This window comes from Psychrobacter faecalis (assembly GCF_016107575.1).
In the GTDB taxonomy this organism is placed as follows: domain Bacteria; phylum Pseudomonadota; class Gammaproteobacteria; order Pseudomonadales; family Moraxellaceae; genus Psychrobacter; species Psychrobacter faecalis.
Genome location: NZ_JABAST010000026.1, coordinates 1 through 42093, shown reverse-complemented (window position 1 = coordinate 42093; position 42093 = coordinate 1). Strand labels below are relative to the sequence as shown.

The 42093-nt window shown below is 44.2% G+C and carries 34 protein-coding genes and 2 pseudogenes; 17 read left to right on the top strand and 19 right to left on the bottom strand.

The window, feature by feature from the left end; translation table 11 throughout:
• Window positions 1-195: 195 nt before the first annotated feature.
• The 3 genes from JFC07_RS09095 to radC form a co-directional block, all read right to left on the bottom strand.
• A complete protein-coding gene (locus JFC07_RS09095) occupies window positions 196-1569 on the bottom strand; it encodes a dicarboxylate/amino acid:cation symporter (RefSeq protein ID WP_193032121.1) in 1374 nt (457 codons plus the stop codon).
• 418 nt (window positions 1570-1987) lie between these two features.
• Complete coding sequence (locus JFC07_RS09090) at window positions 1988-4897, bottom strand: acyl-CoA dehydrogenase (RefSeq protein ID WP_193032123.1); 2910 nt, start codon at window positions 4895-4897, stop codon at window positions 1988-1990.
• Between the two features lie 317 nt (window positions 4898-5214).
• Window positions 5215-5898 carry a RadC family protein gene (radC, locus tag JFC07_RS09085; RefSeq protein WP_193032125.1) on the bottom strand — a complete coding sequence of 228 codons (684 nt, stop codon included), beginning with the start codon at window positions 5896-5898 and terminating at the stop codon, window positions 5215-5217.
• 128 nt (window positions 5899-6026) lie between these two features.
• Here radC and coaBC point away from each other — a divergent pair, with 128 nt between their 5' ends.
• Both coaBC and JFC07_RS09075 read left to right on the top strand, forming a co-directional pair.
• On the top strand, window positions 6027-7403 hold the full coding sequence (gene coaBC / locus JFC07_RS09080; RefSeq protein ID WP_198328890.1) for a bifunctional phosphopantothenoylcysteine decarboxylase/phosphopantothenate--cysteine ligase CoaBC: 1377 nt from the start codon (window positions 6027-6029) through the stop codon (window positions 7401-7403).
• A 106-nt stretch (window positions 7404-7509) separates the two neighbouring features.
• Window positions 7510-8292: a sulfite exporter TauE/SafE family protein gene (locus tag JFC07_RS09075; RefSeq protein ID WP_198328891.1), complete on the top strand. Its 783-nt coding sequence runs from the start codon at window positions 7510-7512 to the stop codon at window positions 8290-8292.
• 19 nt (window positions 8293-8311) lie between these two features.
• Here JFC07_RS09075 and JFC07_RS09070 read toward each other — a convergent pair whose 3' ends face one another.
• The 4 genes from JFC07_RS09070 to JFC07_RS09055 all read right to left on the bottom strand — a co-directional run bounded on the left by JFC07_RS09070 (window position 8312) and on the right by JFC07_RS09055 (window position 11822).
• On the bottom strand, window positions 8312-8518 hold the full coding sequence (locus JFC07_RS09070) for a DUF2905 domain-containing protein (protein ID WP_068403553.1): 207 nt from the start codon (window positions 8516-8518) through the stop codon (window positions 8312-8314).
• 66 nt (window positions 8519-8584) lie between these two features.
• On the bottom strand, window positions 8585-9502 hold the full coding sequence (locus tag JFC07_RS09065) for a histone deacetylase family protein (RefSeq protein WP_068403550.1): 918 nt from the start codon (window positions 9500-9502) through the stop codon (window positions 8585-8587).
• 131 nt (window positions 9503-9633) lie between these two features.
• Window positions 9634-10701, bottom strand: coding sequence for a YbjN domain-containing protein (locus tag JFC07_RS09060; RefSeq protein WP_198328889.1), 1068 nt, complete (start codon window positions 10699-10701; stop codon window positions 9634-9636).
• Between the two features lie 68 nt (window positions 10702-10769).
• The gene (locus tag JFC07_RS09055) at window positions 10770-11822 is read right to left on the bottom strand and encodes a hypothetical protein (protein ID WP_227514901.1); all 1053 of its coding nucleotides are present in this window, start codon (window positions 11820-11822) and stop codon (window positions 10770-10772) included.
• Between the two features lie 134 nt (window positions 11823-11956).
• Between JFC07_RS09055 and ccmA the strand changes: the two genes are divergently transcribed.
• The 5 genes from ccmA (at window position 11957) to ccmE (ending at window position 15595) form a co-directional block, all read left to right on the top strand.
• Entirely contained in the window at window positions 11957-12586 is a 630-nt protein-coding gene (gene ccmA / locus JFC07_RS09050) for a heme ABC exporter ATP-binding protein CcmA (protein WP_193032131.1), read from the top strand.
• Between the two features lie 184 nt (window positions 12587-12770).
• Entirely contained in the window at window positions 12771-13427 is a 657-nt protein-coding gene (locus JFC07_RS09045) for a heme exporter protein CcmB (RefSeq protein ID WP_193032151.1), read from the top strand.
• Between the two features lie 352 nt (window positions 13428-13779).
• Window positions 13780-14568: a heme ABC transporter permease CcmC gene (gene ccmC, locus JFC07_RS09040; protein WP_068403546.1), complete on the top strand. Its 789-nt coding sequence runs from the start codon at window positions 13780-13782 to the stop codon at window positions 14566-14568.
• A gap of 48 nt (window positions 14569-14616) precedes the next feature.
• Window positions 14617-14838 (top strand): heme exporter protein CcmD, encoded by a 222-nt coding sequence (gene ccmD, locus JFC07_RS09035; protein WP_191690311.1) that lies wholly within the window; start codon window positions 14617-14619, stop codon window positions 14836-14838.
• Window positions 14839-15094: 256 nt separating this feature from the next.
• Window positions 15095-15595 (top strand): cytochrome c maturation protein CcmE, encoded by a 501-nt coding sequence (ccmE, locus tag JFC07_RS09030; RefSeq protein ID WP_068403544.1) that lies wholly within the window; start codon window positions 15095-15097, stop codon window positions 15593-15595.
• 119 nt (window positions 15596-15714) lie between these two features.
• On the opposite strand, the gene JFC07_RS09025 is transcribed toward ccmE, so the two are convergent.
• The 7 genes from JFC07_RS09025 to JFC07_RS08995 all read right to left on the bottom strand — a co-directional run bounded on the left by JFC07_RS09025 (window position 15715) and on the right by JFC07_RS08995 (window position 24422).
• Complete coding sequence (locus JFC07_RS09025; protein ID WP_068403543.1) at window positions 15715-16563, bottom strand: aldo/keto reductase; 849 nt, start codon at window positions 16561-16563, stop codon at window positions 15715-15717.
• A gap of 378 nt (window positions 16564-16941) precedes the next feature.
• Window positions 16942-17937 carry a MetQ/NlpA family ABC transporter substrate-binding protein gene (locus tag JFC07_RS09020; protein WP_193032133.1) on the bottom strand — a complete coding sequence of 332 codons (996 nt, stop codon included), beginning with the start codon at window positions 17935-17937 and terminating at the stop codon, window positions 16942-16944.
• 269 nt (window positions 17938-18206) lie between these two features.
• Window positions 18207-18893 carry a methionine ABC transporter permease gene (locus JFC07_RS09015; RefSeq protein WP_068403538.1) on the bottom strand — a complete coding sequence of 229 codons (687 nt, stop codon included), beginning with the start codon at window positions 18891-18893 and terminating at the stop codon, window positions 18207-18209.
• Between the two features lie 17 nt (window positions 18894-18910).
• On the bottom strand, window positions 18911-19681 hold the full coding sequence (locus JFC07_RS09010) for a methionine ABC transporter ATP-binding protein (RefSeq protein WP_068403535.1): 771 nt from the start codon (window positions 19679-19681) through the stop codon (window positions 18911-18913).
• A gap of 198 nt (window positions 19682-19879) precedes the next feature.
• Window positions 19880-22024, bottom strand: a complete 2145-nt coding sequence (locus JFC07_RS09005) for an ATP-binding protein (RefSeq protein WP_193032138.1) — start codon at window positions 22022-22024, stop codon at window positions 19880-19882.
• Between the two features lie 106 nt (window positions 22025-22130).
• Window positions 22131-22853 carry a response regulator transcription factor gene (locus JFC07_RS09000; protein ID WP_068403530.1) on the bottom strand — a complete coding sequence of 241 codons (723 nt, stop codon included), beginning with the start codon at window positions 22851-22853 and terminating at the stop codon, window positions 22131-22133.
• A gap of 264 nt (window positions 22854-23117) precedes the next feature.
• Complete coding sequence (locus JFC07_RS08995; RefSeq protein WP_102076450.1) at window positions 23118-24422, bottom strand: efflux RND transporter periplasmic adaptor subunit; 1305 nt, start codon at window positions 24420-24422, stop codon at window positions 23118-23120.
• Between the two features lie 82 nt (window positions 24423-24504).
• Between JFC07_RS08995 and JFC07_RS08990 the strand changes: the two genes are divergently transcribed.
• From JFC07_RS08990 to JFC07_RS08950, 10 genes and pseudogenes are all read left to right on the top strand, one after another.
• Window positions 24505-24852, top strand: coding sequence for a response regulator (locus JFC07_RS08990; RefSeq protein ID WP_068403524.1), 348 nt, complete (start codon window positions 24505-24507; stop codon window positions 24850-24852).
• A 206-nt stretch (window positions 24853-25058) separates the two neighbouring features.
• Window positions 25059-25421, top strand: a complete 363-nt coding sequence (locus JFC07_RS08985; protein WP_068403521.1) for a response regulator — start codon at window positions 25059-25061, stop codon at window positions 25419-25421.
• 3 nt (window positions 25422-25424) lie between these two features.
• Window positions 25425-25955, top strand: coding sequence for a chemotaxis protein CheW (locus tag JFC07_RS08980; protein ID WP_068403518.1), 531 nt, complete (start codon window positions 25425-25427; stop codon window positions 25953-25955).
• A gap of 581 nt (window positions 25956-26536) precedes the next feature.
• Window positions 26537-27542, top strand: a pseudogene (locus JFC07_RS08975) (methyl-accepting chemotaxis protein); the annotation flags it as partial.
• Between the two features lie 181 nt (window positions 27543-27723).
• Window positions 27724-28038, top strand: a complete 315-nt coding sequence (locus tag JFC07_RS13205; protein WP_226928928.1) for a hypothetical protein — start codon at window positions 27724-27726, stop codon at window positions 28036-28038.
• Between the two features lie 3 nt (window positions 28039-28041).
• Entirely contained in the window at window positions 28042-28722 is a 681-nt protein-coding gene (locus JFC07_RS13350; protein WP_313782846.1) for a CheR family methyltransferase, read from the top strand.
• A 30-nt stretch (window positions 28723-28752) separates the two neighbouring features.
• A complete protein-coding gene (locus tag JFC07_RS08965; protein WP_198328888.1) occupies window positions 28753-35730 on the top strand; it encodes an Hpt domain-containing protein in 6978 nt (2325 codons plus the stop codon).
• The gene (locus JFC07_RS08960) at window positions 35720-36763 is read left to right on the top strand and encodes a chemotaxis protein CheB (RefSeq protein WP_198328887.1); all 1044 of its coding nucleotides are present in this window, start codon (window positions 35720-35722) and stop codon (window positions 36761-36763) included. Before JFC07_RS08965 ends, JFC07_RS08960 begins: the two co-directional genes overlap by 11 nt.
• Window positions 36760-37263, top strand: coding sequence for a hypothetical protein (locus tag JFC07_RS08955; RefSeq protein WP_198328886.1), 504 nt, complete (start codon window positions 36760-36762; stop codon window positions 37261-37263). The genes JFC07_RS08960 and JFC07_RS08955 overlap by 4 nt, the downstream gene beginning before the upstream one ends.
• A gap of 191 nt (window positions 37264-37454) precedes the next feature.
• Window positions 37455-37982, top strand: coding sequence for a cytochrome b (locus JFC07_RS08950; RefSeq protein WP_193032146.1), 528 nt, complete (start codon window positions 37455-37457; stop codon window positions 37980-37982).
• A 111-nt stretch (window positions 37983-38093) separates the two neighbouring features.
• Here JFC07_RS08950 and minE read toward each other — a convergent pair whose 3' ends face one another.
• From minE to JFC07_RS08925, 5 genes and pseudogenes are all read right to left on the bottom strand, one after another.
• On the bottom strand, window positions 38094-38384 hold the full coding sequence (gene minE / locus JFC07_RS08945) for a cell division topological specificity factor MinE (protein WP_068408119.1): 291 nt from the start codon (window positions 38382-38384) through the stop codon (window positions 38094-38096).
• A 2-nt stretch (window positions 38385-38386) separates the two neighbouring features.
• The gene (minD, locus tag JFC07_RS08940; RefSeq protein ID WP_068408121.1) at window positions 38387-39199 is read right to left on the bottom strand and encodes a septum site-determining protein MinD; all 813 of its coding nucleotides are present in this window, start codon (window positions 39197-39199) and stop codon (window positions 38387-38389) included.
• A 435-nt stretch (window positions 39200-39634) separates the two neighbouring features.
• Entirely contained in the window at window positions 39635-40531 is an 897-nt protein-coding gene (minC, locus tag JFC07_RS08935) for a septum site-determining protein MinC (protein ID WP_198328885.1), read from the bottom strand.
• Window positions 40532-40685: 154 nt separating this feature from the next.
• Entirely contained in the window at window positions 40686-41777 is a 1092-nt protein-coding gene (locus JFC07_RS08930; protein WP_207161658.1) for a hypothetical protein, read from the bottom strand.
• A gap of 176 nt (window positions 41778-41953) precedes the next feature.
• Window positions 41954-42093 (bottom strand): annotated as a pseudogene (locus tag JFC07_RS08925) (IS982 family transposase); the annotation flags it as partial.

The following is a 42093-nucleotide window of genomic DNA, read 5'->3' as shown; positions in this document are numbered from 1 at the left end:
CTGCGTAATCAAAATCTCCCAAGTTTATATATACGGGATTGACGGCAGGGGTCACACAGCCTTAAGTTATTTCGTCTATATATCAATTTCCAAACCTTACTCAAGACAGAAAAAAACCTCAGTCCATTTGGCTGAGGTTTTTATTATGCATTTTTATAAGTGACTAATTGATATTACCCACCAGCCATGCTTGGCCTAACCACGTTTAATATCGTCGTATTCACTGCCCATAATGCCATCGCTAAAGACTTCAGAGAATTCGCGCTCGCTGTTTTCATCGATATGACCATCGAAAACGTCTTTTGTACCTGCATCAGGGTCGTTATAAATGGCTAGATCCATTTTGCCTTCTGACTTGGCGACGATAGCGGTTACGGCAGCATCGCCACTGACGTTGACGGCAGTACGCAACATATCAAGGATACGGTCGACCCCTAAGATAAGGCCGATACCTTCGATTGGCAAGCCTACTTGTGCAAATACCATTGAAAGCATAATTAAACCAACACCTGGAACGCCTGCCGTACCAACAGAAGCAAGTACCGACATCAAAATAACGGTCAAATACTCGGTGATGCCCAAATCAATGCCATAGATATTGGCAATAAAAATGGTCGCCGTCCCTTGCATGATCGCCGTCCCATCCATATTGATGGTGGCGCCAAATGGCACGGTAAACGAAGCAACAGAGTTATTGACGCCCATACGTTTGGTGACGGTACGCAAGGTAATCGGAATCGTCGCGTTTGAGCTTGACGTACTAAACGCAAAAATCTGTACTTCGCGCATTTTTGTTAAAAAGGTTCGCACCGATAGGCCTGAAGCAATCTTTAAAACAATCATCATGGTCACAAAGAAATGGAAAGCAAGCGAGCCAATCAATACCGCGACATAACCAAGCAGCGACCAGATAAGGTCTAAGCCAAGCTCTGACATGGCTTTTGCTAGTAGCGCAAACACACCATAAGGCGCAAGGTTCATAATGATGGTCACCATCTTTAAGATGACCTCATTAATAAGCTCCAAGCTTTGCACCAAGCCTTTGGCAGGTTTACCAACCATCAAGATACTGATACCGATTAAGATAGCAAAGAAAATAATCGATAACATATCGCCATTTGCCATCGCGCTGATGGGGTTGGATGGGATAATATTGGAGAATACATCGAGCAGAGGCGGTGCTGATTGCGCTTCAAATGCCGCTTCCGTCTCGATATCCATGCCTTTACCGATGCCAAACAACACACCAAGACCAATCGCAGTGGCAATAGCCAGCGCCGTTGTCATCATATAGATAAAAAAGGTCTTGGTACCGATACGACCAAGCAAGCGAATATCACCGATGCCGCAAACCCCGCAAATAAGCGAAATCAGTACCAAGGGCACAACCAGCATTTTTAGCGAGTTAACAAACAGCTTACCGATAATGGCAAATAAGCCATTGGTCACATAGTCACTAACAAAGCTGCCTTCGGTGTTTAATCCTGAGTAGTTTATAAATAAACCCAGTATGATACCCAGCACCATGGCAACAATAATCTTGCCCGTTAATCCCATATTCTTCCACATAACTACTGTCCTTGGTTGCCGTAACGCGCAGCCATAAATACGCTACCTAGTATATAAGTATCGTTTTTATGCCTATTTTCGTTACGTCTAAAAGTTTGTTATCTGTCTCTGAAGTCAGATTTTGGGGACAATATAAAAGAATTGTTGGGGTAACTGCAAGAAATATTTATGACTAAAACAGCGCAAGAGAATAAACGCACGGTATTTTAATTTTATTTATCGGCAAAAATTTTTAGATTAAATTGAATAACATAAGCAATTTTTGAGTAAATTGATTGGTAGTAGTTGGGGTATAAACAAAAAAGCGAGACTATTCATATTGAATAATCTCGCTTAAGGGCGAACCGATTATGAGCAGAGGTTGGTCTTAGCGGTTTTATACCGTGACTGTTTAAAACCGCAATAACTTCAAACCTTTTTATATCTTGTCATTTTCGTCACGACGTAGACCATCTTGCCACTCAGCATGATTGTCAGGTTTTTCTATGCCACTATCTGTTTCTTTTATCATTTTATCAGAAGTAGGATCAGTTTTATGCAGGCTATGGTTATAGCTCATACGCTCGCTCAAATGGGTTTCTGCATCACGGCGACGCGGATCAAGCGCTTCTGCATCAGGATTTGCATCCTTAAAGTCGGCTTGTTCTTGCACTTCTTCGACTGTATCTTGCTCGCTGACCATTTTGACATCACCATCGCTTTCATAGCCGTGGTCTGGGTTGTCATCGCCCGTGGATTCTTGCTTATCAGCAGTGACCGCATCAGCCGTCTGCGTAGAATCATCTGTCGCAACGCCGTTTCTTGCTTGCGCTTGGTTTTTTAATTGCGCGTAATCGGTGAGTTTATGTACCGCATTATCCAAACTGTGCGGATTATCGCGAGGTTGCGCTTCGGCTAAATGCTTATCAAAGACATCGGTTAATAAGGAATCAAAACGTATGGCATTATAGCGAATCAGCTGCTCCGCCTCTGCTTCGGTAATATCACCATTTTGGCTAGCATAAACCACATGATCTTCAAAAGTCAGACCTTCGAAATGGTCTTTATGCTCTGCCTTTTTAAATTTCTGCCATAAAGGCTCTACTTCGAGCAGGGTTTGATAAGCGTTTTCCATGCGACCATTGACATCATCTGGCTCAGTATTGTAATACACCATGGTTTTAAGGTAATCGCGGAATGGATTGGCTTCAAAGTCATCCATAAAGGTATCGCCTAATTGGCGTTTGAGCTCGTCGCTCACTGGGGCAAAGATACGACCGCTTGGGAAAGTGACAAAGCTGACTACGCTTGCCGCCATGCGATTTGGGAAGTTGGCAAACAAAGATAAAAAGGCTTCTTGAATGGTGTAAAGGCTATTTTTTAGCGCCACTTCTGCATGTAAGCGCTCGGCTTCTGATTTAGAACCATATTCATAAAATTGCAAAATCGCTGTACAGATAAATAGATGGGCGTGAATATCTGCTAAGCGCCCAGAGAGCATCTCTTTACGTTTTAAATCACCCGCGAGTAGACCTAGCGCCATATCAGCGGTCAGGGCAAATCCTGCGCTTAGACGATTGATGTCTTTATAATAAGGGCGGGTAAAGCTATCGGCAAAACTTGGCGCATGACTGCTACCACCGACATAACCTGCGACAAAGGCTTTGGCGCCGCGATTAAAGGTATAGCCCAAATGTTTAAAGAATAGATTATCGAACTCTTTAAGCGCGCCTTCTTTATCGTCACTTTGTAGCAATTGTAGCTCATCGAACAGATAAGGGTGGCAGCGCATCGCCCCTTGACCAAAAATCATCAACGAGCGCGTTAAAATATTGGCGCCTTCAACAGTGATAGAGACGGGAATGGATTGATAAGGAATCGCTAAAAAGTTGCGCGGGCCCATTTGTACGGCGCGACCACCGACGACATCCATACCGTCATTAATGACATTGCGCATGGTTTCAGTCGCATAGTATTTTGCCATTGCCGTCATGACCGATGGCGTACCACCTTGGTTTAGACCGCAGGTGACCAGATGACGAAACGCTTCAAGCATGTAAGTGTTACTTGCCATGCTGCTGGTCACGTCCTGAATGCCTTCAAATTTACCGATCGAGATTTTGAATTGCTCACGTACTTTTGCAAATGCCCCAACGGTCAAATAGGCAACTTCACTGGCCGACGTTGATAGCGCTGGCAAGGAGATGCCGCGACCAACGCCCAAACATTCCATCAGCATCCGCCAGCCGCGACCAGCGTTTTCGACGCCGCCGATAATATAATCGAGCGGAATAAAGACGTCGTTGCCATCGACCGTCCCATTCATAAATGGCGAGCCAACTGGATTATGCCTTGGTCCTGTAATGACGCCTTCGTGACTGGCAGGCACCAACGCACAGGTAATACCGTAATCAGTCTTTTTAGGGTCACCAAGTAGACCTTCGGGGTCATACATTTTAAAGGCTAAGCCAACGACGGTAGCGATAGGCGCTAGGGTAATCCAGCGCTTAGAAAAATTCATACACAGACCGAGTACTTGCTCGCCTTCATGCATGCCATAGCAAACCACGCCCGTATCAGGAATTGCGCCAGCGTCAGAACCCGCCTCAGGGCCGGTCAAACCAAAACAGGGGATTTCATCACCTTTGGCAAGACCCGGTAGCCAGCGTTGCTTTTGCGCATCGGTGCCATAATGCATCAAAAGCTCACCAGGGCCAAGTGAGTTTGGCACCATACAGCTGACAGCAGCTGTCGGTGAGCGCGAGGCAATCTTACTCATCACGCGGCTTTGCGCATACGAGCTAAACTCCAGTCCGCCATATTCTTTTGGAATGATTAAGCCCAAAAAGCCATTGTCTTTGATAAAGCGCCACGCTTCTGGTGACAACTCTTTATCTTCATGGTGAATTTTCCACTCATCAAGCATCGCGCACAGCACTTCGACTTCATTATCGATAAAGCTTTGTTCTTCTTCTGACAATTCAGGGTACGGGTATTTAGCGAAGGTATCCCAATTCGGCGCGCCCATAAATAGCTCTTTTTCCCACCAACTGGTACCAGCATCGAGCGCTTCACGTTCGGTATCACTCATGCTTGGCATGGCGCCGCCCAAAGCTTTATAAACGGGCTTGGTAATCAATGACTGACGCAGCGGAGTGAGCAGCAGCACCAAGCACAGTAATGCAATCGGTATGCCTAAGATGAGCGACCATGGACTGATAAAGGCGGTGACGAGGACGGTAACAAGGGCGACGATACTACCGGTGACACGCGATAAGGATAATAAAAAGATGGCCAAGACCATGGCTAACTGAATGAGGATTGCCAAAATAAAAAAGCCAATGGCCATGACTGTCTCCTTGCTAACGCCGAATACACCAGCGTAAAATTTAAGTGAATAAAAAAATGCAATAATGTGAATTATTATTTTAATTTTTCATTATAGCTGGGCTTAGAACAAGCTCATTTATGCTACAAATTGAATATCTGTGTTGGACTTTATTTAAAACTTAAGCTTGTAGATAACTACTGTATAAAAGCTCTTAGAGCAAAAATAAAGTAAGCTACCAATATGAAACAGTTGTTTATAACTATCAAGAGCCAAAATGCTACGCTATGTCGAAAATATGTATCAAGCGTCAGACAGAAGTTGCTAGCTAAAAGGTCTCAGGCAAAAGGCGCTAGGCTTTTCTCAGCGTACGAGAGCGTTTCATTGCGCCCGACGATGATATGGTCAATTAAAGACAAATCTATTAAGTCGCAGGCTTTTTTTAGCTCATAAGTGAGTAAATTATCGGCCGTTGATGGGGTAGCGTCAGTATGAGGATGATTATGAGCAACGATAAGCTGACTGGCAGCGTGGCTCAACGCATGGCGTAACACATGTTTGATGCAAACCGAACAAGAGGAAATCCCGCCAGTAAATAGTATCTCAAAATTGATTAAATTTAGCGCATTATCTAAACATAGCACGGCAAAAACTTCACGAGACTCACCGCGCAGCTGAGTGCTGATGTAGTCTTTGACCATTTGCGAGCGCCCAAGGGCATGACCGGTTTTAAGCTGACTGTCCAAATAACGCCTGCCCATCTCAAGCGATGCTAGAATCTGCGCGTACTTAGCGGGACCGATACCGTGACAAGCAAGTACCGTCTCTTTTGGTGCGGCCAAAAGTTCAGCTAGGCTGCCAAACTGCTCTATTAAATGCCGAGCAAGCTCAATGGCCGATTGCGACGGGGTACCTGTGCGCAAAAATATCGCTAATATCTCGGCATCAGATAAGTGAGCGGCACCAAATTTCAGTAGCTTTTCACGTGGCCTGTCATCTTCGTGCCAGTCTTTAATTGCCATTGTTACTCCTTAACAAAGGATGGATGCCAGATAACTGAGATAAATCTACAAAACTTCCCCTAACTTATCGCATAATTGTTACTATAAGCGCAATTTTTATCTTTCATTTTTTTATCGATGCCATGCTTATGTCAAATATTGTGCTTGCTATCACTGGCGGTATCGCCGCCTATAAATCTGCTATTTTTGCCCGTCTTTTAGTCAAGGCGGGCTTTGATGTGCGCGTCATTATGACCACAGGCGCACAAGCCTTTATCACGCCGCTGACTTTGCAGGCTTTGACTGGTAATGAGGTGCATATCTCATTACTTGATGAGCAAGCAGAGGCGGGTATGGGTCATATTGAGCTTGCTAAATGGGCAGACTTGATTGTCATTGCGCCTGCTTCCGCCAATACCTTAGCGCGGCTGGCAATGGGTATGGCAGATGATTTATTGACTACGGTCTGCTTAGCTACGACTGCGCCGGTTATCATTGCGCCAGCCATGAATCAGCAGATGTGGGCGCATCCGGCGGTGAATCTCAATGTGCAAACTCTGCGCGATATGAATTATCAAATTATTGCACCTGGCAGCGGCGAGCAGGCATGCGGTGACGTCGGAGCAGGGCGCTTGCCTGAGCCTGAAGATTTATTAGCGGAAGTACAATTATTTACCGCCATGCAAACCACGCCGCAGCTTTTAGCCGGTAAACGCGTGGTGATTACCGCAGGACCAACGGTAGAAGCTATCGATCCGGTGCGCTATTTATCCAATCACTCCACTGGCAAAATGGGCTTTGCTTTAGCCCGTGCTTGCGTGGCCGCTGGCGCAGAGGTGATTTTGATTGCTGGTGGCAAAGTTGCCTTGCCAACACCGCTTAATGTCACGCGCATTGATGTGTTATCAGCGCAAGATATGTTGATAGCCGCACAGCAATGTGTTGATGGCACGCATAGTGCGCTACAGTATTTACCTGAAGACGCTGATGAGCATTCTCATGAACATAGCCATGACCATTCTCATCATCACGATGACTGTGGTTGCGGTGAAGCGCATCAACATGAAAATGAACATGCTGAAAATGAGAGTGCGGGTATAAAGGTTGCTGATATTTTTATCGCCACTGCCGCCGTCGCCGATTATCGTACCCTCGATGCCGCGCCGCAAAAAATCAAAAAAACCCAAGATGCCATGACGCTAAACTTGGTTAAAAACCCTGATATTTTAGCGACGATTTCTCTTGCCCATCCGGAGCTGTTTGTCGTGGGTTTTGCAGCAGAAACGCAAGATGTTGAGCGCTATGCGCGTGGCAAGCTGCTATCTAAAGACTTAGATTTGATCGCTTGTAATGACGTTTCGCGCGCCGATATTGGTTTTGCCAGTGACGATAATGCCATGCAAGTGTTTTTCTCCGAGCGTTATGAACACGATAATGTGATTCTTGAAAAGGCCAGCAAAGATGAGATTGCCGAGCAGTTAGTTACTATTATTGGTGAGACCATTTGGCAACGTCATCAAGCATAATTAATCATAAGAAACGGTCTACTTATGCTGATTGCGCTGTTGTCAATGTCAGTCGCCGATATCTATCATCACTATCGTTATTAGGTTATAAGTTTCTATGACTCATATGACGAATATGATGGATAGCGATAGTACCCAGACGTTATTGCTACTGGCAATTTTTGCGCTAGCATCATTATTGCATGGTATTAGCGGACTGGGTGTGACGTTAGTAACCACCACTGCACTTGCCAGTATTTATCCGTTACCGCATGCGATTGTCTTGGTGATTTTCCCGTCGTTATTGCTCAATGCCATGACGTGGTTAGCAGGTGGCGGACGCAGTATTTGGCAAAATTTCATCTATTACGGTAGGCGCTATTGGTTATTGGCATTGACCAGCCTGCTCGGTAGTATGCTCGGTGCCAAGCTACTGCTGTGGGTCGATAGCGCATATATTCTATTGGTATTAGCTGCGGTGATTGGCTTTTATGTCAGCAGTAGCTTGCTCGGTAAGCAAATCCGTCTGCCCAATACCAAGCCTGTGTTGATTATCGTTGGACTTAGTGCTGGAATAATTGGCGGTGCGACCAATGCTATGTCGACCATACTCATGATGTATTTACTGTCCGCAAGTGACGATAAGCATACCATCGCCAAAGTTGGCAACATGTGCTATTTCTTGGGTAAGGTTGCGCAAATTATTGTCTTACGTGAACCTATCAGGGCGCTAAGTGCTAATGAGTGGCAGCTGATTATCTTACTGAGTGTATTGTCTATCGCTGCGCTGTTGGTTGGGATTCGCTTGCGTCGCTATTTACCGCAAGCCCGCTTTCGTCAGCTTATCTTGTTGATTCTTACCGTTCTCGGTATTCGGGTTGGCTGGCAAGGCATAACAGCGTTGCTATAAACTTAACGCTTAAACAAGTTTAGCGATTAAATAGATTTAATATTATAGTGGCAACGATACTGATAATAATCATGGTGACCACTGGAAAGTAAACTCGCGTATTGCCTGAGGTATGTTTGATATCGCCTGGCATATTGCCGAGCCACGAAAATGCATTTGGAAACAGCAGCCAAATAATGCCGATAATAACCAGCAAAATTCCTACACCAATCAATATTTTTGCCATTTAAACTCTCGCTAACCTCTCTAGTTTTCTTACGTTATTTGGTCATGGCTTTTTCTAAGTAACACCTTAATCAATCAATTCTGCAAAAAACAGCTGCTGTGCCAAACGAAACGTATTACAGTGCGCCTCAACCACGTCTTCAATATCTTCTGAATAGCCGCCGCCCATGACGATAGCCACGGGAATATTGGCCGCTTTAGCTTGTTGTAGGACAAACGCATCACGCGCCTTACAACCCTCTAGCGTCAGACTAAGCTTGCCCAATTTATCGGTTGCCAACACATCGACCGCAGATTGATAGAACATCATATCCGGTGCAAACTCATGGATTAAGCGTGGCAGCGTATCCTCTAATATCTGTAAGTATTCTGCATCAGCCGTATCATTATCCAGCTCGATATCTAAGTCTGATACTTGTTTGCGAAACGGGTAGTTTTTTGCGCCATGCATACTAAAGACAAAAACGCGCGGCTCATCCGCCATGATACTGGCGTTGCCATTACCTTGATGCACGTCTAAATCCACGATTAAGATTCGTTGTGCCTGTCCACGATTTAATAATAAATTGCTGGCGATACAAACATCATTAAACACACAAAACCCCTCGCCATGATCGGCAAAAGCATGGTGAGTGCCGCCCGCGACGTTCATCGCCACGCCGTATTGCTGCGCATATAACGCACATTCATAGGTGGCATGGGCAATATAACGACCACGCTCTACCAACTCTGGCGTCATCTCAAAACCAATGGCGCGCGCTTCTTTACGTGGTAAGGTTTGGGTTTTAAGCTGCTGCCAATAGTCCGCAGTATGCGTGGTTAAAATCTCCTCTTCGCTCAGACGTTTTGGGGCAAAAAAATTATCGCTAGTGATGGTCCCTTCGGCCAGTAAACGCTCAGGAATCATCGTATATTTTTGCATGGGGAAGCGGTGTTTTTCGGGTACGGAATAACGAAAAATATCAGAGTAAGCAATTTTTAGCATAGTATTAACGTATGTCTTTTAAAAAGTAATTTAAGAATAGAAGGTAAAAGAATAGAGAGGTTTAAGCGTTTTGAAAGTAGAGGATTGGTGAGTAATTGTAAGAGCGACAAATACTGAGTTTGCGCAATGGATTACTGAACAAACTGCGTAGGTAAGAAAAAGGTGCGCGCATCCTCTTGTCGATGTAGCGCCATCAGTAAATCTTGCAATTCTGTAGCAGGATTTTGATTGTTGACCAATTCACTAAATATCTCATAAGTCACCGTGGTCATCGCGATGACACTTTGTAATAAGTGCTCAATGGTACTTTCATCCATACCGACCGCTTCGACATCGATGGCGTTTTTGTAGCGTATTTCGCCATCATTGATATCCATTTCGAGATTGCCAATCAGCATGTCGTAATTAATTTGGGTAATCAGTAACATGGCGGCGCTTTGATGGCTTTCGGGTATTAAGAACGGCAAAACACCATAGACCGCTAGCAAGTTGTTATGTTCTTGCACGCGAAATAGGTAGCCGCAATCAAGATTTTTATTGCGCATTCTAAAAGACAAATAGTGTGATTGCTGGCTGTCGTTATTATCGCTGACACTGCTTTTAGGTCGATAATGGTTATAATGCCATTGTTGATCGTCGAAATACTGCTTAAGATAATTGACAATAGGGGTGTCATTCAGCGCAGTTTGCTGCGTCATGCTGTCTATGTCATTATCAAAATCAAAATAAGCGTCAGTATCAGTATCAGTATCAGTATCAGTATCAGTATCAGTATCAGTATCAGTATCAGTGTCAGTGTCAGTGCTGCTATCTAAGCGACTATCAAGATTGCTACTAAGGCTGCTATAAATAACCTCATCGAAGTGATTATCAAAGTGGCTATCAACGCTCTGGTTTGCGTTACGGTTCACATTATGGTTTAAGTCAGGGCTAGAGCCGATAATATCCGTATCATCATTGTCATTATTATCACTGTCTTTAGGATAAGTTTGAATACTATCTCTTTCATTTTTTGAAGGATAAGCGTTGTTTTTATCCTGTTTTGTCAGACTTGAATCTGAACTCAAGTCCGAGTCCAAGTCCAAGTCCAAGTCCAAGTCGTTATCAATCTTCGTGTCGTCAATAGTAGCCTGTTCAGTTGCCATACTAAGCAACTGCTTGATTCTTTGCCATAAGCTGAGTTTAGAAGATTCGCTCATAGATAATAGCTGACTAATAAAGGGTGAATAATAAAATTTTAAAGAAAACCGTACGCTAAAACAGCAGATTAATTGCTGCCAAATACCAGTCCTGCTTTGATACTAGGCTGCGCATAAAACGCTTGCAGCATCTCTGTTATATGCGCCGTAAACCATGAGCTTTCAAGAGCGTCCGTGACGACAGGGAGCAGGGCGGTACTCAATTGCGTTATTGCCTGCTCATCGATGTGTAAACTTGCCGCGATAGTAGCTATGCTATCGGCCTGATGGTTGCTATACCAAGTATCGACGCTCGCTGCCACAAGGCTGTGCAAGTAAGGCGATAGGCGCAGACGGTTGTAGCTTTGTTGAATACTATTTTCAATATGCGCGATACTGCTATCGTTTGGCTCATCGCGTAAATAGGTTTGGATTTCGCTGATTGGTTTTTCTTTGATACGCCCCCAACCGGTGACCAATAAGCGCGCAACCTCTTCGTTGGTTAAATGCGCTTGGGCGTTGGCTTCTGCTCGGCGTGTTAAATCTTTAATATTGCGATGCAGGTAGGACTGCAGTTTTTCATCAAGATTGCGGTTGGTGGCTTTTTCAAACGAGCTGCGCCCAAGTTTCATCAGTTTACCAGCAGGGCCCGCTTTATCTAGCGTGGATTCCATAAAATCGTTGATAGCGTGATACAGCGTTTGCGTCAATAAATCAGCAAAGGTTTCATTGCCAACCAGCGTATGCACCAAGATATTACGCTGCTCTTCATGACTGCCGACATAGCTGGCTAGGATCTCAACTTGGCTGTCATCGACCAATTCTGATAAAGGCACATTATCATTAACCGGATGATAAATAATAGTATGCAAAATATCACGAATATCGCGTCGTACTACCTCGCTTAGCGGCTGCTTGAGAAACCAGTCATTAATAAGATGCTGCAAATCATCGCTACTGATATATTTGCTCAATGGCTGCTCGCCAAACCACTGCCAAGCCTGTGTTGCTAAAGGCTGGGCTTGCGCATGCAGCCATTGTTGCATAAAGGCAACTTGCGCCTCGATTAAGCGGTCGAGCGTTAGGTTGGTGCTCGTAGCACTTTGAGTGTCTAAATTTTGGCTATCTTTTGAAGTCTGCATAGGTTTTGAGGTCATAGTAATCGACAATTTGTTATACTGTGGGGTTGAAGTAAGCATAAAGTATTATGCCACGAACATCAGCGGTGTTTGTGATGAATATTGCCTGCTGCTTAATAAATAAATGAGAGGTTTGGATGACGGCTCTGAATACAGCTTTACTTGCGCTTGATAAGCTAACGGTTCAGCGCGGTGAAATTCCTTTATGTGAAGGCGTGACGCTCAATCTGGCGGCGGGTAGCATTTGTCACTTGGTCGGTGCTAATGGCACGGGTAAAACGACGCTACTGATGCAATTAGCTGGGTTATTGCCAGTGCTAAGCGGTGAGGTTATTTATCAAGGGATAGCAAACTTACCCGTGCAGCCTTTATATGTATCGCATCAATTGGGCATTCATCCAAACCTGACCGTCGCCCAAAACCTCACTTTTTTGCTTAATTTATATGGCATTAGTCCAAGTACAGCTGAGATCGATGACGCCCTTACATGGGTAGGGCTGCAGGGTTTTGAAACGATTAGCTCAAGCCATTTATCTGCGGGGCAAACACGGCGCATTACCCTTGCACGGCTTTATTTATTAACGCCTGAGGTCACGCCTTTATGGCTACTCGATGAGCCATTTACCGCGCTTGACGTCGATATGGTAGCACGCATGGAAGATAGGTTGCGCGAATTTGCTACGGCTGGCGGTGCGATACTAATGACCAGTCACCAAGCCGTCGGCGTTGCCAATCAAGTGCTCGATTTGTCCGATTATATGGTGTAAATGCTATCAATATAACTGCCATGAACATCAATCTAACTGCAACAAGCGTCAATATAAGTGCGACACGCATGAGTGGAAGAGCCAATAAATGATAGACACTGACAGTGCAGTAAAAACCGTGAATACAAGCTCGGATGCTAATACTTCAAATGTTAATACAGCTGCTGTGCGCGGTATCAGTTTTATGCAGCTTTGGCGGCGTGAATGGCAGGTCAAGCAGCAAGGCGCGGTGCAGTGGCTATATCCTTTGGTACTGTTCCTAGTGATTATCACCTTGTTTCCGCTAGCGGTTGGTAGCGAGCCTGCTTTATTACAACGCCTTGGCGTATCGGCAGTGTGGATTGCGGCATTACTGTCACTGGTAATGGGTGTTGATGGCTTGTTTAAGCCTGCGCTTGATAATGGTACGCTTGCGCAGTTAGTCGTCGCTAAAGCATCGCTGCCATTATGGGTGCTGATTCGTTTGGTTATTCACTGGATTTTTAGTAGCGGCATTGTGGCAGTATTAAGTTTGCTCGCCGTGCCTTTATTTCAGCTAAGCTGGTTTGAGGCATGGATATTGATGGCGTCTATTATTACTGGTAGTCCGATGCTGCTCATGCTGTCAGCAGTCGCCAGTAGTTTGACGTTATCACTAAAAAACGGCGCGGTGCTGGTACCTTTGATTGCCTTACCGATGCAGTTGCCGGTATTGATTTTTGCTACTGGTGCGATTGATTTATTTGCCACAGGTCTCAACGGCTTGCCGATTTTAGCGTTATTATTAGCAGGTAGCATCATTTCGATACTGGTGATGCCATGGGTGATTGCAATGACGTTAAAAATGGCATGGTTAAATTAACAATTAATGTTGGCATGTTATATTCAGGTCAATATTAAAAAGAGGCAGCGGGGCTGGGATAAATTTTTCGTCGCCTCTGTCGGCGTAGGCACAGCAAGCAAGAAAAATTTGCACCAGTCACCCGGCATAGTATTGTCTATCCTTTTCATTTAGTATCGACTATATACCTTTTCTGATGAAAGCCCTTTATCTTAACAGCATGATGAAAACTGGCAACTTTGCTATAATAGGCTATTCAACAAATAATCACGTGTAGATTCTATCCAGCGTTTAACGTCAGCAAGTTAGCGGGTAGGCGTATGAATCATGCGTTTTACTCGATAATCACCAGCTGCGCAATAGGTTTATTCCCATGCCCAACCTGAATAATGTCTCATCTCCTAGCCTGTGGCAACGCATTTGGCAGGTCTTTTTGACCACTGTGGGTACTAAGCAGTTTTTTCGTATCTTTGCACCTTGGGTTAAGTGGCTCGCGATATTAGCCGGTCTCTGTCTGTTCATCGGTAGCGTTTGGGGCTTGGCATTTGCGCCGCCGGATTATCTGCAAGGTAATAGCTATCGCATTATTTTCATCCATGTACCCGCTGCCAGTCTCGCTATCTCTATTTATTTTGCCTTAGCGGTACTTGGTGTCATTTATCTGGTATGGAAAATTAAGACCGCAAGCCTTGTAGCTCAGGCACTGGCTCCGATGGGGTTTTTGCTTTGTGTGATTAGTTTACTCACAGGTTCTATATGGGCAAAACCGACGTGGGGGACGTATTGGGTTTGGGATGCACGCTTGACGTCTATGCTCATTTTGGCGTTTTTGTATGCTGGGGTAATGGCGTTGTTTGCGGCCTTTGAACATACCGCCAATCGCGGTAAAGCGGCGGCTATTTTGTCTATCGTTGGCGCGGTGAATTTGCCTATTATCAAGTACTCAGTGCAGTGGTGGAATACCTTGCACCAAGGTTCAACCTTTACCCTGACGGCGGCACCAAAAATGTCGGCAGATATGTGGCTGCCCTTACTACTGATGATTATTGGTAGTTATTTACTGGTCGCTTCATTGGCCATTTATCGGACCAATACCCTGATTTTATATCGCGACCAAGGCAAAGCATGGGTCAAAGAATACGTTCGTAGCCAAAATAAATAATCCTAAAATACAACCATAAACCAAGCAAATAACGGCTAGGGAAATAAAATGCAGCCTTACTTTTATAGCGTCTCTGAGTTTGTTGCCATGGGTGAGCATGGCGTGTTTGTCTGGTCATGCTGGGCAATTACGGTTGGCGTGATGCTGTTTTTTATTATTTATAGCCGCCGTCAACGCCAAGCGCTTATCAAGCAGCTATCCATTCAGCAAGCTCGTCAAGCACAGCGCGCTGCCAAGACCCCTAATTCTAAAACCAAACAACCATCCTAAACAAATCTTCTTAAAAAATTCTTTTTAATATCAAATTTTTAGCCTATCAAATAATAATGCCTTACTGGTAAATATATGACCGCATCGGTTGCTAGGGGGGCTTATTGATTTGGGCAAAAAATGCTACCATATAGGTATTAGAAAAGTACGGTTAGACGGGCTTATCATTAAGTCAGTCCAATAAGCATTTCTTTAATATTTTCTGTTTTGCAGACGAGTGGTTTGTAGAACAGCGACTCATCAATGAGGTAGTGGTATGAACGCAGTTCGTCGCAAAAAACTGATGTGGGTTATGTTTACGCTTGCAGGGGCGGCGATTGCCGTGGTATTGGTGATTTATGCCATTGGGCAACAGACCGATTACTACTTTGACGCCACCGCCATTGCGCAAGGTGAAGCGCCTCAGGATAAGCGTATCCGCGCTGGTGGTATGGTCGTTGCCGGTAGTGTCCAACGTGCGCCAGACGACCCGTTAAGCGTGGAGTTTGCGATCACCGACTTTGAATCAACCGTGCCGGTGACCTATCAAGGTATATTGCCAGATTTATTCGCTGAAAACTCAGGCGTGGTAGCAACGGGTAAAATGCAAGGTGATACCTTTGTCGCAGGCGAAGTATTGGCCAAGCATGATGAAAACTATATGCCGCCAGAAGTGGCCAAATCGATGAAAGAAAACAATCGTAACGGCGCCATACCTTCTTCTGAGCAATACAATCCTGCCGAAAAAGTGCATAAGACCGATACTTTGCAGCAGTAACAACGCTGACAATACAATTATTAATAGTTATCGTAAAAAGTATTAAACATAAAAAAAGCCAGTGACCTTTATCACTGGCTTTTTTGTGCTTATTTTCATTTTTACATTACTATAGCTTACTAATCATCCCATTCTGGTGAATAATCTGGATGCTTAATTTTACGCCCATCGCTACGCGCTAAGCTACCGATTTTCTCAAGCTCATCCGCACTGAGCGTTACCTTGACAGCATCTAAGTTGCCTTGTAAATGGTCGGGGTTAGAGGTTTTTGGAATGGCAATACGTGCCTTATCAGATAAAATCCACGCTAGTGAAACTTGCGCTGGTGTAATCCCATGCTTATCAGCAATGTCTTTAATGATTTCATTATCAAACACATCACCACGAGCAAGCGGCGAGTAAGCTTCTAATAAAATATGGTGATTGTTTAAAAAAGTCTGCAGGGTGTTTTGCTTAATAAAGGGATGAAACTCAACCTGATTAACCGCAATCGGCACATCAGCATATTTTTTAGCCTCGATAATATTGGCGATATTAAAGTTAGATACCCCAATATTACGAGTCAGCCCTTGTTTTTGTAGCTCGCAAAGCGCTGGCATCGTTTCAGACAAAGGCACCCGATCATCAGGCCAATGCAGCAGCAGTAAATCAACATAATCAGTATCTAAGTTTTCTAGCGAGCGCTTGGCCGCAGCGATAAGTTTTTCTGGTTCAAACTTCATGTCATCAGGAAATATTTTCGTCGTTAAAAAGAACTTATCACGCGCGACGCCTGATTGCTTAATGCCTTTTCCCACCTCGACTTCATTATCATAAGCTTGGGCAGTATCAATATGCTCATAGCCCATTTGTAGCCCCTGGCTGACCACATCGATACAGTCTTGTCCCGTTGATTGCCATGTACCCAGTCCGAGTACCGGAATGTTCGCTTGTCCAGCGGTGCGAATATTATAAGTTTTAGCACGCATATTATTATCCTTGTTTTTTTGTGATTTATTAATGGTTCTTATCGTTATTAATAGAGAATTTGAGCAGACATATAAATTTCTTAGATTTTATTAAGCGTCGATTTTTATTAAATCAAAGCTTATATTAAGGCACATTCTCTATTAAGCTTAGCCACTATAAAAAGAAAATAGGCTAAGTGAAAGAGTAAGTGACGCTTTCCTACAAACCACAAACAGGCTGTAACGTCATTGCGAGTCGTTGATTGTACCCATTCAATAAAATTTAAGAGCAAAAAAGCCCACTATTCAAAATAATGGGCTTTTTCAAATTAAGGCAATTTTAACTGTAAAAACGTTTTATTTATTCGAATTAATCGTTTTTACAATGGTTAATATTAACTATTGAGCAGCAGCTTCGGCAACTGGTGCAGTATCTGTTGTAGGAGCAGCGGTTGCAGGGGCTGCAGCAGCAGTAGCTGTGTTCTCACCCCAGATTTTTGGGTATTTGTAGCCTGGGAAGCTATCGTGAGCATACTTTTTAAAGGCCTCTGAGTTATAAGCGTTGGTCACGTCTTTGACCCATTTCTTATCTTTATCCGCAGTTTTGATGGCAGACCAGTTGACATAAGCAAAGCTTGGCTCTTGGAATAGCGCTTCAGTCAGCTTAATACCCGCATCGGTTGCGTAGTTGCCATTGATAACAGCAAAGTCTACTTCATCACGCGCACGTGGCAGCTGGGCTGCTTCTAGCTCAATGATTTTGATGTCGTACTTGCTGTTATCAGCGATATCTGCTTTTGATGCGGTCAGAGGATCGATGTTGTCTTTTAGGGTAATCCAACCAAGCTCATCCATCATGACCAATGCACGAGCAAAGTTACTTGGGTCATTAGGCGCAGAAACGCTCATGCCTTTGTAGGCTTCGTCAAGCTTGGTCTTTTTACCAGTATAGATGCCAAGTGGCGCAGTTGGCACTTGGAAGACTTCAACCAAATCAAGATTATTCTCTTTTTTAAAGGTATCAAGATAAGGCTTATGTTGGAAGATATTGATGTCTAAATCGCCATCAGCTAAAGCAATGTTTGGACGTACATAATCAGTAAAGGTGACCAGCTCAACTTCATAGCCTTGCGCTTCTAACGAGCCTTTTACTTGGTTACGAACCATATCAGCAAAATCGCCTTCAGTGGTACCGATCACAATCTTGCTATGTTCAGGATCGATATCGTTGCCCGCTGCCGTTTCTGTCGTCGTTGATTCAGTAGCACCTTCAGTGACTGGCTCTTTGCTAGCTTCTGGTGCTGATGAGTTATTACAACCGACCAATACAAGGCCTGATACGCCAACGGTGGCCAATGCGGTCGCGAGTTGACGGCTGATATCTGTTAATTTCATGAAACTTCCTTAATAAGGGGGAGGGAATAGGGATTAAATGTCAACAGTAAAAATCCGCATTAAAAAAGCAACATTATGAATAGTAATGCTGCTAAGTTAAAGGCTGTTAAGATAGTATCAAAATTAAAGGGAATCAGTTACAAAGTCAAGCATTTGCTTAGGATGAATCGGCATTAAACCTTGAGTATTATTCATATTAAACAGTCTTTGCCTCTCAAAATAAAAGGTGAAATCACCATAATAGAGAGGGTAAAGACTAAAACTTTGGCTTAACGTTTATCTAAACGGGTAGCTATCCAATTACCAGATGCCTGAATACCGATGACCATAATCGATAGCATCACGACGATAAAGACCATCACCTCAGTTTGATAGCGATAGTAACCGTAACGAATGGCCAAATCGCCCAAACCCCCACCACCAATCATACCCGCCGCCGCCGAAAACGACAGTAAGCTGATACATAAAATGGTCACGGACAATACCAAACCTGAGCGCGCTTCATTAAGCAATACTTTGATGATGGTCAAGGGGCGGGCACCCATAGATTCCGTTGCTTCGATAATGCCGCGTGGTACTTCGCGCAGATTTTGCTCGACCAAGCGTGCGAAGTAAAAGGAACCGGCAATCGCCAGTACTAGTGACGCGGCAATTGGTCCAATACCCGTGCCAACGATGGCTTTGGTAAAAGGACTCATGGCAATCATCAAAATCACAAACGGGAAGGCGCGCATAAAGTTGGTGATCGCACCAAGGACACCATACAAGGTTTTATTTTGCAGAAACTGCCGATCACTGGATAAAAACAAGAATACTCCAAACAGACCGCCGATAACGATGGCGACCGTCGTTGAGATACCTAGCATAATAAAGGTATCTACAAACGCCTGCAAAATTTCTTTACGTAGCGCAAGCAGCTTGTCCAATGAGGCGGATAATTCAGCACCAGTTAACATGTCTATTCTCCTGCCTCTTAATCTTCATGAACCAAGCCTTTGCCAATCGGGGTCGTGGCCTGAATCAGACCGTCGCGGATATCGGCAACCTCGAGCAACTGCCCTTGATGTAACAATGCGGCGCGGTCGCATAGCCTACGAATGACGCTCATCTCATGGGTGACGATGACAATGGTGACGCCAAGCTGCTCATTAATATCACGCAGACAAGTCAATAAGCTGCGCGTGGTTGAAGGATCAAGCGCACTGGTCGGCTCATCAGCCAATAATACTTTTGGGCTCGGCGCGATCGCACGGGCGATACCAACACGCTGTTTTTGTCCGCCTGATAGCTGCGCAGGATAGTGCCCAGCACGGTCAGTCAAATCAACGATTTCTAAGCAGTCCATCACACGCTTATAAATATCGGCACGCGGATAACCTGCCACCGTTAAGTTAAAGGCGACATTATCATAGACAGTACGGTTAGACATCAGGTTAAACTGCTGAAAAATCATACCGATATTGTGGCGGGCGATACGTAAGTCACTGGCCGATAAGGTGGTCAAATCGGTACCATCTATGATGACTTGACCTGAGTCTGGGCGCTCAAGTAAATTAATCAGGCGTAATAAGGTAGACTTACCCGCGCCCGAATAACCCATTAAACCAAAGATTTCGCCTTGTTTTACCGTTAAAGATGTCGGCTCAACCGCAGTAAACCAATGTGGCTTGCCGTCTTTATCTTTTATAGACCGGTCGCTTAAAAAGCTTTTGGTCACATCGTTTAAGACAATCATGTCACTCATGGAATGCTCAAAATTTAATAAATATTTTAATGGCTATGAAGCGGTTGCAGGCTCTTTTGCGTATTTGTGCGCAAATTAAAATCAACCTTCAATAACCCTATAATAAGGGGCGCTAATATAGCATATTATGCAGCGTTTTGGATATGGACATCCATGATTAACAGATAATCTTGGCGGTAGATTGGTTAGCTGATGAGATTAGTGACGGCTGTCATGTTGATAATGAGGGTCGTGCTTGACGGGTAATACCACTAAAAATCGCGTATGACCATTAATGGTATCTGTAATGATACGGCCTTGGTGCGCCGTAACTATCTGGGCAACCAACGACAAACCAAGCCCCGAGCCTTTATTTTTTTGCTGTAAGCGTACAAAGGGGCTAAAGACTTCTTCGCGTTTATTTTCAGGGATACCTTCGCCTTCATCAATCACCGCCAGCACCGCAAATTTCGGTAGCGGGCGTATTGGCTCAGCTTTCGGCTTTTTGAGATGTTTACTAAATATGCCCTCTTTGCGGGTAGCGTTTGCCGTGTCGCCGTTTTCTTTATTAACGTTTTCTTTATTAGGGTCTTTGGTGGCACTTTTGGCGTCATCCTTCTCAGTACTAACGCTTTTATCCGCTTCTTCTATCTGTTTATTGATAGTCTTGTCATCGATGTCGTCGATGGATGTTTCTTGTTGTTCAGGAACCGCGCGCCAAATAACTTTTTTAATTTTTTCTGTCAAATCGGTAGTAAAGCGCTGATAGGTAAGTAATAACGACGGCTCGACAATGGCTTCGGTCTCAGTGGTGCTACTTAGGTCATTGTTTAGCTCATTAGATGAGTCAATAGTTTTTGCCGTCGATGATTTATCAGTATCTGTGCTGTTATCACTATTCGTATTGCCATCAATCTCAGCATCCACAGTGATGCTTTCACCATTTTTATAAATCACTGGCGCAGGTAGTAACGCTGCGGTCGACGCTTCTTCTGTCGACGTTGATGTTGAGGTGGCTTTATTATCGCTAGGAACAATATTATCGTTAGTAATTGTGGCATCAGCATTTTGCTGGGCGTTTTGATCAGTTTCAAGCGCATGGTCGCTATCAGGCGCTTCTTCATCATAATCAAAGTCTGGGCTGTTATAATCGACAAAGCTGCTACACAGTATGGTTTGCAAAAGATAATCTGGAATAGCGTCGGCTTCATCTAGCGTTTGTACGCCGTAAAGTAATACCGTAACGGGTGGTTTGCCGTGCAGCATAGCATTGGTCAATAGGTTACGAATTAAGTGGGTCAGCATCGATGATTGACCATCGATGACGATATGCTCGCCAATCAAGGTTGCTTGAGGATAATGCTGGCGTTCTTGGTTTACTAAATCATATAAGTCCAAATGCTCAACTTGTTGTAGCGCGTGTCCAGCATCTAAACGACTGACCAGCAAAATACTCTCGACCAAATCGTTTAATCCAGACAAATCGCGATTGATAGCTTGGGCACGCTTATCAAATTTTTCTTTGGTATCACTCGGCAATGCACCCGCCAGCATATCCATCATCTCAATCTGTAAGCGAATACGGGTGATGGGCGTACGCAGCTCGTGCGAGGCGTGCGCCAATAGCAGGTTATTGGCATTGATTAGGTGTTCAATTTTTTGTGCTGCTTGGTTAAAGCCGCGCGCAAGCGATGCAATCTCATCATTACCGCGGGCATTGACTCGCACCGTAAAGTCGCCGTCGCCCAATTGCGCCATTTGTTGGCTCATCTGATTGATACGCCAAGTAATGGTACGCGCAATCCACCAAAGCACCCCTGCCATGATAAGCAGCAGCAATAGCGTACCAGTAAATAAATTTAAGGCGGCAGAGAGGACAGGTTTTTTAGGCGGCAGGCGTGATTCGTATAATAGCGTATAGCCGGTGCTACTATAAACTTGGGCTTGCTTGGTTGGGGAGGTTTCGGCAAATGAGGGAAAGACGCGCGCTAATAGCGAGGGCGGCGCAGGCAATTCTAATGGCAAATCGCTGTTGTCGCTTTGCATGAGCAAATGACCTTCATTGTCATATAGGCCCATTTTTGCTTGCAGTGATTCATCAAAAATATCAAAGCTTTTCTTGACCACCGCTAGCATAAAGCGCGCTTGTAAACGGTTGTCTTTACTGACAGCAATATTTAGCTCATGCAAAAATGGGTCGACTTGACCCAAAATTTGCGTGGCTAAGATTTCTGAACGAATACCAGCGTCTTTGTCATGTACCAACTGGGTCAATAACACCATCGCTACCGCAAATAAAATAAGTGCCAGCATGACACTGGCAAATAGTTTGGCAAATACGGAACGAAAACCCAGTTGTTGCATTAAATCATCTCTATTATCAAACGCTTATAACCATTTTATTCATTTTATTTTAATAAGTTTATCGCAATACGGGCTTAGTTTAATAGCGTTTGATTGCATGTGCTAACTATACCTGATCGGTAGCGAATTGATAACCCACACCGCGTACGGTAATGATACGTTTTGGCTGGCGCGGATTGTCTTCGATTAACGCACGCAAGCGCGAAATATGCACGTCAATGGCGCGATCAATATTATCCGAGCTATCATCGTTTGGCATCGCTTGCCATAATTGCTCACGGTTTAACACTTTGCCCGAGTGGGTAGCAAAGTAATGCAGCAGCTGAAATTGATGCGTCGTCAAACGGACTGGTTGATCATCGATAGTGACTTCATGACTGTCAGGAAAAACGCTTAGGCGCCCAAACGTTAAACTATCTGACTGGCTGTCAGCTTGATTTGGCTGCTCATGACGACGAATGACGGCACGAATACGCGCGAGTAGTTCGCGCGGCTCAAAGGGTTTGGCAATATAATCATCGGCGCCCATCTCTAAACCTAATACACGGTCTGTGGTATCGCCTTTCGCCGTTAGCATAATAATCGGCACTTTATTGGTCATGTTGTTTTTGTTGCCACGTATCTTTTGGCAAACTTGCATGCCATCCATATCAGGCAGCATCAAATCTAGCACCACCAAATCGATGTCACGCTCTTTAGCGTCTAACAAGTCCAAACCTTCTTGACCTAGTCCTGCATGATGTACATCATAATAGTTCATGGTCAGATAATCGCTGATTAATTCGGCTAAATCTGGATCGTCTTCAATTAATAAAATTTGCTTACTCATAATTTTTCCTCTAGTTGTTGTTATAGTTTGTTTAAAATGCTGTTTAAAAATACTGCTTTAAAAGTGCCTATCTACAAATGCTGTCTTTATAAAACTGTTTTTGTAAATAAGCACGCCCTAAATTTTCAAAGCCCTTAACTCTTAGTTCATTCTCACTCAAAGCGTAATCCCTATTAGTTTACGCTATATTGCCTAAACAGGATGTTATTAAACAAGATAGGCTTTGTTAATGTTTCTACACAATGTAACTACGAGCTTTGGCGCTTATGAAACTACCGCCTTTTTTCCTTCAGATTCCACCGGTAAGTTTGCCAAGCAAATCAAACTGTCATTGGTAATACCGGCAATTAAATACTGCTTAGTCAAGGGGTCATACTCGATAACTTCGACGGGCTGGCGCGTCAAACGCTGGTCTTGTTTGATAATCCAAACGTTAGCATGCAAAGGACGCAGCGGCTTATAAGGCGGTTTGTGCAGCACGGTTAGGTCAACATTGTGCAGCGCGCGCTTAGGAACAATGGTTCCAACTTCTATTTGTCCGTAGTCAACGCGCCCAGTCACCTGCATATCAGGTCGTATTTGGTTGCGACTGACTTCATTATCAACCACATTGACATAAACCAATAGCTGCTTTGGTAACTCAGTGACTGTCAGCTTACTGACCTGACCGGTAAATTTATCTATCAAGCCTTCCGCCGTGAAGTTAACCGTTTGTCCAACGGAGATTTGTGATTTGGCTTCAATCGGTAAGCTTGCGCTAAAATGCAGCTCCGTCCCGTCGCTAAGCTTTAAAAGAGGTTGACGCGGTGCTACTTGTTGGCCGCTTTTGACGTATAGCTTTTCGATATGACCTGCGAAGCTTGCCCGTACCGTTATCAAATTATTCGCCGTTTCTGTATGCTTAGAAGCTTGGTTATTGTCTAAGTCGTTATTGCTAGCACTAGCAGAATTTCCTTTAACATCCTCACCATTTTTTTCTGTACTGGGTTTTATGTTATCTGAATTCTTAGCAGTGGAATCTTTTGGCGCCGCTTGAGTACTGTTGACGGCAGACGGTTTTGGTTCAGTGGCCGCACCTTTATTATCTACTACTTCATCTTCTACTTCTAAGGAAGTTGCTACTTCATCATCGGCTTGTTCAGATGACTCTGTTGATTCAATAGGCGCTGCTTGCCGTCGAACGGTGAATAATGGTGCGCCTTTTTCGACCCGTTGATTTTTTTTCACCAACACCTGCTCTACCGTCAGTGCTTGGGCAGCAATTAGGTTTACCTGTTTGATAGGCTCAATCTCACCTTCTAAGCCAAGGCTCGGCTGATAACGGGTTGGTTTGACGCTTAGGATATGATCAGGGGTCATCGTAATGCTATCAGCACGTATGAGCAGGGGCGTGTCAAAGGCCTCGCTATTTTCAGCTGTGACAGGTTCTGACGTAGGCGGGGAGGGCTGGCAGGCGATAAGCAGCGCCGCGCCCAAAAGATACGCACTCTTTTTTAATGGGCTAAAAGCTAAAAGTATGGTGCTTGAAAATTTAGCCCTCAAACGCCTTAAATCTATAAAACCTGTCATAGCGATCACCCTTGTCAACGAATTTTTATTATATAGGGAATTATGAGGCGGTGAAATGATTACTCTTATTTACTGATTTTGAATGGTAATCGATGACTCAAAAACCATTCGCCGTACCGCAGAAACTTTATTGCAAAAAGCAGGTTGTGAAGTCGTCACCGCGATTGACGGTTTTGATGCCTTAGCGAAGATTGTTGATAACAATCCAGATATCATTTTTGTAGATATTATGATGCCGCGTTTAGATGGTTATCAGACTTGTGCCTTGATAAAAAATAATCCAGATTATGCGAGCAAACCGGTGATTATGTTGTCATCGAAAGATGGTTTGTTTGATAAAGCTCGCGGGCGCATTGTTGGTTCTGATGAGTATTTGACCAAGCCATTTAGTAAAGATGAGCTTTTTGAGGCGATTAACCAGTATCGCTAAATAATCAGTAACGTGAATAGCAGCCCGTTAAAGACCTGCTATAAAAATATTATAAGTTCGGTTATTCAGGTTAATAGTGAGCGCTTGCTGCTTAATTTTTATCTTGATGAAAATAATACTGGCATTCAATCAATACGATTTATTTTTAATCGGTTTGTTTTAACAATATATCCTGATGGATATCATCAAAAATAAAGGAAATACCTATGACTACTGTTTTAGTCATTGACGACTCGCCATCTGAGATGGCGAAATTTCGCGACATGCTTTCTAAAAATAACTTTCAAGTATTAGAAGCGAGCAATGGAGAGCAAGGTTGTCAGATGGCCGTCGACCATCTACCAGACGTCATTTTGATGGACGTGGTAATGCCTGAGATGAATGGTTTTCAGGCAACCCGCAAAATTACGCGCGGTAAAACGACTGCTCATATCCCTATTATTATGATCAGTACCAAAAACCAAGAAACAGATCGAGTATGGGGTAAGCGTCAAGGCGCTAAAGAATATATCACCAAACCGATTGATGAAAGTGGTTTGGTCCAGATAATTCGTAAAGTAATGGGGTAGCTTGTGGCATCCAGAGGATTTATTGAGCTGCTGCGTATAGCAGACTTAGCACGCGCGCGTAAAAGTGGTCGCCGCGGCGGCAAAGAGTTTGATTGGCAAGGCGTGGTATTTGAAATTGGCGGTCAGCGTTTGGTGGCACCAATGGGTCAAGTATCAGAAGTATTATCCATGCCAGAATATACCAGCTTACCTTTAGTAAAGCCTTGGATGCTCGGCATCGCCAACATCCGCGGGCGCTTGTTGCCGTTAACCGATTTGTCGCGGTTTTTACAAGTGCCCAGCCGATTGCCACAAATGAGCCAGCGTAAAGTCATTGTGATTGACCATGATAATCTGTTTTCAGGACTGCTGGTCGATCAGGTGCTGGGCATTGAGCAGTTTACCCAAGACCAATATCGAGCAGAAGCGCTTGAACCGAGCTCGCCGTTTGCGCCTTATAATCACGGTAAGTTTGTCAAAGATGAGCAAGATTGGTATGTATTTATGCCAAGTCTGCTGGCACAGGATTTGCAATATACCGATGCTGCCATCTAGTGGCTGTGAGTAACTAGTAATTAGCTGTTTTTTCTAAATATTGATTTTTGGTAAATACATCAACCTTAATAAACACTTCGATTATTAACGGGGTGTTTATTAAAGCAAGAAAAGAACAAAGGCTGACATGGTTTGATGAGATGTCAGCATTCATACAGGCTTTGTGAATCACTGTTGTTTTGATGGCAATATGATTTCAGAGTCAGTCACGATACGACTTTGACGATTGTTTGAAAGGAATAGGCACGATGAGTGATGTTATAAATAACCCTGTAGCTGGTACGAATAAAACAACGACAGATGCTAATAGTAAATGGAAGCTGTTATTAGGGCTTTGTGCTTTAGTGAGCGTGGCTTGTCTGTTTTGGCTGGTCAATTCATTGTCGTCGGTCAGCCAATATTTAAGCAATTTTAATCAATCAGTCATCTTGCCTGTGATTGTTTTTGTGGTAGGTGTACTGGGCATTTTATTTGCTTTATACCAATTACTCAAACAACGCGGCGGCTCAGAGCGTTTATTGATTGAAAAAGAAACCTTACGCCGTCGTCAAGAAGCAGAAGCGGAGTCTGAGCGCGCGCGCCAGATTCAAGAAGAGAACGAGCGTAACCAGATTGCAATTTTGCGTCTACTAGATGAGTTGGGCGATTTGGCAGATGGTGACTTAACAGTAAACGCGACGGTATCGGAAGATTTTACCGGTGCGATTGCTGACTCTGTGAACTTTGCAATTGACCAATTACGCCAATTGGTACTGGTTATTAATAGTACCGCTGAGCGTGTCTCGCAGTCCTCAGAGCAAACGCAGATGAATGCAGTTGAGCTTGCTGAAGCCTCAGAGCACCAAGCACAAGAAATTGCTGGGGTATCTGCGGCGATTAATGAGATGACAGTCTCGATTGACCAAGTGTCAAATAACGCTTCAGAATCGGCGACGGTTGCACAGCGTTCGGTTGCCATTGCTTATAACGGTGCGGAAGTTGTACAGCGCTCGATAGAAGGTATGAACGTGATTCGTGATCAGATTCAAGAAACCTCAAAACGTATCAAGCGTCTCGGTGAGTCTTCGCAAGAGATTGGTGATATCGTTGGTCTAATTAACGATATTGCTGACCAAACCAACGTCTTGGCATTGAACGCTGCGATTCAGGCATCGATGGCAGGGGAAGCAGGTCGAGGCTTTGCGGTTGTTGCCGACGAGGTTCAGCGTCTTGCTGAGCGTTCAGCCAACGCAACCAAACAGATCGAAACGCTGGTAAAAACCATTCAGGCCGATACCAGTGAAGCGGTTATGTCGATGGAATCAACAACTTCTGAAGTCGTACGCGGAGCGCGCTTGGCAAAAGATGCGGGTGAGGCACTAGAAGAGGTGCAAACGGTTTCAAATACCTTGGCTGACCTGATTCAAAACATCTCTAACGCCCGCTCTACAACAGGCTGAGTCTGCTGGTCACATCTCGCACACCATGAATATTATTCAAGATATTACTTCGCAAACCTCGTCTGGTTCGATGGCGACCGCGCGCTCTATCGGTGAGCTTAGTGAAATGGCGGCGGCACTGCAAGAATCGGTCACCGGCTTTAAGATTTCTAATGATGATGAGCAGTTAGAGCAAGAGTTTAGCGAAGATGAGTATTTAGAGATCGATGAAAGTGTTTCGGCGAGCATGTAATCTCTAGTTATCAGCTTATGATTGTGATATTGAAATATTAACCAAGCAGTTGCTCTACTCGTTTTTCTGTTGAGCAACACTATTAATAGCAGGTCACGTGAATAATCATACTCAAAAAGACAGTCTGATGATTAATAAAGCCGATGCTTTGATAGCAGAAGCTTTGTGGGATGATGTTGCTTTTGATACTGAGCAATGGCAACGCTATATAGAGCAAGAGATTGGTTTTATATTGCCAAATGTTCAACGTAAATGGTTGGTCAACGCCGTCAGTCAAACGGCACTGGCCTATGGTTTGAGCAACAGACAATTATGGCATCAATTACCGATTAATCATGAGCTGCGCCAGCAATTGTTAGATAAAGTGCTCATTCATGAAAGTCGCTTTTTTCGCCATTTGCCCTCTATATAGTTTATCACTGATTACGCCTTACAGTGGCAACGAGAGCAGCTAATCGCTGCTAGTACTAGCTGCAATACTAATGATAGCAGCGCTAGTATTGACGCCAGCAATCCTGATGATTCATTCCGTATCTGGAGCGTCGGCTGTGCCAGTGGGCAAGAAACTTGGACGCTGGACATGAGTTTGGCCGCAAGCCAGCTGACCAATTACAGCATATTAGGGACTGATGTCAGTCAGCAGGCATTAAAAAAAGCACGTTTAGGTCAGTATGATAATAAGCAACTGGCTTTGATTCCGCAAGATTGCCAGCAATTTATTCAACTATTACGACCAACAAGTATCGTTGAACAATTACGTTTTCTGCCTGTGTCTACGCAAAAAAATACAGAGAAAAACGCTCGAGCCCACTGGCAGGTGATGCCAACGCTAAAACAGCGTGTACGCTTTGCTTTACACAACATTATCGACAAAAAACCGCCAACGCCGCATTTACAACAAGTCATTGTCTGCCAAAACATGCTGCTTTATTTTCGTAAGTTTGATCAGCGCGATATATTAGCGCGGCTATCAGAGCAGTGCGCAGTAGGCGGTTATATTATATTGGCTCCAGGTGAGGCGTTATTTTGGCGTCCTTCAAACATGCGCCGTATTGCGCACCCACAGATTAACGCCTGGCAAAAAACCAGTGCCTAAATTAGCGCCTAGACGAGTTAGGATACATCTATGAAAAACCAGCCCAACGACATGGTGACACTTGAGTGGTTACTGCCACTGTTTGATCAGCAATTATCACAGATAGCTGATGGCTGGCAATTGGGTGAAAAAAGCGCTGATTATGAGCAGATGACACAGAGCTATCATCAGATTGGTGGCGCTTTGATCATGATTAACTTGCCGATATTGGCAAATTTGGCTACTAAGCTCAGCTTACTTGCAAGGACAGAAATCGATAGCTTAGATGCTGATGCGAGCCGTATAGGTCACATAGCGCATCGACTGCTTACGGGTGAGCTGGTTTATTACGCACGTACGAGCAATTTTCATAGCGCTTTAATAAATAAAACATCAGCTGAGCTTACCCAAGTTTTAGCGCGTTATGATATAGCGACCGATCACCTTGTAGACGCTTCTTTAGACTCTAAAGAGGACAGTCTTGCTAGCATTGCCACTAACGATATTGTTGATATTGCGCTACCCGTCAGTACGGCAATGGTCAGTTTAGACCAGGCGCAGTATCAGCAGTTGCTATTGGTTTGGCGTCAACAAGCGCAAGCGTTACTTGCTGCTGATACCAATGACGCTTCTATACTGGCGACTTTAGAAAAAGTCGCTCAATACTTATGGCAAACCGCAAAAGATGACGATTTGCAGCGTCTTTGGTATTTGACTGAAGCTTGGCTACATGACCTTGCCCATAACGAAACGCCGCGACCTAAGTATTACGCCGCGCTATTGAGTCAATTTGATGCGTTAATAGAGGCAAGCACCCATCAAAAAGCGCTATCGGCAAAAGTTATCAACGAGCTGATAGCGAATATTTATATCGAAATCAGTAGCCTTGCCAAACAGAGCGATAGCACGCAAGTTATGCTGCAAAGCGTAGCGCCGCAAGAGGTCGAAACACGCTTTTTACCGCGCATCTTAAGTGATATTGATACGCTGATTTTTAACTTTGATAAGCCGCAAATCCTAATTAAACCACTCCAACAAATCAGCCATCAGCTAGGAAGTCGTGGTTGGACATCATTTGCCTCGCAAGCAGCATCTATCCTAGCAGATATAGAACGTGACTTAATTGCCCAAACTGGAGTGGTAGAAGAGCAATCACAACAGCAGTGGCAAATTGAGCAGCGTCTCCAAGAATTACACAATGCTATCTACAATACCGAACAAGTTATCTTAAGTAAAATAGGAAGCGCGGCTTCTTTTATACCTGCGGCTGACGTCATTACTCATGATGACATGGATAGCGTGCAAGTAGAAAGTAGCCAAAAAATTAAGACAGACGATAAGGAGCTGCGCGAGCTGCGTATTGCTGTTGAAGACGTTAAGCAAGGCTTTAGTGATTATATTCAGCGCCAAGACCTAGCACTATTACCAGACGCTGCAGATTTTTCTAACATTGGCGAAGCTTTTGACAGTATGAGCCTGTCATCTATCCGCCAGGCAACCGATAACATAGCAGATATATTCGAGCAATTAACCACCCATGATATTGCCGTACTGAGCTGGGATGTCACCGAAGCCTTAGCCGAAGGTTTAACCTCTATCGAATTGCTGCTCGACTATCTTGCGCAGCAGGTCTTTGATCAACCCTTATTAAGCAAAGCTCATGAATATATCGACAAGGCGGCGACACTACTTAGTGGCTATATAGCTGCGCCTGAAACCGTTAATGATACCTTTTTAACGCAAAAGCAAGCGACAAATGATGTACTGCGCTACGATGATAGTGGCGAGATTGCGCCTATTACTGTTGCTAATGAAGACATTGATTTAACCGATAACACAAACCATAGCGATAAAAAAGAAAGTGCCGCTTTATTAAATGCTCGCAGTGAGCTTAAGCACGATAACTTTGATGTTGATGAAGATATTCGTGAGATCTTTATTGAAGAGGTGGAAGAGGTCGTCGCTGATTTAGAGGATTTCTTACCCATTTGGCAGCAAGATGCGCAAGATTTAACGCCATTAACTGAAGTGCGCAGAGGCTTTCATACCTTGAAAGGGTCAGGGCGTATGGTTGGCGCTTTTAGTATCAGTGAGATGGCCTGGTCTATTGAAAACCTACTCAACCGTCTGTTGGACAAAACCCTACCAGTGACCGATGAGGTCGTGGCACTTGTGACAGAAACCACTAAGCATCTACCAGCGATGTTGGCTGATTTTGCAGCACAGAACCCACCAAGTTTTGATCCTGCCATTACTATTTTGCAAAGCAATAACTTAATAAGCCAGCAACCTATCAATACAGGCTTAGAAGTGCTTGATGATAATTTCTCTACAAGTGAGGTTGAAAAAAATAATGCGGTACTAGATGAGGGTACGCAATCGACAGATGAGAGATTCTTAAATATCGAACAAGTTGATACTCTAGACATAAATGACTCTGTTAGTAACTTTGACGAAGTTTTTGAAGTAGAAACAGACTTTTCAGCCTCATTAACGGATTTAGAGATACCAGACGTATTAACCCCATTTATGACAGCGGCGCAGTCGCTACCGACAGATGCTAACGATGCTGATCCTGATATCAAAGAGATATTTATAGAAGAGGCCAATGAAGTTCTAGAAGAAATTGTGCCCTTATATGAGCATTGGCAGCTTACTCCTGATAACTTAAGCCAGTTAACTGATATTCGTCGCGGTTTCCATACTTTAAAAGGCTCGGGTCGTATGGTTGGTGCTAATTATAGCGCTGAGCTAGCCTGGTCGATAGAAAATATGCTCAACCGTATTTTGGATAATACAATTGTAGCGTCTGCAGACATACAGCAGCTTATCGGTGATGTGTTAGGCGCTTATCCAACGCTATTAATTACCTTTGAAAATGACAGTCAAGATTATCCTGCACTTGTACCGTTATGGGTGGCTTGTGCTCAGGCTTTTAGTAAGCAGTTGGGTGATGAATTCAGCTACCGCGCGCTACATAAACAACTATTTTATGGTTCTGAGCAGCAGCAGGACATAAGCACAGCGCAATATTCTGATGTTAAAAATACAGATCAAGAACTTGTTGATGACACTGCTTATGACATTGCCGAAAGTAACAGTAGCATTGATAGTACGCTGCAAACCATTCATTCGGTAAATGAAAAAATGGCCGAAGCGCCCATCGTTTTGACGCCTCAAAGTGAAGAAGAGCAAATCTTTTTCGATATTTTTGTTGAAGAGGCCGAAGAGCTGTTAGAAAGCGTTAAAGATTTTGTTCTTGATCACCAAGACGAGCCTTATGCCGCCGTAAGTGATGAGATTGTTCGCGCTTTTCATACGCTAAGAGCAGCGTCTGGCGCTAGTACTTTGACGGCAATCAGTGAGGTTGGCACGACGATAGAGCAAAGTTTGGAGCTTTTGCAGAAACAAGACACGCCAATGAATGCTCAGCATGTAAAAGCGCTTGCCCAGTCTGTGACGCTGATTGAAGGCTACCTAGCTAATTATAAACGCGATGTGCAGGAGCGAGAAGTTTCGTCAGAAGAGGCGCAAAGTCAGCAAGATATTGCTTCTTTACAAGCCATGCTTAGTGAGCAGTACGCCGTTAGCGATGACGAAGACTCAGCCGATGGTAAACCAACGATAAGTCAATTGTTAGATGACGATATCAATGAGCTACTAGATGCAGAATGGCAGTTAGAAGCCGTCTTTAATAATGCAGAGCAAGAACAGATTCAAAGTTATATCGCAAGGCAAATCTCACAAATAAAACATCTAGCCAGTAAAGCACAAGAGGTACCAAAATTTGCCTTGATTCTTAGCGAATTGGAAAATGCTTATACTTATTTAAGCCATCATCCTGAAAAATCCCGTGATACTGATATCCAGGCCGCTTTACTTGCAGGTCATTGTCAGCTAGTCGGTTTATTTGATGCTTTAGCGGGTAGCACCTCGTTGAAAATTAATCAGCAGGTAGTTGAGCAGCTAAAAGATATTGCTCAAAGTGACGATAGCAATATCAATGTAGAAGCAGGTACTGCAGGGCATACTGATGTTGATAAAGAGGCTGAGGAAGAGGGTAAAGGCACAGTGCAAAGTGTTGCTGCGCCTGAGTTTGCGCTTGAAACCATCGTTACCGATATTGAGCTATTAGAAATCTTCTTAGAAGAAGCGCAGGAGCTTGATGATGCGCTCAATGATAGCTTTAGTAAATGGCGTGCTGATATCAGCAATATCAATACCTTAAAGGTTTTACAGCGCCACCTGCATACCATCAAAGGTGGTGCGCGTATGGCAGGCATACGCAGTATTGGCGATTTGACCCATGAGGCGGAGAGCATTTACGAGGCATTCGTTGAAGCAAGACTTACGCCAACGACGCAATGGCTTGAAATTATGCAAGTCGTGCAAGATACGTTGTCATTGCAAGTGGCGCATATTGTCCGCTATCAGCAATCATTTTTTACACCTGAGCTGATTGAGCAGCTGCAGCAGTTTGAAAAAGCAGCAGCGTTACCAAAAGACGTCGAACTTATTGTACCAATGCCGCAACACCAGGCTGCTGCTGAACCGCAAATCAGCGCCAATGAATATACCCATCGTATCGATAAAACGGCAGACTTCTTAAGTTTAGATAGAATTATAAAACAATCTTGGGCGAACGGCTTACCTGACCCAGATATTTTAGAGGTGTTTTTAGAAGAAGCAGAGGTGCTGACCAACCGTAATGAATGTCTGCAAGCATTCTTAAGTGATGCCGGTGATACCGTTGCATTGCAAGCCCTACAGCGCGACTTACACACCTTAAAAGGTGGTGCGCGTATGGTAACGGCATGTGGTATCGCTGACCTTGCCCATGAAATGGAAACGGTTTATACCGACTTTATTGATCGTCGCCGACCTGCTACCAAAAAAGTCTTGGAGCTACTGGTAGCCTGTCACGATTGGCTGGCAGATGCGGTATTTATTCTCTCGCAACAGGTGAACCCACCAACGCCAGACTTATTAATTGAGGCGCTGCAGCAATTTAGTAAAAACCCCGATAGCTTAAAACACATACCAAAAGAGTCTTTGCAACCGCAGCGTGATGCTATTTTACTGGCGAAAGAAAAGCAAGAATCTACCTATATCCAAAAAGATATCAGTGAGATGCCGCCGATGGTGGCTGATACGACTGAGCAAGAACAGAACGCCAGTAGCAACGAGATGATTCGTATCTCAGGTGGCCTCATTGAGCATATGATCAATCTATCAGGTGAGTCGGCGATCAACCGTGCGCGTATCGATATGGGCATGAGTAGCTTGACCACTAGTATTGAAGAGATGGGAACGACTGTACAACGTCTAGCGGATCAGCTGCGCCGGATGGAGATTGAGCTTGAAGCGCAGATTTTATCGCAGATTGATGATGAGTTGGTCAATCATGAAGGCTTTGACCCTCTAGAGATGGACCAGTATTCTTCGTTAAACCAATTATCAAAATCTTTGACCGAGTCGGCCTCGGATTTGGTTGATATTAATCATACCTTACTTGAAAAGATGCGTGACAGCGAAAGTCTATTGCTACAATTATCGCGGACGCAAACTGAGCTGCAAGATGGCTTGATGAATTCGCGGATGGTACCCTTTACCCGCCTAACGCCACGGCTTGAGCGTATCGTGCGCCAAACGGCCAATGAGCTAAACAAGTCGGTTGATTTAAAGATTATCAATGCTGATGACGAAATGGATAGAACCATTTTGGAGCGCATTACCTCACCGCTTGAGCATATGTTACGTAACGCCGTCGATCACGGAATTGAAACGGTTGCAACGCGCTTAGAAGCGGGTAAAGAACGTAGTGGACAAATCACTTTAGAAGTCCTGCGTGAAGGTAGTGAAATCATTATCCAGTTAACTGATGATGGACGCGGCATTGATGTAGAAGCAGTACGCAATAAAGCCATTTCTCAAGGTTTAATTGACGCCGAAGACAGCAGTTTAAGCGACCTTGATATTATGCAGTATATCTTTAACGCCGGCTTAAGTACCAGCAAGCAAGTGACGCAAATATCAGGTCGCGGTGTCGGTATGGACGTGGTGATTAGTGAGATTCGTCAACTAGGTGGGGCGGTATCGGTGGTGTCAGAGCTTGGTAAAGGCTCTCGCTTTACTATGCGTGTGCCGCTCACGGTTGCGGTGTCTGATGCGTTGGTGGTTCGCGCCGCAGACCGCTATTATGCGATACCGTTAGCGCAGATTGAGCGCGTGGTACGTATCAGTCCAGAAAGAATTTATGACTATTATCAATCGGGCGCCGCTACGCTTAACTTTGAAGATAACGATTATCGCGTGCGTTATTTGAATGAGATTTTATCAGGTAATAAGCTCAATGAGCTGGTCGTCAATACAAACACCAGTGTGCCACTGATTATTATCAAAAACCGTAGTGGCCAAAACATGGCGCTACAGGTTGATCAAATCGCAGGGTCACGTATTGAGGTCGTGGTAAAACCTTTAGGCCAGCAATTCTCGAATCTATCGGGTATCTCAGCGGCAACCATCATGGGTGGTGGCTCGGTCATGCTTATTCTTGATCTGATTGCACTGATGCGAAATGCTGCTTTAGGCAGAGAAGTCGCAAAATCTGCTATCAGTGTTCGTAGCAGTACAGAATCTAAAATCACCGTTTTAGTCGTCGATGACTCAGTCACGGTACGAAAAGTGACCTCACGTTTCTTAGAGCGTCAAGGTTTCAATGTGGTCCTTGCCAAAGATGGTATCGATGCGCTTGAAATTTTACAAGAAACCACACCGGACTTGATGCTACTCGATATTGAAATGCCGCGTATGGACGGTTTTGAAGTTGCGTCGCAAGTTCGTCATAACCGACGTTTGCAACAGCTGCCTATTATTATGATTACCTCACGTACCGGCGAAAAGCATCGCGAGCGCGATTTTGAGATTGGAGTCAATGACTACATGGGCAAACCTTTCCAAGAAAACCAGCTTCTTAATAAAATCCAAGGTCTATTGGGTATAGAGGCTAGCTTAGTCAATGAAGGATAATGTACCTGCCTTAATACTAAGGGATAAGCATAAAAACGATATCAGGGTACTGGTGGTGGTAGAAGACCACCATCAGCGCATGGCTTTTTCTGATACTGTGCGTAGTTGTGGTTTGCAGCTGGTTGACTGCGTATCAAGGACGCAATTACAAAATAGGTTGAGCCGCTATACAGCGCCTATTGATATTTGGCTCATAGATGGTGATTACGATGAGCATATGGCAGTAGCGACTACTACCGCTCAACCTGCTACCGTTGTAGTCGGATTTAGCCAGGCGCCGTATCTTAATGAAGCTGAGCATTATGCCAAATGGCAGCGCAAACTCAAGCGCAAACTTGCCCAAATGCTGGCGTTGCCGTTATTAAGTAAGGCAATAGATAGCCCTGCTTATAAGAATACGGCTTATCAAAATGAGACTAACGATTGGCATTATGTGGTATTTTTAGGTGCTTCGATGGGCGGGCCTAGTGCGGTCAAAGAATTTTTAGATCATTTGTCACCCACCTTGCCTGTGAGTATTTTACTGGCGCATCATTTTAACCAAGCGATGATAGGTACGCTACCACGCATACTCAATCGCCATAATGACTGGCGCTGTCAGCTGATTACCTCATCACAGTGTTTGCGCGGCGGGCAATGCCTCATTGTACCCATTGATAAACAAATTGTTTGCGATTCAACTGGTCGTATTATCTTAATAGATCAAGCGTGGGAGGGCGATTACAAGCCCGCTATCGGTCAAATCCTGAAAAATACCAGTGATGTTTATGGCAGTGAGCTTATCAATATTATTTTCTCTGGTATGGGAAATGATGGTTCGCAGTATTTGGACTTAATCCAAGACAATGACAGTCAATTGTGGGCGCAAGACCCAATATCAAGCGCTTGTCCAAGTCAGCCGCAAGCCATTATTGATTCAGGTTATTGTCAGTTTGTTGGCAGTCCCAAAGCCTTAGCAGAAAAACTTACCCATTATATTGCTGAAAGGGCGATGCCCGCCTCTTCAGAGTCATTTATTGTGAGCGACATATGAAACAGATTCTAAAGCACTCATTTGAAGCCGTGAGCTTATTGACCACTAATAATGGTATGCTCGACGTAACGATTGTCCCAGCCACCGACCAACCGGATTGGATCATTCCTAGTAGCTTGATTTTAAGTGTCGATGAGTGTAGTGAACATAGATGGACGTATGAATGGCAACAACAAGAAGTCGCTGTGATCCATCTATTGCCGCGCCATCAAACGCCGGACAAGATTATTATTTTAGAAGGCAATACCACCGCGCATCGTATCGCGCTACAGACAGCAGGCGAGCTCCGCCAACTACAGGCGCGTATCTCCGATGTCAAAGATATCGACTTGCCTGAGCACTTTATCAAAACCGACAGCAAAACTGATACCGTTCAGCAGCGCGTCCAAGAAGATGTTGTGCTATCCTACCTTTTCCAAGCGGTGATGATTGATGATACGGTTTACATGGTGCCAGATTTGGATAAAGTCGCCCATCAATTGGTTGACTTAGATAGCTAATTTGCTCATGGTTACGCTTTTTATCATGGGCTTTAGTGTTAGCTCTAAATAAGGTTATTAGCCTTGAGCTGGGACAGATAGTTATTATGTTTATTTGCCAGTTACCAGCTAGTAGGTTTTTAACACTGTCATTTGATCCGTATCAGCCAGCGCCTATAAGTATCGATGAATAGGAAGCGATAAAATATACTATGAATAATATCCATTCAAATCTGACAAAGTGGTCGGTTGCTAGTCGAGTCTTTCATTGGGTTAGCGCCTTATTATTACTGGTCACTTGGATCATGATACTGTTATATGACAATCTTGATAGTAAGGTCTATATCGGCTTACACAAGGCATTTGGGGTCAGTTTGTTGTTTTGGATGATTGCCCGCGTGATCAGCCGTATTTTTAATAAAGCACCGCCAGCGCTGGCAATGCCAAAATGGCAAATGCTGCTTGCACAATTATCCCACTTTGCTTTATATGCGTTATTAATTGCGATGCCTATGGCAGGACTGCTGATGTCGGTATATGGCGGCCGAGCAGTTGACGTCTTTGGTTTATTTCAAGTTCCTGTCTTTGTCACCCCCGATAGGGGATTAGCACGGCTTTTTAATGACTGGCATACCGATATTTTGTGGCCGATGATAATTATTTTTACTTTGATGCATATTGGCGCCGCGCTATATCATCAATTCATTAAAAAAGACAATATTATGGCGCGTATAAAATAACGACTTAAAAATGGGAAGAGCGCGTATAAAAAAGCCCTAAGTATGAAACTTAAGGCTTTTTTTGTGCCAGCATTTGTACTAGCAAACGCTATAAATATAAAGTCATGCCGTTTACTTTTTATGTTCAGGTAAACTGATATTCATCTCGAGCACGTCTAAGCTGTCTTCAGAGCGATGGTTGATATTAACATCATCAATCTGCACACCGTTGACGTACTTATTAACCACTTCTAGTATTTCACGTTTCATTTTTTCGATACGGTCAGTGGTCAGGCGATTATTCAAGCGATTTTCACTTGCAACAATAACTTTTAAGCGCTCAGTTGCCATATTAGCACTGCCAGCACTGCTGCTGTCATCCGTACCAAATAGGCTACTCCAAAATCCTTTTTTCTTACTCATCATTAACCCCCAAACCAGCGCTGTAGTAGACTCTTTTTCTTCACATCAATATGACGTAATGGACGCTCTTCTCCTAAGAAACGGGCGACGATATCGTCATAACATTGACCAGCCACTGAATCGGTATAATGAATCACAGGCTCGCCATGGTTAGACGCTTCCAGCACTGAATGGCTCTCAGGAACCACACCAAGTAACGGCACTTTTAAAATATCGTTAGAGATGGTATCGATATCCATCATCTCATTTGCGGCAGCACGGTCGGCGTTGTAGCGGGTGATGATTAAATGCTCGCGTACCGTGCCCTGATTTTCAATCACTTTTTTGGTTTGGCTTTGCAAGATACCAATGATACGGTCCGAGTCACGTACCGAAGAGATTTCAGGGTTGGTGACGATGATGGCTTCATCTGCATGATACATCGCCAGCTGCGCACCGCGCTCAATACCAGCAGGCGAGTCGCAGATAATATAGTCAAACTGCTTTGACAACTCATCCATGACTTCTGTAACGCCGTCGTCTGTCAACGCATCTTTATCACGCGTTTGACTGGCAGGCAGGATATATAAATTTTCTAGTTGCTTGTCTTTTACCAGCGCTTGTGACAGGCGGGCATTGCCATTGATAACATCGACAAAGTCATAAACAATTCGATTTTCGCAGCCCATAATCAAGTCTAGATTACGTAAGCCTACATCAAAATCGATAACAACTGTCTTATAGCCACGTAATGCTAAACCGGCGGCAAAAGAAGCGCTGGTCGTGGTTTTGCCCACACCGCCTTTACCCGAAGTGATTACAACAATCTTCGCCACAATGGCACACTCCTATGAATTGATGGGATATTTATTAGTTAAAACATTTTAGATGAAACAGTATAGATGTAAAGTAGCACAATTGCTCGGCGTTTACCTAGCGGAGATGTGCTATCTGCGAGCATAAGCCTAGCATAAATATACAAAAACTTATAGCCAGTGCGTATTTAAGCACAAAAGCTGCCTACAGATAATGGTTATATCAGCTAAATAGGGAGCCAAAGCGCCCTCTATTATCTGCGCTCAATATTCGCGCCTATAGTCTAGCGTAAATAGTGGCAGAGCTAACAATCCATCATAGCGCAGTTTTGTTAAGTAAACTTACTATAATATTAATTATGCTATTTAGACGTCAATTTATCATTTATCATCAAATATATTCAAACTGATAATGATGAAATGACACCTTTGAGTCGTCTAAAGAGCAAATAAAACCTAAGCGTTATCCATAACCGTAAAGACTAAACCCTGACCTTCTAAATAACGCACTTCAACCGATTTATCAATCACGTGCTCGGGTAGGTTATCACGTAAGCAATACGTGCCAGCAACTGAGACCAGAGAGGGATTAAAGACTTGGCAAAAAATACGCGCATCTTTATCACCCGTTGCGCCTGCGACCAAACGACCTTGGGCGCGACCATAAACGTGCAGGTTATTGTCAGTAATCGCTTCAGCGCCGCTATTGACACTATTGGTTAAAATCAAATCGCCACCGACATGGTTGAGGCTTTGTCCCGAGCGCAGCATTTGATCATAAATCAAGCTGGTAATATGCTCGGCACTGATAAGCGTCTCTGCCGTCAAGGTGGTTTCAGTCGTTGCATTTACCTCGGTAGTGGCAGCAGCTTGGCTATTTACAGCTGAGCCAGCATTATCGGTAGTAGAGCTGACAGAATCGTTCGCAGGTGACGTTTGTGCGCTATCCTTAGAAGCCGCTACTTGACTTAACTGTGTAGTGGCTTTTTTACTGGGCAAAATACGCTCGATACGCTTGCCGTCCGCTGGAAATATCGCTAAGCGTAGCTGACGTGCTTGCTCATCAAGCAAACCTGTGACCACGCCGATAGGCTGCAAACCCCATGACCAAAGCAGCTCTACTAATGCCGCTAAATCCTGCTCGACTTCACTGTCAATCAATACAGGGATATTGCTATTTTTATTACTCAGTGTACTTTCAAGTTGGCTGGCAATCGCCGCAAAGTCATCGGTGCTAAACTGCAGCCGTGAAAAGGTCAGCATTTTGCCATAAAATGCCAAAGCTGGCGTGTCAGGTGAGTCAAGCGCCTGCTGTGAGTCAAGCGCCTGCTGATTGTTGTCTGAAATCGTCATAATATACATCCTCAAAAATGGTCGTGTTGCGGTGTTCAATGTGCCGTTTTTGCCTCGGCATATAGCATCAAAGTCTAATTATTAAAAGTGCGGCTTTCAAAAATATGCATATCAAAAGTATGATTGTCAAAAAAACTGGTTCTCATTCAAAACACTACAAATTAAGCATGTCTTGATGCTTCCATTGCTGCACTTTTATTTGGGCTTCAAATTCGTCTAAACCATCGGCGATGATGCTTGAGATTAACGTATCAAGGGCGCTGTTGTCGGTATCGATTTGAGCAACGCCGCTGGCGATAGCAACCATTAACGCGTCAATACGTTCGGCGTCAAGCAGGCGCTCATTCAGCGCATATACCACGTTTTCGCCGATATTATGCCCGACATGCTGTAGCTGCGACTCAATTAACGTTCCAGCAATGGGTATCATACGCAGATAGCGGCGTAGCTCAGGCGTATTGGCCAATCCCTCTTTGATGGCATTGCCCATTTCGGTGGCGACAATAGTGCCGCCGCCCGATGACTCGGTCAGTGCCTGAAGTTTTGGCGCCAGCTCTTTACGCAGTAGCGATAGTATCGCCGCTTCAATCTCATTGCGATTGCGGGCAATGGTAGATTCGATAAAGGATTTATGAGTGTTAGGATCGGTCAGCTGCTGGCGAAAAGTCTGAATGGTCGTTAAGATGACGCGGTCAGACAGCTCTTCTAACAGCAAATTAATATAAAAATTAATGCGATTAATCCACGGCTGTGGCAGTACTTGATAACCTAGCTGATATAAGCGGCGCCCGATAATCACGGCGCGAAATAAACGCAGCGCGCGCAACTGCGGAAAACAGCCTAACACTTCATACCAATGCACAAAAGGGAAAAAGAACCAGCGGTAATACACCTTTTCTTTAATAGCAACTGCCCAGCGCAATAGCAACTCGGCAATCAAGAATAGCGTAAAAAAACCGCCCGCTGTCCGTAACGAGTCATGAATATGGTTTTGATACCAGTTTAATGCCTCGCTCATACTCAACCACTGCGCGGCATTACTACTAAAATTACTCATCAAAATAGCGTCAGTACTGATTAAAAATAAATCAATACTGATGGCGATGAGCATCACGATATCATAGGTCAGCTTCAAGCGATTGGGCTGGGGACGATTCGGTCTTGGCGGCGGGCTGCTGGGTAGGTCTGAGGACTGAAGAGGCGCTGGTGTTATCGGCGCACGGGTAGAAGAGGCGGGCACAGTCATACCTTATTTAGTAGTAAATGGCATTGGTAGTGAGTAGTCTTTTGCCAATCACTACCAAATAAGCGGCAAGTTTTAATAGTTATTCACATTATCAATGAATCATGCCAAAAAACAAGCCATCAACCATTATAATTTGGTATTTTAGCCGTTATCTTTTTATATAAAAAACCCCACTCTCAACTTGAAATAAGCAATTCAAACTGAAGAGGCGGATTACCAAGTTTTTTGTTGAGTACAAAGCACAGATTGTGTGACAGGATTTTACGAATCAATCGATGAGACAAATGCCATAAATCTCTTGCTCGTACCCTTTGTA

Coding starts and splice junctions, on each gene's coding strand:
- JFC07_RS09095 (WP_193032121.1), bottom strand. CDS start 1,569: ATGTGGAAGAATATGGGATTAACGGGCAAGATTATTGTTGCCATGGTG.
- JFC07_RS09090 (WP_193032123.1), bottom strand. CDS start 4,897: ATGGCCATTGGCTTTTTTATTTTGGCAATCCTCATTCAGTTAGCCATG.
- radC (WP_193032125.1), bottom strand. CDS start 5,898: ATGGCAATTAAAGACTGGCACGAAGATGACAGGCCACGTGAAAAGCTA.
- coaBC (WP_198328890.1), top strand. CDS start 6,027: ATGTCAAATATTGTGCTTGCTATCACTGGCGGTATCGCCGCCTATAAA.
- JFC07_RS09075 (WP_198328891.1), top strand. CDS start 7,510: ATGACGAATATGATGGATAGCGATAGTACCCAGACGTTATTGCTACTG.
- JFC07_RS09070 (WP_068403553.1), bottom strand. CDS start 8,518: ATGGCAAAAATATTGATTGGTGTAGGAATTTTGCTGGTTATTATCGGC.
- JFC07_RS09065 (WP_068403550.1), bottom strand. CDS start 9,502: ATGCTAAAAATTGCTTACTCTGATATTTTTCGTTATTCCGTACCCGAA.
- JFC07_RS09060 (WP_198328889.1), bottom strand. CDS start 10,701: ATGAGCGAATCTTCTAAACTCAGCTTATGGCAAAGAATCAAGCAGTTG.
- JFC07_RS09055 (WP_227514901.1), bottom strand. CDS start 11,822: ATGCAGACTTCAAAAGATAGCCAAAATTTAGACACTCAAAGTGCTACG.
- ccmA (WP_193032131.1), top strand. CDS start 11,957: ATGACGGCTCTGAATACAGCTTTACTTGCGCTTGATAAGCTAACGGTT.
- JFC07_RS09045 (WP_193032151.1), top strand. CDS start 12,771: ATGCAGCTTTGGCGGCGTGAATGGCAGGTCAAGCAGCAAGGCGCGGTG.
- ccmC (WP_068403546.1), top strand. CDS start 13,780: ATGCCCAACCTGAATAATGTCTCATCTCCTAGCCTGTGGCAACGCATT.
- ccmD (WP_191690311.1), top strand. CDS start 14,617: ATGCAGCCTTACTTTTATAGCGTCTCTGAGTTTGTTGCCATGGGTGAG.
- ccmE (WP_068403544.1), top strand. CDS start 15,095: ATGAACGCAGTTCGTCGCAAAAAACTGATGTGGGTTATGTTTACGCTT.
- JFC07_RS09025 (WP_068403543.1), bottom strand. CDS start 16,563: ATGCGTGCTAAAACTTATAATATTCGCACCGCTGGACAAGCGAACATT.
- JFC07_RS09020 (WP_193032133.1), bottom strand. CDS start 17,937: ATGAAATTAACAGATATCAGCCGTCAACTCGCGACCGCATTGGCCACC.
- JFC07_RS09015 (WP_068403538.1), bottom strand. CDS start 18,893: ATGTTAACTGGTGCTGAATTATCCGCCTCATTGGACAAGCTGCTTGCG.
- JFC07_RS09010 (WP_068403535.1), bottom strand. CDS start 19,681: ATGAGTGACATGATTGTCTTAAACGATGTGACCAAAAGCTTTTTAAGC.
- JFC07_RS09005 (WP_193032138.1), bottom strand. CDS start 22,024: ATGCAACAACTGGGTTTTCGTTCCGTATTTGCCAAACTATTTGCCAGT.
- JFC07_RS09000 (WP_068403530.1), bottom strand. CDS start 22,853: ATGAGTAAGCAAATTTTATTAATTGAAGACGATCCAGATTTAGCCGAA.
- JFC07_RS08995 (WP_102076450.1), bottom strand. CDS start 24,422: ATGACAGGTTTTATAGATTTAAGGCGTTTGAGGGCTAAATTTTCAAGC.
- JFC07_RS08990 (WP_068403524.1), top strand. CDS start 24,505: ATGGTAATCGATGACTCAAAAACCATTCGCCGTACCGCAGAAACTTTA.
- JFC07_RS08985 (WP_068403521.1), top strand. CDS start 25,059: ATGACTACTGTTTTAGTCATTGACGACTCGCCATCTGAGATGGCGAAA.
- JFC07_RS08965 (WP_198328888.1), top strand. CDS start 28,753: ATGAAAAACCAGCCCAACGACATGGTGACACTTGAGTGGTTACTGCCA.
- JFC07_RS08960 (WP_198328887.1), top strand. CDS start 35,720: ATGAAGGATAATGTACCTGCCTTAATACTAAGGGATAAGCATAAAAAC.
- JFC07_RS08955 (WP_198328886.1), top strand. CDS start 36,760: ATGAAACAGATTCTAAAGCACTCATTTGAAGCCGTGAGCTTATTGACC.
- JFC07_RS08950 (WP_193032146.1), top strand. CDS start 37,455: ATGAATAATATCCATTCAAATCTGACAAAGTGGTCGGTTGCTAGTCGA.
- minE (WP_068408119.1), bottom strand. CDS start 38,384: ATGAGTAAGAAAAAAGGATTTTGGAGTAGCCTATTTGGTACGGATGAC.
- minC (WP_198328885.1), bottom strand. CDS start 40,531: ATGACGATTTCAGACAACAATCAGCAGGCGCTTGACTCACAGCAGGCG.
- JFC07_RS08930 (WP_207161658.1), bottom strand. CDS start 41,777: ATGACTGTGCCCGCCTCTTCTACCCGTGCGCCGATAACACCAGCGCCT.